Raw genomic sequence first — 56,048 nt, 5'->3', positions numbered from 1 at the left:
GAAGCTTGGATGGACGATAAATCCTATTGAGTCTATTTTTTCAGGGCATACCTTCGCGATGTCTTCAACAAGACGATGTACAATAGGTTTTCCTGCAATTGGTAATAATGGTTTTGGAACAGTGAGGGTGTGTGGCCGCATTCTTTTTCCTAATCCGGCCATCGGAATAATAATATTCATGCTAACAGTCTAGTTATAAGTTTAAATTGCTCGCATTGCAGCGGCAGGTCAAATTAATAAAAAATCAGGCCTGCTTTCTCACCAGATCCTTCCTTTTCAAAAGGAATATTGCGGCCACATAAAATACAGCTAAGGTTAGATGCACCACAACTCCTATGGCACCATCAGCGATAGCAAGACTGTTAATAAGGTAAATTAATACAACGGTTAAAACAATGTAGGAGAAGTCTTTACCAATAGAATAAGGAATGGGATAGTATTTCTGCCCAAAAAGGTAGCATGCTACCATCATTGCAAAATAGCACAGTAAGGTAGCAATGCTACTTCCAAAATAACCTGCTACAGGTATCAGAAAATAGTTTCCTGCGATTGTAATAATTACACCGCCAATAGTAATAAGAGTGCCATAGTAAGTTCTGTCAGTTAGCTTAAACCAGACAGAAAAATTGTAATAAACACCCAAAAAAAGATAAGCTAATAGCAATATCGGTACTATGTAGAGACCATCCCAGTACTCTGACTGCCCTAAAAAGAACTTGAGTACATCTAGATTAATGGATACTGAAAACAGTAAAATGCAGCATACAAGAATGAAGTAGTGATTTACTTTAGCAAAGAGTTGGGGAGAATTTTTCTCATTTGACTGGGAGAAGAAAAAGGGTTCTGCTGCATATCTGAAAGCCTGAATGGCAAGGTTCATGAGTACAGCGAATTTATAACACGCGCCAAATATCCCCAGTGCGCTTTCTTTACTAATGGACGGATAAAAGTTTTCAGGTAGCCATTTATCCAACGTTATCCTCGAAAACATTTCATTCGTCATTCCGGCAAGTCCGGTGAGCATTACCGGATAAGCATATGAAAACATCTGGGGCGAAATACTTCTATCATAAGCAGGTCTCCATTGTAATAATATCCTGGCAAAGAGGACGAGGTAAAAAGCATTAGCTACGAGGTTGGCAATAAATACAAAAGAGATGTCAGGCTTCAGGCCCGAAAACTTAAGGAGATATAGATTAAGTCCTATGAGTATCGCTATGTTGATCAGCTTGCCGATAGCAAACTTTGTTGGTTTGCGTTGAAGGCGTAGTCTTGAAAAAGGGATGGCTACAACAGCATCGATAAACATGATTGCTACCAGCATGATAACCAGCTTTTCATGACCTGGAATTAACAGAAGGTCTGAGATCTGATAAGAGAAAAGTACGAGTATAATGGAAATGACTAAGCTGATAGAGACTACTACTGTTTGAGCCAGGTTAAATATTCTCTTTTCATCAGCATCTTTTTTACTCGAGAACCTAAAGTATGCGGTCTCCATACCAAATAGGAATATGATATTGACGACAGCTACATAACTGAATAACTTGGTAATAACACCATATTCAGGAGGATTGAAGACATCGGTGTGCAGTGTTACCAGTAAAAAATTAAGGAAGCGAGGCAAAATACTTCCCAGGCCATAAAGAACAGTCTCGCCGGCTAATCTCTTAAGCTTTCCCAATTACTCTCCTTTAAATTGTGCTTTCCTTTTTTCAATAAATGCTGTTGTTCCTTCTTTGAAATCGTGAGTCTTGCTACATTCGGCAAATAGTTTTGCTTCTGTTTCGTAGCCTTGCTGCTCGAAGTTGAAACCTGCATTGACACTTTTAATTACGTTGGCAACTGCTATAGGGCCTTTTGTTGCAATTTTATCAAGAATCTTTGTAGCAAGTATCATTGCTTCTTCTTTAGTAGCAACAACATGGTTTATTAGCCCTAATGTTTTTGCTTCCTGCGCAGCAATCATATCTCCAGTAAGGATAAGCTCTAAAGCTTTGGCTCTGCCTACAAGTTGAGTTAAACGTTGAGTGCCGCCGTAACCAGGAATGAGACCAAGGTTAACTTCAGGCTGGCCAAATTTTGAAATTTCTGTTGCTATTCTCATGTGGCAAGCCATTGCAAGCTCACATCCCCCACCTAAAGTAAAACCATTGATAACTGCTATTACCGGTTTGGGAGAATCTTCAATGCTCTTAAACAATTGCTGCCCTTTTACTGAGAGCTCAAATATCTGTTGAGGATCAAGAGCAGTTAGCTCTTTAATATCAGCTCCGGCAACGAAAGCCTTATCTCCATCGCCGGTTAAGATTATACCGCGAACATTTTTGTTCGAGAAGGCATCTGCCATAACCGAGCTTAGTTCTTTAAGTAACGCTGAATTCAAAGCATTTAGAGCTTCCGGCCGGGACAGCGTGATGGTTAGGATTCCATCATTATTCAAAGATGTCTTTATATACATAAATTAAAATTGCTGCAAATAATCCGAAGTAGACAAGATATAACCTTTCCCAAAACTAAATTATAATATTAAAATAATTCCCAATATGGTTTAATAAATGGCTTTCCTTAAGGTTTAACCCGGGAAAATATCTCATTCTACTACGCATTTACACTTATCGTCTTGTCAGTGTATCATGGTAGGATTGTTGTAATACGCCCGCATTAATCCTGAAATAAGCTGTTATGTACAAAATTATCGCGGTAGTATTTTCCATTTGTTCTATCGTTAACACGGCAAAGGGGCAAACTACACGTACAATGAACACCTCAGGAAGCTGGCACACAACCAGTAATTGGGCAGGTTCTAATATTGGTGATGATATTAATGATAACGTTGTCCTTAATGGAAATGCAAGTCCTATTGTAAGATCTACCTATAACTACACGATCAGAAATTTTACAGGTGGAGGAGATAATACTTTAACAATTGAAAGCAGTGCATCGCTCACCCTGGGGTCTAGCACGATCCCTGCAAGTCTAAGCATGACAGGAAATAACCCCAAATTGTCAGTATTGGGGACACTAATCATTTGGGGGAATGCTTCCTTTACAAACAAAGTTTCATGGGAGATCCGAGGAACAGTAATTATTAAAGGAGACTTACAGCTTAGTGGAGGAGCCAACCTTGATGTAAAAAATGGCGGTCAATTAATTGTTGAGGGAAATATGGTAGGAGGGAATAATACAGATGTAACAGTAAATGGCTCGGGTGGAACTGTTAGAGTTTATAAAAACGTAAATGTAAGTTCGGGTAACCTGAACGGCGGAGGAACTTTTGAGTATGGAGGCACTTGTACTTCTGGCTCTAACTTTTGTAATAATGCAACACGAAACACAACATTACCAGTTAAGTTATCATTGTTTGAGGTGTTTCAGGACGGAACCCTAGTAAGACTCAACTGGAGAACAGAAACAGAAAGGAACTCAAATAGGTTTATTGTAGAACGTTCTGTTAACGGAGAAGAGTTTGAGGTTTTGGGCGAGACAAGAGCTGCGGGAAATTCTAACACCACTAGAAATTATTCTTTTAAAGATGATTTTCCTGTATCGGGATTAACCTATTATCGCCTTAAAACAATTGATCTTGATGACTCTTACGAATATTTCGGCCCTAAGGCATTAAGAGTAACACAACCTAAATCTTTAACAGTTTATCCCAATCCTGTAGTTGAAAAGAAGTTGATCTTTCATGTTAATTTTGCTCCTTCTGAAGATGACCGTATCTTAATTGTCAACGTTAATGGGGTACCGGTATTAAATGTAGACGTTAAAGAGCTAGCCAACAATCCAATTCTTCTGGAAGATACGTTTCAAGAAGGCATTTACTTGCTGAAATATATTTCAAAAAGCTTTCAGTCTTCTACCAGGGTATTGGTAAAATAAGTAAGAGAATATAATCGTCTTACTTGAAGATGGTAAGTTGTTTAACTTCAGTGTTTAAAGTACTTCGGTAGTACTATGTAAATTCGCAAGTATTTCTTTAGTCATACGCTGTAAATCAAACTGTGGCTGCCATCCCCAATCTTTCCTTGCTGCGGTATCATCAATAGATTTTGGCCATGAGTCTGCAATGGCTTGGCGGAAGTCAGGCGTATAACTTATTTTAAAATCAGGGATATGCTTGGTGATGTTATTCGCAATTTCTTCAGGAGAGAATGACATGGAAGAGATGTTGTAGCTGGATCTTACCTTAATCTTTTCTGCCGGGGCTTCCATTAAATCAAGTGTGGCTTTTACAGCGTCATCCATATACATCATTGGCAAAAATGTATCAGGCTTCAAAAAGCAATCGTATTTCTTTTCAGCGATAGCTTTGAAGTAGATATCAACAGCATAATCCGTTGTTCCGCCGCCTGGTTTTGTTTTATATCCAATTAACCCCGGGTATCGAAGGCTTCGTACATCCACTCCATGCTTATTATGGTACCATTCGCACCAGCGTTCTCCGGCGAGTTTACTAATACCGTAAATGGTGGCTGGGTCCATCACGGTGTCTTGTGGTGTATTAACTTTAGGAGTGTTAGGACCAAATACGGCAATAGAACTAGGCCAGTAGACTTTGTCTATCTTGAACTCAACGGCTGCATCCAACACATGGATCAAACCATCCATATTAAGATGCCAGGCAAACTTGGGATTCTTTTCTCCTGTTGCAGAAAGAACAGCGGCCAGATGATAGATCTGCGTTATGTTATTCTTCTGAATGAAGTCGAAAAGGTTTTTTTGTTTTAAAACATCCAGTATTTCAAAATTGCCTTCGGTAAGAATGCCTTGCGGTTCTTTTACGTCAGTAGCAATAACATTTTCCTTTCCGTACACATTCCAAAGGCCTTGGGTGAGTTCTGAGCCTAATTGGCCGCCTGCACCGATAACTAAAATCTTGTTTCTTTTCATAGCTGGTCTCAGGCGCGAAAATACAGAAATTTATCATTCGTGTTAGTCATCCTTTCTTAACTTAGCGCCAGTGAATTTTGAAGAATATCTGATATCGAAAAAAATTGACGCCAGTGCTTTTGCTGCAGCAGAACCATCCGTTTTTGAAAAATGGAAGCTTGATTTTGAGCAGATGCATCCCAACAGTTTTACCGTTCAAAAACTTAATCTTATTAACCCAATAAGAAGAAAGTACCATCTTAAGGTTGTTGAAGCACCTGCTAAAACAGAACCAGCAGCTGAGAAGCAAGCTGAAAAACAAAATCCGATAGCTGAAGCGACCCCTGCAGCTGCACCTCCAATTGTTGCAAAGCCTGCGGTGTCACGACCGATAATGAAACCAAAGATTAACTAGACCTATGTATAAAAAACTTCAACCTGCACTTCAGCAGGAACTTAATAATATCCGTGAAGCAGGACTCTTCAAAAAAGAAAGAATTATTGTTACTCCGCAGGCTGCTGATATTAAGACAACAGAAGGTAAGGAAGTTATAAACTTTTGCGCTAATAATTATCTCGGTTTGTCAAGTCACCCCCGGGTAATTGAAGCTGCAAAGCGTGCGATTGATACGCATGGGTACGGCATGTCTTCCGTGAGGTTTATCTGCGGAACGCAGGATATTCATAAAGAACTGGAAAGAAAAATATCTGATTTCCTGGCCATGGAAGATACCATCTTGTATGCGGCAGCTTTTGATGCAAATGGTGGTGTTTTTGAACCTTTGCTTGGTGCTGATGACGCCATTATCTCTGACGAGTTAAACCATGCTTCAATTATAGATGGAGTAAGGTTATGTAAAGCCATGCGTTACAGATACAAGCATAACGATATGGCAGACCTTGAGAAGCAACTTCAGGAAGCAACCAAGGCAGGTGCCAAGAACATCATGGTAGTAACTGACGGCGCTTTTTCTATGGATGGTACAATAGCACAGCTAGACAAGATTTGTGACCTCGCCGATAAATACGAAGCGCTGGTTATGACAGACGAATCTCACGCCACAGGCTTTATAGGAAAAACCGGAAGAGGTGTTCCTGAATACAGAAATGTGATGAATAGGATAGATATTATTACGGGTACACTTGGTAAAGCTTTGGGTGGTGCTTCAGGAGGATTTACATCTGGTAAGAAGGAGATCATTGAAATGCTTCGCCAGCGATCAAGACCTTATCTGTTCTCCAATACCTTGGCTCCTTCTATTGTAGGAGCTTCTATAGAAGTTTTTAACATGCTTTCTGAAACTACAGAACTTAGAGATAAGCTGGAGCGGAACACAAAATACTTCAGAAGCGAAATGACAAAGGCGGGCTTTGATATAAAGCCGGGAGAACATCCTATTGTACCCATTATGCTTTATGAAGCTCCCTTAGCCCAAAAATTTGCCGAACGCTTACTTGAAAAGGGTATATATGTAATTGGGTTTTTCTACCCTGTGGTTGCTAAAGGACAGGCTAGGATTCGGGTTCAGGTTTCAGCCGGCCATGAAAGGCATCATCTGGATAAAGCAATTGAGGCATTTACTACTGTAGGAAAAGAACTTAACGTTTTAAAGTCGGCCACGAAAGTTAACGCTTAACTTTTGGGCTTAACATAGGCTAAAATAAGAAGAGCTTCATCCAGGAAGCTCTTCTTATTTATTAGTATGTTATTTAAGGTTCGCTATTCAAAACCAAACTCCCTTTTACGTTTCTTGACAATTTCACCCATCTTGGAAGTGTCTTTGGTTAACAATCCAAAGGCAGGATCGATTTGCCTCGACGGAAAGAAATAAATACAGTTTCGTTTTCCTTTTATTTTTAATCGGTAGAGGTTGAGAAACGGAATAATTCTTAAAGATTTAACTTCCGGCCACCCAAACCTTACGTTTCGGTCACCTTCAATAACAACAATTTTATTCTTACCAATTGCAACCCTTCTGATCTTATCATTTATAAAATAGAAGACATACAGCGAGATTAATCCTAATGCTGCGAAGATTAAAGATACGAAGAAGACTTTGCTGTTAAATTCAAAACGAAAAAGTATGATCGCACCTACTATCCATTGAATAAACGCAAAAGCAAGAAAAAAATATTTAGCTAAATAATATTTTACCGGACTAGCTTCTATCATTGCTGTATACGTTAAATAATCAGTTTACTAATTTACGATTCTTTTATTGTAAAGTTTTTCGCTCATTAAAATTTGTTGTCGATATAAACTAAAATTTTTGCTTGTGCAGGTTAAAAACAAATAACGACTTTAAATCACGAGGATTTTTTGCCAACCAAATATGTAGTGCAAAAAATAAAAAGCCTATGCCTGAAAACCTGGTTCCAATTTTAGTAACTGAAATCAATTCGTTTATTTCAGTGTTTTGCTGAAAATCTCCCTGAACGATTCATTTACACTGTTAATAAACTTTTAGTTATTCGTCTTCAGGTTTTTTAAAGACGTTTCTTAAGTCTAGCTAACATTATTGATAGGGTTAAACCAGAAAAATGGCTGGTATGAATTTATAGTTGTAGCAAGAGAAGATTAAACTGGTATGCTCTTGGACGACCATTTGAAGGAAATAGTAATTAAACTAGTTGTATCATTAGTTTTAGGTCTTATTATCGGCGCTGAGAGGGAGTTAAGAAATAAATCTGCAGGATTGCGTACCATCATTCTTATTTGCCTCGGGTCTACGTTATTTACCGTAATTTCAATTGAATCCTCGCATCCTACGGAGGTGGGGCGGATAGCGTCAAATATTGTAACTGGAATTGGGTTTCTTGGTGCGTGAGCTATCATGCGCGATGGTTTATCTATTTCAGGTTTAACAACTGCAAGTACCATTTGGGTAGCTGCTGCATTGGGAATGGCAGTAGGTGTAGGACAATGTGAACTTGCCTTTGCAGCTACCCTTTTTGCGCTAATTGTATTAACTGCTTTTGGTTATCTTCAACGCTTTTTCGATAAACTTCATAAGACAATCATATTGCATATCATATTTGATATTGAAAACAACGGGGTTGCGTCATTTGAAGAGAAATTAACAATGATCGGCCTCCGATATGAAAGGAGAAAAGAACGTAGAAAGGGGATGGATGTCAGATATGTTTATGAGATTTCTGGTTCATCCGAAAAACAAGAAGCGCTTATTAATTATTTGATAGAGCAGAAAGATAAAGTAAAGGCATTTGAGTATTGAGTACGAAGCATGCACTAGCAAGTGCTAGCACAATATCTTTTACATCAATTTTCAGTGGTTGTTGGTTCTTCTTCTGAGATTTCCTCCCAATTGGCAGGTTCTGTGTTTTGAAGATACTCGACAATTTTCTGTTCGATCTGTTTTAGTTTTAATCCCCTAAGGTAGATTCCGTTTCTCGCCAGTATTACCCGGCCAGTCTCCTCTGAGACAACCATTACAAGTGTTGCGGTATTCTCAGACATACCAATAGCAGATCTATGTCTCAATCCAAAGTGAGGGGGAAGGTGATCGTTCTCACTTACCGGCAATACGCAGCGTGCGGCTTTTATTTTTCCTTTGTAAATAATAACTGCACCATCATGAAGCGGACTGTTCTTGTTAAATATCGAAAGCAATAGTCTCTTACTTACGGTGGCGTCAAGTACATCACCTGTCTCTACGTAAAATTTTAATTCAACGTCGCGTGAAAAAACAATCAGAGCACCTGTTCGTGTAGCTTTAAGGGTTTTCACCGCTTCCATGATTTCATTTACATTAACATCCTCATGGTATGAATTCCGCCACTGAGCTATGCTTTTGAAAAGGTTCTCTCTAAACTCTGTACCTCTTCCTATTACAAGTAAGAATTTTCTGATCTCCGGCTGGAACAAAATGATCATGGCAAGAACACCAACCCCCATAAATTGGCCGAGTATAGTTGCAAGCAGCTCCATCTGTGCGGCGCGTACAATCAAGTAAACCAAGTAGAGCGCAAGGATTCCAAGAAATATATTAACAGCAATACTTCCTCTAATAAGCTTGTAAACCTGGTAAAGCAATACACTCACCAACGCAATGTCGATGATGTCTACCCAGCTTACTTCTAAAAATCCTATTCTGAAAAGAAAGATCATAATTTCTTCTTACGGCCCAATATAACGGTTTGCCTTTATACTGCGATATTAGAAAGATATTATCTTCTCTTTGAAAGGATCTTATAAATTATCCTTTAATGCTTTCACCAGCTTTACTGCTTGTGCGGCTTCTTTTACGTCGTGAACTCTTAAAATGCTTGCCCCATTTATCAAAGCAATCGTGTTTAGGGAAGTGGTTCCGTTTAAAGCATCCTTCGGTTCAATATCCAACGTTTTCCATACCATCGATTTTCTTGATAGTCCTACCAGAATTGGTTTGCCTAAAATATATAGCAGGTTAAGATCGTTCAGAAGCTTGAAGTTGTGTTCTCTTGTTTTAGCAAAACCAAAACCCGGGTCAAGAATAATATCTTTAACACCAAGTGAATGAAGCTGGTGTACTTTTGCATGAAAGTAGTCTATAATCTCCTTGAGCAAATTTTCATATTTTGCTTCCCTTAACATTGTTTGCGGAGTACCCTTCATGTGCATAAGGATGTAGGGTACGTTAAATGCGGCAACTATTTCAAACATCTTAGTATCTAATGTTCCGCCTGAAATGTCATTGATAATTGAAGCACCTTCTTTTACAGCAACTTCTGCAACCTTACTTCGGAATGTGTCTACCGAAATAATAAGTGATGGGAAATTTTTATTTATAAGTTTAATTGCAGGCAGTACCCTGCTAATCTCCTCAGTCTCACTAACGTCGGCTGCTCCCGGCCGAGATGAGTAACCACCAATATCGATGAAAGTGGCTCCTTGGCTTTCGATTTCCTCTACCTGTGAAAGGATTTGCCTTTCTGATAAGTATTTTCCGCCATCAAAAAAACTATCGGGAGTTACATTTAAAATACCCATAACCTTGGGTTCTGACAAATCAACTACCGTACCCCTAACATGAAGTGTTTTGTTAACTGAAAATGCCGTATTTTGCACTGTTAAAATTTTATGTTTGAGAAAACTGCTGTCGAATATAAACAGGTAATATCCACCTGCAAAAGCTTGTTTGAAAAGAAGACCCGTGATTACGGAACTGCCTGGCGTATTTTGCGTTTGCCTTCTATAACAGATCAGATTTATATTAAGGCTCAACGGATCAGGAGCATCCAGGAAAAAGGCGTTCAGAAAGTCAATGACCCGGTCAAAGATGAATTTATAGGAATTGTCAACTATTGCATAATAGCATTAATACAAATTAAGCTCGACTCCTCATCAGAAATGGAACTACCATTTGAAAGGCTAGAACCTCTTTATGATGAAGCTGTTACCGAAACGTTTGATCTTCTACAGAATAAAAACCATGATTATGGAGAAGCGTGGCGCGAAATGCGGGTCACTTCCATTACTGATATTATATTAATGAAGCTTCTGCGTGTGAAGCAAATAGAAGATAACGAAGGAAAAACGCTGGTAAGTGAAGGCGTAAAGGCGAATTACCAGGATATGATAAATTACGCTGTGTTTGCGTTAATAAAATTGAAAGGATAAAACAATGTTCAGAACGATTATTGATCAGTTTTCGAGATTCTTTGTTGGTGCACTTTTTATTTTCTCTGGCTTGATTAAGCTCAACGATCCGATCGGCACTAAAATTAAAATGGAAGAATACTTTGAAGTTTTCACCGAAGACTTCGGAACATTTTTTCATTACTTTATACCCTATGCGCTTGAAATAGGTTTTATAATGATCGTGCTGGAAATAGCACTTGGGGTAGCTGTGCTCTTTTATTACCGTATGGATCTTACAACCAAGATTCTACTGGCATTGATGATATTTTTCACTTTCCTCACATTCTATTCAGCTTACTTTAATAAAGTTACCGACTGCGGTTGCTTCGGAGATGCAATTAAACTTACACCTTGGCAATCGTTCTGGAAGGATATCATCCTGATGGTATTTATTCTTCATCTGTTTTGGTATAGGAAATCGTACAAACAAGTGCTACCAATGCTTGCGGGGAATATTGTGATAGGCGTTGTTACAGCCCTCAGCATTTTTCTGGGTGTTTATGCAATCCGTCACTTGCCCTTTATTGACTTCAGGGCATATCGAGTAGGCAACAATATTCCTCAGCAAATGCAGCCCGAAGAGCAGCCGAAATTCGAGTATGTATTCCTGAACAAAGATGAGGGGAAGGAAATTACTTCCGAAAAATATCTTGCAGACACTACGCAGTATAAATATTTGAGCGTAAGGCAAACAAATGAAGATAAAACAAGGGCAAAGATTACTGATTATGGAGTTTCCAGTGTTGATGGTGAAGATGTAACGCAGCAGACTTTCGAAGGAAATAAGTTGTTGTTTATTATTGCTGATGTAAGCCAGGTTTCAACAGTCAATCTTGATAAGATAAAGAAACTCATTGCTGACCTTGATGGCAAGATTGATATGATGGCGTTAACTTCCTCTGGCAGTGAGCAGTTCGAAGCTTTTAGACATGAAAATCAAATAGCAGTTCCTTATTACTTTGCCGACGCGACAGTGTTGAAAACTATTATTCGTTCAAATCCTGGCATTTCTCTTTGGGTTAACGGAACGGTGAAAGGTAATTGGCATCACAACGATACACCTGACGCACGAGAGATACTGGAATTGATCAAGTAGTTTAGTTAGAGCGTTAACATTTTCGATACTGTTATGAAAATCTTCCTTATTGGGATGCCCGGCTCTGGTAAAACTACATCTGGAAGAAAACTATCAGAGGCACTACAATTAGAATTTGTAGATCTCGATGAAGAAATATGTAAAACGGAAGGACAAACAATTCCGGATATATTTCGCTTGAGGGGAGAAGATTACTTTAGACAGGTAGAATCAGAGGTGTTAAGGGGGGTTGCGTCGAAGAATGGGGCTCGTGTAATTGCTACCGGGGGAGGAGCACCCTGTTTCCACGATGGGATAGACATCATAAACAACGCAGGAACATCTATCTTCCTTGATGTGCCAATTTCTGTGTTACTGCAAAGAGTAAAGTATAAAACGGGGCGTCCGCTTTTAGATGCTAATCTTGAAGAAGCTGAAAAGAAACTAAGTCAACTATACCAAGCACGTCTTCCAATTTACAATAAAGCAAAAATCCGGATTCAGAACCCGGATTTGAATGTACTGCTTGCGAAAATTAAAAATACAATAATAAAATAGGATACTAGAAGATAAATCCAAACGTTAACATGCCCGTCGTTGTCTTTATCGTTTGGTCTGATATAGGCCCTGATCCGTCAGAAAATGTATAAGGTTGATAAAGCGTGTCACCTTGTCTGTTAACGAGGGCAAAGTCTATGTAAAACTCTTTCTTTCTTATTCCAAATCCGCCACTTATTGTTCTAATATTGTTTGAGCTGTCAATATAATCTTTGTAGGTGTTGCCTTGTACTCCGTATCCTGCTCTTAATCTAAAAATAGAAAATCGATATTCAGCGCCAAACCTGTAATTTAAGGAAGACGTATAAACAGCTTTGATATCGTCGTTTTCTGAAGCATAAGAAATACCACGGGTGTCAGCTCTGTATTTTGTATTACCAGGATTTGTCATTTCAACATCTCCAGTTATAAAACCATATTTCGAGATTAGTGCTATACCTGCGCTTAATCTCGAAGGAACTGTTAACCTGTATTCTGAAGTAACTATATCTGTGAAGATTGGATCATTTGAATTATCTCCTAAAATTTCACTTCCATCTCCATAGTAGTCGAAATTATTCCAGATTGAGCTCATTGAAGCATCATAGTTTTGTGACATGCTGTAAACTGTTGGTGTAGTATATGATACTCCGATTTGAAGAAAATCAACAGGTCTTGCAATTGCACCTAAAGTAGCATTAATACCAGTGCCTTTGATGTCTAGATTCTCAACTAGATTAAGATACTCAAGCGTGTCAGAGTTAAAAGATTCCTGGAAATTTCTTTCTGATTGGTAGCGGATTGTAGTTATTCCTACACCACCTCCGATAAAAAACTTATCATGAAAGTTGGCACCGTAGGAGATACTCCATTGATTTGAAGCACCTTTTACTTCGGTTTCTTCCAGCTGCTCCGGATATCCCGCATCTGTAAAGTACTCATTTGCCGGGCCTGGGGGATTAAGTATAGATTTCGAGCCGATCAGGTAATTAAAATAGGCCAAGCCGGTAGGTGTATTATAATTTAGAGCTCCTTCATCAAATTGGTCGGTATTACGTCCATTTGCCTGATCAATAAAATAATCAATGATTGAGTTGTTTGCATTGAAACCACCAATACGTATCGAACGATTGTAATCGTTCCTTCTTGAAAAGCTTACACCAACAGCACCTCCCAGAAATCCATCCTTTTCGTTACCAAGTTTTCCGACATAACTTATACCTGGAATATTGAATACTGATTTTGATTCAGAATTCTTATTGCCAAGGTAATTGGTATTAGCACTGTGAGAACTTAACGCTGTGCTGAAGGTAAATTCATTCCTATTATACATTCCAAGACCAGCAGGGTTAGAGAGCGCGGAGCTATAATCGCCTCCCAAAGCAATTTGACTTCCTCCTAACGCTTGAATTCTAGCACTTCCTGGAGGCGCAACCTGAGAGAATAAGAACCCTCTTTCAGCATAAGACTGACTATATACATTAAAACCAGAAAGCAATACGGTGACAATCAGGAAATACCTGAGACTTAATTTGCTCATACTTAATTAAAAATACTGCTTAACGAAAAATTGAAGATCTAATCCCGGCCACGCGTTCTTCCGTTACTTCCCGAACCGGAAGTAGAACCATGAGAACGAGTAGCGCCGCCATAGTTACTATTAGATGGTGAAGAGTATGTTGAATTATTACTTCTTCCTCCCCATGAATTATTACTATCGCTATTACCCCAAGACCTCGAACGATTGTTTTGAGTATTGGTTCTTGAATCCATCCAAGGGCTTTCATTAGATGATGAAGCGGGAGCGGTAGAATTTCGCCAACTGCGGTTGTAATATGCCTCCTGGCTTTTTACCCTACCAGAAGAGTTACTTCTGCTATCACTAATATTCGCATTGTTGCGGCTTCGGGAATTGGAAGAGTGGTCGTTAATAACTCCTGTGCCTCTTGAAGGAGCTTTGCCGTATACTGTTCTTCTTCCGCCACCTTCTCCGTTATTTACAACGATAACAGTAGGACGATTCCAGTACCCATAATAAGGAGAGCGCCAGTACGATCCATAAGCTGGTCCCCACATGTTCCATGGGTCAGCCCAGTAATTTCCCCAACCGTAGTTCATGCCCCAACCCATCATCCCACCAGAGTAAAAACCGATAGACGTAGACCACCCTGAACGGCCATGATAAGGACTATAAAATCCACTTCCCCAAGGGCTTCCCCAGGAATCATAGTAACCGTAACCGTAGTAAGGGCTATTAAAAGTACTCATTGCAGGAGACCAATAGGCAGTGTTGTACCAAGGGCTGTTATACCAGTTATTATAACTGTTCTGCCAATTGTTCAACTGGTTTTTGGTGTTGTACTGATAGTTGTTTACAAAGTAATCCTCGTCATCTTCCTTCGCAGTTTCTGACTGTGAACGTGAAGTATATTCAGGATTTACATTTCTTGCTGAATAACTATCTGTAGGATTGGATTCCTCTTCTTCCTCCTCGTAGTCCTTGCTCACTTTTCTCTTCGGCTCCTCGTTAGAGGCAGTCAACGAGTTTAGTTTTGCACGGTCCTTGGAGTTAAAATACATATCGTCATATTCAACGTCTTGTGCTATTGCACTAGCGCCAAATATGAATGACGATAAAATGGAAAGTATTAATATATTGAATTTCATAAAACCTTGATTGCTATTCTATAAACGTTAAATATCCGAAAAGTATTCTCTAAATCCAGAAAAATTAATCGGCTTTCTGGTAATTCTTCACCTTAAGGTAACAGTTATTAGAATACTGTTAGAAATAGATCAAAAACTTCTGCCAACACCTTTCTTCAGGATTAAAGCCGGAAGGTCAACTTCCTGCTTTCTACTTTTGCTTAGCCTTTTTGCCTTGCACTTTCCCTCCTATATTTGCCACCGAAACAAACATAAGTACGCAATAATTATACCAGTATGGGCAAAGAGATTCCAAGCCGAAGTGAAGACTATTCGTTGTGGTACAATGAATTAGTAAAGAAAGCTGACCTCGCAGAGCATTCAGATGTAAGGGGATGTATGGTGATTAAGCCATATGGCTACAGCATCTGGGAAAAAATGCAACAGGCGCTTGATAAGATGTTTAAAGATACCGGTCACTCCAATGCCTACTTCCCGTTATTCGTACCGAAAAGTTTGTTCGAGGCAGAGGAAAAAAATGCTGAGGGTTTCGCCAAGGAGTGCGCAATTGTTACCCACTATCGTCTAAAAACTGATCCTAACAATAAAGGCAAATTAATTGTCGATCCGGAGGCAAGGCTTGAAGAAGAACTGGTGGTACGTCCTACCAGCGAAGCTATTATCTGGAACACATACAAAAAGTGGATTCAATCTTACCGCGATCTGCCAATTCTCGTTAACCAATGGGCGAACGTAGTAAGGTGGGAGATGCGCACAAGATTGTTTTTACGAACAGCAGAGTTCCTTTGGCAGGAAGGCCATACAGCACATGCTACTGCTGATGACGCAGTACGTGAAACAGTGCAGATGCTTGACGTGTATGCCGACTTTGCCGAAAACTTTATGGCGTTGCCAGTAGTAAAAGGAAGAAAATCTGAGGGAGAGAGATTTCCTGGAGCTATTGATACGTATTGTATTGAAGCGATGATGCAGGATGGTAAAGCCCTGCAGGCGGGGACTTCTCACTTTTTAGGGCAGAATTTCGCAAAGGCTTTCAATGTTCAATTTACTTCCAAGGAAGGAAAGCTCGAGCATGTTTGGGGCACGTCGTGGGGAGTTAGCACGCGGCTTATGGGCGCTTTGATTATGGCACATTCTGACGATGATGGACTTGTTTTACCACCTAAGCTGGCGCCAATTCACGTTGTTATTGTACCAATTTTTAAAACAGAAGAAGAATTCAAGAAGATCACAGATAAAGTCACTGAGATTTCTTCCGCATTAAGAAAGCAAGGATATGCCGTGAAGTACGATAGCCGTGATACACATAAACCAGGTTTTAAATTTGCGGAATGGGAGTTGAAAGGTGTACCTGTGCGCCTTGCCATTGGCCCACGCGATCTTGAGAACGGAACAGTTGAGGTTGCGCGAAGAGATACGAAAGAAAAGAAGGTGATGAAAATGGATGAGATCAATACTGCCATCCCGGCACTTTTAGACGACATTCAGAACAACATTTACCAGAAAGCTCTTTCATACAGAAACAACATGACTACCGAGGTAAACTCATATGATGAGATGAAAAAATTGCTTGACGAGAAGGGGGGATTCATTTCAGCGCATTGGGATGGAACAATGGAAACTGAAGCTGCTATCAAAGAGGAAACTAAAGCTACAATTCGTTGTATACCTTTAGATGCTAAAGAAGAAGAAGGTAAATGCATCTATACTGGTAAACTTTCAAAACGAAGAGTGCTTTTTGCGAGAGCTTATTAATTCTTGTGAAGGATATAAAATAATAAATAGCCCTTTTAGAGAGGGCTATTTATTCTTCATCCCTTCTCACCGCATTTAACATTTTAATAGAATCTTTCCGAAAGCTTTTCCTGATTCGACATATCGATGTGCTTCAGCGGCATCCGGTAATAGAAACGTTTTTGCTACAATTGGCTTTATTTTACCTGTTGTTGCTAGATTAAATAGATACTCCATTGTCTTTGCAAGTTCATTATGTGGTATTGACGATAAACTCACACATGAAATTGTCAGTGAGTTTTGGAAGTTTATAAACAGATTTGATGCAAAGGAATCACTTGGCAGTCCTGCAACAGCACCATTGAGAATATACTTGCCGTTAGGCTTCAGCTTTTTAATAAATAGTTCTGCGTCCGGGCCGGCAACAGGATCAATTACAACATCAAAGTTTTCTGACAGCTCATTTACATCTGTAAATAAATTTGTAATCGCTAAGTTCTTTAATTGCTTCTGCTTGTCAGCAGAGGATGAAATGGCAGATACCCGAGCACCTTTTTGTATTGCAAGTTGAGCGCTTAAAGATCCAATTCCTCCTCCTGCACCTCTAACCAATACTTCCTTTCCTGAAACGCTACCTGCCCGTTGAAGGGAAAACTCAGCTACCATTGAATTAACCCCAAGTGCTACAGCATCTGAAAAGGTAAGCCCAGCAGGAATAACAGACAAAGAGGTAACATTTGCTACTACCTCTTCGGCATAACCTCCAACATGAGTAAGTGCAAACACCCTTTGGTTCAGCCAAACAGGCTCTACATTTTCTCCGATTTTTATCACGGTTCCCGCGACTTCAACACCAGGGATGAAACCCGGATTCGGAAAGGCTAGAAATCCTTTTCTCGCCAATACATCAACAAATCCTACTCCTGCTACTTCTACGTCAATAACCACCTGGCCATTGCCAGCTTCTAATTGTGGCATCTCTGCTATTACAAGTTCTTCAGCACTTCCAAAGGAAGCTACCTTAATTGCTTTCATCAATCTTAAATATTAATTGTTTCTTTTAAAACTGGGTGAAATGAATGCACTACCAAATGTTAAGCGCTCTCATTATCATCCATTATGAAACAAAACTATTTACAACATTGCAATCATACGCTATTACTTACCTCGAGGAAACTGGTTACCACTTTAATACTACCTTTGAATTGGATTTATATTTGTCTGTTAAGGTTATTTTACATGGAAAAGAAATTAGGGTCGGCGGCTATCAATGAATGCAGTTATAACCTTTTGGCCATTCAAGACACCCTGGAAATTTTATCAGGAAAATGGAAAGTACCGCTTATTTGTATTCTCCGATTACAAAAGAAGTTGTGTTTCAATGATCTTCTACGTGAGGTACCTGGTATTTCTGCAAAAGTGCTTGCGAAAGAACTGCGTGAGCTGGAGAGCAACGATCTTGTAGCAAGAACCATCCTGGATACAAAACCTGCAATGGTAGAATACCGACTCACTGAGTATGGTAATACATTAGAAAAGGTAATTTTTGAAATGCTTGACTGGGGGCTTTCTCATAGAAAAAAAGTAACAGGAAAGGATCCATTGAACACTTCCTCCTCTGAGTACGTACTTCAACTTAGAAAGGATTTACCTGCACTGTGATGTCAAGCAGAATTATGCATATAATCATACTCGTTTAGCCTGCTAATAACCATTTTGTTTAATAGACGTTTGATTAACAGAAAAATAGCCAGCAGGAACCCTAAAACATAATATTGGGCACTGTACAAGAATTCGCTATCTTTGTAATCCTCCTATGCTTATGTGGACACTTATCATCTCATTATTACTAATAGGTCTGGCCCTGGTTGTTATTGAATTGATATTCATTCCGGGTTCAACTATCGTGGGCGTTCTGGGTGCACTTTTCGCTGTATTCGCTATTGTTATCTCATATAAGTCTTTCGGCAGAGAGACTGGTTTTACGGTTTTACTTGTTTCAGCGACAGCAACGCTGGCAACCTTAATATATAGTTTTAAAACAGGGGTGTGGTCTAAGCTGTCATTAAAAACAGTTATTGACAGCAAGGTAAATGAAGGATTTAACGAGGCGTTGAAAGTCGGCGATATTGGTAAAGCGCTTTCTACCCTGAGGCCTATTGGAAAAGCTGAATTTGACACAAAGCAATATGAAGTGAAAACTTCAGGAGAATATATTGAAAGCGGTGTCATTATTCGGATCAAAGAAATATATCCTAATCAAATTATTGTAGAACCTCTTATTTAAACCTTACACTATGCCTATTGAAGGAGCAACTTTACTATTCTTAGTACTCGCAGGTATTGTCCTGTTTTTTATTTTCCTATACTTCGTCCCGGTAAATTTGTGGATTACAGCCATCTTTTCCGGGGTACGGGTTGGTCTTTTCGACCTGGTATTTATGCGAATCAGAAAAGTACCGCCCCGGGTTGTAGTAGATTCTCTGATCACAGCAACTAAAGCAGGTCTTCAGATATCATCCAACGAGTTAGAAACACACTACCTTGCCGGTGGTAATGTTCCAAATGTAATTCGCGCGCTTATTTCCGCAGATAAAGCAAACATCAATTTAAGTTTTAAGCAGGCTACTGCTATTGATCTTGCTGGTCGCGATGTATTTCAGGCCGTACAGATTTCTGTTAATCCTAAAGTTATTACAACACCCAAAGTTGCAGCCGTTGCAGCTGATGGTATTCAGCTCATTGCAGTAGCACGCGTAACTGTAAGAGCAAGTATTGCTCAGCTGGTAGGTGGTGCCGGCGAAGATACAATCTTAGCGCGCGTAGGGGAAGGTATCGTGTCCTCTATTGGTTCTGCCAAATCTCACAAAGAGGTGTTGGAAAGCCCTGATAAAATATCAAAGCTTGTATTATCACGGGGACTAGATGCAGGAACAGCGTTTGAAATTCTTTCAATTGATATTGCTGACGTAGATGTAGGAGCAAACATTGGCGCGAAGCTTCAAATAGATCAGGCAAGTGCCGATTTAAAAGTTGCTGAAGCAAGAGCAGAAGAAAGAAGAGCAATGGCGGTAGCGTTAGAACAGGAGATGAAAGCAAAAGCACAGGAAGCTCGGGCAAAAGTTATTGAAGCAGAAGCGGAGGTACCGAAGGCTCTTTCAGATGCTTTCCGATCTGGTAACCTTGGCGTTATGGATTATTACAAAATGCAGAACGTACAGGCTGATACAGGTATGAGACAGGCTATTGCCGGCTCGGGCCAGCCAAACATGCCTAAAAAGGAAGGATAGTATAATTCGCAACTAACTTTAATGGCTTTATGTACAGATTTGGAACTGTATGTAAAGCCATTATTTTTTTAAACCCTCGAGCAGATCTATGGAGGAGCTCTAAGGCACGTAATTAGAATAAGCAGGTGCGAAAGTGAATAAGAAAACCAGGATGCGAAATTTAGTGTGGCTGATAGACATGGGCTATGTGACGAAGGCAAGCAAGGGTCGTGGAAAAATAGATTATATAGAAACAAAGAAGTTCCTTGAGAAAAGATACGGTATGACATGTCTCCCGATAATTTTTAACAGTGTGGATAATTATGGTGTTGATTTCGGACTGAACCAGTTTTATTACACCGTGAAAAAGGCTGGTTTTATGGTTAACCTTTATCAAATGGAAGGCGGGGCCCAAAAGCAGGTGGATGTTGCTATTGGTGCACATCTTGTTTATTATGCCATGAAGCAGTATGACATTGTTCTCTCTTCAGGGGATGTTGATTTTGTGCCTGCTATTGATGTGTCGCGCAAAGACAATGATCAACTCTCAATAGTCTTACTTACCTTTAATTTTGGCGTAAGCCCAATATTGTCAGAACTTGCCTCTGAACACATCCTTATAGATGAACATCCGGAAATATTAAGATCATAATAGAAGTCTTAAAATATTGTATTATAGGGAGCATTCAACTTCAAATGGAAACTACCATTCATACCTACAAACTTAAACCAGGTCTTTTTATTGCTGAGAAGGAGCTTGTTATTACGCCTGAGTTTATTGAGTATAAAAACAGCAACAACTCTTCAGTTAAAATAGGTAAGTCTTCTTTTAAAGATGTAAAATATCTTGGTGACTGGATTGCGTTATACAGGTTCAACCTTGGCTACAATTACAGGATAGAAATTAAGTATGAAGATGATAAGGTGCTGCCTATTTCCTTTGTGGGATATTCTAATTACAAAAAGGTTGGAACAACATATACCGATATCAGTAAATGGATTGGTAAATATTTTCTCTCAGATATTATTCACGCCAGATTGAGTGAAGTTAGCAATAAGGGAGGGATGCAAATAAATGACCTCGTAATAAAGAATGAAGGCCTGGAATGGCAAAACACGCTGCAACTACTTCCGTGGCAGCAAGTAGGCCTGCAAGAGTATCATCAATACTTTGTTGTGTTTAATAAAAGTAACAGCAACGAGTATCGAAGATTTAGTTTTGTTGAGTGGAATTCCGAAATTCTCTTTAATGTTCTTAAAGCCCTCGCAGAATAGCAGAAGCGTTGTAATGAAACCAGGATTATTATTTAATTCTTTAAATAATAATCCTGTAAATATCATTATTTTTTAGAATGGAAGATCATCTTCCGATTGGCTACTTAAGTCTTCAGATGGTGGCACATAGTCCGCAGAGTAATCCGGAGCCTGATCTTCTCTTGCACCCTCTACTTCTATTTTCCATGCTTTTACATCAGTATACCAGCGTGAATTATACTCACGGCTTTCAACATCAAAATCAATCTTCAACATGTTGCCTGGTTTCAGTTTTTTTGCATCAATCTTATCTCCCCACACTGAAACACATATCTTCTTAGGGAATTTATCCCCTGTTTCTACAATAATATCCTGCTTTTTCCATTCGCCGTTTTTGCCATTACCGGTTTGGAGTGGAAGTAGCTGGACAAGTTTTGCGGTTATTTGCATTTCTTTACGTTTCTGTTCCATTAGCCTGCAAATTTAGAAAAGCGTTTGATTTTTGTTTAACAATCTATCAAGGTGATTTAAAAACGCATCAAATGAGATTATTTCGTGTTTGCAACATCCAGTTTGAAAACGGAATTTCCCCTACAATACCGGGGTACCATTTCGAAATGCCGCCTATCGTTGTCGCTACCTTCCGCCTTCCTTCTCCCTTTCATCTGCCTACCTTCATCCTTCTGTCGTTCTTCTGCGATCCTTGTATCAACTTTGATAAAAAGGCCTTTTTAATGAAGGAACAGTGAATTTACAGTGAATTATCACAGAACCAATACTGATGTCAGATGGATGGTAGTTGGGTAGCAGACCGGAATGCATAGGGGAGAATAGAGGATTTTAATTTTTGATCAGGGTTTGTGTATCAAAAAAGACCTTTTGGTAAAACCAATATTTTTTGGTGTGTCCGCTTATTGAAATTAAGAAAAAAGCTCCGGGTAGATATAACACCCGGAGCCTCAGCAATAATGTTCTTTACAGGGCAATAGGAAGCCTTAGAAACGCCTACTTGGCGTACACTGCATCTCTAAACTTCTTATGCAATGTATTATCGAAAGGTAATACCTGTACAAATAGCACGGCAGTAAGCTCGTTTACAGGATCCACCCAAAATAATGTGCTGGCAGCGCCATCCCAAAAAAATTCTCCTATAGCGCCTTTGTTTTCTTTTTCTGAAGCAGGTTCACGAAGGCGAACGGCAAAGTCGATACCAAAGCCTACCTGGCCCTTGGATGGAAGCCACATCCTTTTTGTAATGCTATCTGCAAGATGGTTTGTGGCCATCAGTTTAACTGTTTCTGGTTTTAGAATGGTTGTTCCATCAAAACTACCTTCATGTACGAGCATTTGGGCAAACCGCATGTAATCGTCAACACTTGAAGTTAAGCCGTAGCCACCTGGCTTTAAAGGCCATTCCTTACCATTAAAGGCATTTGCTTCTTCATCTGGAATTCTTTGAAGCGTATCTTTAGCAACCAGTCGATACATGGCCGCAAGTGCTTCTTTGTCTTTATTAGTAGGCACATAACGTGTTCGGGTCATTTTCAAAGGATCAAGTATGTTCTCTCTGACATACTGATCAAACGGTTTCCCTGATAGTTTTTCTACAAGACGTGCCTGAACATCAACAGAAATACCATAAGCCCATTGTTCTCCAGGGTGAAAGGCCAAGGGAAGCTTGGCTAATTTTTTTGTCATCGCATCTAGTGTATTCTCTTTGTTCATTACATCAGCTTCCTGAACCATCTTACCCAACAAGGAATCTTGCTGGCTGGCAAACCCTGCTGTATGTCTCGTGATGTCTCTGATGGTAATGCCACGCTTCGCAGGTTCTAATTTTAGTTTTCCTGCCTTGTCTACCCCAGTACATACCTTCATGTCGGTAAATTCGGGAAGGTATTTAGATAAAGGATCATCTAGTTGAAACGCACCTTGTTCGTATAACTGCATCAGTGCAGTACCCGTTACAGGCTTTGTCATAGAATAGATCCTTACAATTGTATTTCGGTCCATTGCTTTCTTAGCCTCGCGATCAGCAAAACCAAAGGCATTAAAATATACCTCTTTATCTTTTTCAAATATTAATGCTGAAATTCCCGCAACATATCCTGAATCTACATGACTCTTCAATGTCGAGTCTATACGGTCCTTAACCTTTTGCGTAACTAACAGGGAGTCGTCTTCGGTATTGTTCTTTTTCTCAGCAGAATTACATGCCACAAGACATAGTAAAGCCAGAATTACATATATGTTTTTCATTTGAACATTTGGGTTGATGTGTTGAAAATAAAAGGAAAGCAGATAAGTTCAAATGAATTGCCAGGACTAAATAGCGATATTATCAGGGAAGATTTATTTAAGTGATGATCGGTTAACTATTGGCTCTTCCTAACCTACAGTAGAATCATTCCCATAACTTCATTAAAAAATAAGAGGCAACGAATTGCTTCGCTGCCCTCTTTATAATTTGAAAAGGTTATTGACTATTCCTTTACAATTTTTTCTTTACTGATGGATTTATTCAATCTTTCAATTTGGACGATGTGTATACCTGGCTTTAGTGATTGAACTGAGATTGTACTTCCTGGTCTTTCTATCACAATTACCTCTTTGCCTTGTATGTCGAAGATTCTTATTTGTTTTATTTGCTCATAGTCCTTGATAAAGAGTTGGTCTTTAACCGGATTTGGTGACAATGCAAATAAACGCTCCTGTGTTTCAGGATTAACCTCTACAGCTGCGCCACGTGCAGAAAGAGCAGCGATATTTGCACCATTAGAGATCGTAAAATAATTAATGTTAAAGCCACCACTTGATGTAGCAATACCAATTGAATAAGCGCCTGCCGGTAATGTTACATTATGAGAAACATTAGCCCATGTTTGCCATGATCCTGTGTTAGGAATTGTGACAGAACCGAGTTGTGTTGCACCAGCATCTTTTTCGAGTCGTAAGTTTGTGTTTGCGTTTGGACTAGCCACCCTGTAAGTTACGGTGTATGTACCTGCAGTCGGAATGTTTACATCATAGGCCATCCAATCGCCAGCTTCAATCCATCCTACATTAAGATTACCTCCTGATGGATCTTGCGTTGTTTCAGTTTGAACACCAGACATGGATATCCAATTCTCTGCTTCCATTCTTGTAGAAAATGAAGATGTGTTTTGTGCTACTCTTATTGAGGTAGCTCTATCATTCCAACCTGGGCCAACTAAACAAGAATTGTCACTTGTAATCACCAGCGAGGTACCAGTAAAGTTGTCGTTATCGTAAAGCGTTACTTTGTAACCTGGTGTTACACGAAGAGAAGAGATGTCGTTATTTAAAATTCCCCTTGAGTTTAATGCAGCGAGGTTATAATCGCCTACCGGGAGTGCTACTGCTGAACCGGTGTAATTACAGTCTTTATAAGTAGTGGTTACACCGGTTGGATTACTGCTAAGACCAACAAATCCGCCAATGGTAATTGTAGCCCTGAGAGGAGATGAAGCATTGATGGTAGATGATTTATCGAACACATCGTCATAAGCAAAAGCATAAGTTAAGCCATCGAGGCTAACATCGGGCTGATGCCAGAATTTACAGTACCAATTGTAAGGATTGTTAACGTAGTATTTTGAGGCTGTAGCAAAATCCTGAGTGGCGCCGACCGGTAGGTTAAGATCAATAGCATGGCGGTTGATGGCAGCACAAATTTGTGATTGAACAACTTTGTCCCATTCACCACCTTCTGCGAGTGCACCACTTCCTTCCATCGCTTCAACTGAAGTAGGCTTACGGTTTATTCTTGCTACCTGTCCATCAGACGTTCTTGTAAACGCAAAAACTGAACCTGATACACGTCCTCTCCATGTGCCGGCATCGCCAGAGTTAAAGATGAGGTCTCCGGTAGAGTACTTCGACCATATTTGATCGATATACGATGTGAAGTAGTTGCCTTGTGCACCACCAGGCTGGAAGGCCGGAGTTTTGGAAGGGAAGTGAATGATTCCTTTAGCAGCATCATAACATCCTGCAAATGCTGCCGGTGCAGATGATTGCCATTGGGAGAGTATTTGAGCATGTGTTTTAAATTCACCTACTTTTTTATAGAATCCGCCGTTGCCCCATACTTCCAACCCCATTGGATATTGGTAAGAATCTACACGCGTTGTGTTTGCCCACAGTCCGTTATCAGCGTTGGATAGCTCAATGACTTCAAACCGTATACCTTGATTGGGATCGTTAGGGTTAGCAAGGTTAGGTGCGGCATAACCTTGTGTTGTACTAAAGAAATAGAGATAGAGTTGTGAATTAAAGGAGATCAGAACTCTGCAACCCGTAATGCCAGGGAAGTTAATTACTTTGTTAGGTATTTCACTTAATCGCGCGAAGCAATTTGCGTACCTTCCGTTTAATCCAGGGCCACCATCACCATTGTAGATCGGGCCCTGTACTGTGTTATCAGAACTTTGCATAGGTTTAACGGCACCGGTGCGCGTATCAATCCACACATGGTTACCGTTTTGTTTACCTACAACAGCTACATATATGTTTGCATCGGTATAAGCTGAATTATTATAAAGTGTGAATGGTACAACAGGTTGGCTCCATGCAACGATAGTTGTAAGAGCCAACGCGAGAACCATTGTAATTTTCTGGCTCCTTAAAAAAGCCCGATAGTACGTAAATTTAGTTTTCATATTTATTGAAGTTGGTTTAAGTGTTTCTAGTGCTATGCGAAACCTGTTCTGAGCCGATACATCCTCTCTATTTCGAGTAGCTGATTGCTCAGAGACTATAGTTCAATGATTATTATATAGCTGCTTAGCCAGTAAAGATTGACTGAGTCTGAACAGTGTAACTGGCAATTTTTCCGATCCTGGTGGGCAGCCTGACTCTAGCTTTGTCCTTCCTCCGTCGTAGCTTCGTCGTCAGTATATCCTTGCCCTATGCGGTGTTCCCAGAGAGAATTTTGATGGCGTGATAACAAAAATTTAGCGTAGGAAAGCTTGGTAAGTACCCCAGAGAAATGGTAAATATTGGATTCATAAATAATGGTAAAATATTTAGTTTGCCAGGGTGGTTTAAACACAGGAAAGATCTTATCAAACGATTGAAATGTCAATAAAAGGAGGTTTTATGGACTACATCAATACTACATCAGAGAGTTCATCAAAAATACATCAGTGCGATCTGAGATGTTCAAGAGGTTGGTTTTAGCGGCAATTCTATAAAATAAATAATGTTTAAACGTATAGACAGCAGAAGGAGTATCATTATTTTCTGTCGCTCAGACTATCTCGCAGCTAATTTCTCGTGACGCGATAGATTCAGAGAATCTTGGGTAGGAGGACAATAAAATAAAGGCTTTGTGCAACACAAAGCCTTCCTGTTTAAAACAATAATGTTTGGCTGAAGAGGGATGTCTTAGAAAAAACAGAGATTTGATGAATAACTCAGAGTGTAGGCCTAATACACTTTAATTGCCGTTCTTGGCGTTCTGATCTTCCCTCCCGCAGTGTCTACCTTTATCAATTCGTATTTGTAGGTTAAAGCTGCAATCAAGTAGATGTCATCTTACGGGTTCTCTTAATATGGTTTTAAGTTTATCAGGTGGTGTTTTTCTGAAATCGCTTAAATAGATTTCATGATGCAATCCATTTTTTAAGAGCTGGTGTTTGTTAGAGAAATCCTGGATAAGCTGAAGTGTTTCCGGCTCTCTATGGAAAGGTCCGACATGCAGTATTTGAATACATTTTCCTTCGTGTAAATTAAGGAGATGCACATTTTCGGCTTCTTCTATTTTCTTCTTTTCAACTACCTGTAGTGCGGCATTTATAATGGTTCGATTGTTCACATAATCAGGCATTCTGATTAACAGTTGGTATTGCCATTCGCTTCTTGGTATTGCTTTGGGAGTTTCGGATATAGTAGTGTTGTTGGATAATGATTCATCAAACCGCCAGAGACCTTCCAACTTAGGCACGACGAAATCTTTTCCTTTTGATTTATATATAAACTTTATTGTATAAGCAGTGGCGTAAAGTGCTTGTATTTTTGAGATGAATTCTGCTTCAGAAGGATCTCCCTTTCCTTTGATGGAAAGGAATTGTGCTGGTTCGATTTCAACAATTTCCGGTTTTGTTTTTGCGTGATAATAGCTTTTGAACTTCTTGGTTAAATCGAGTTTATCCATACCATATGTTTAAGAATAATCGAAGTTCAGAAACAAAGATGTCAACCGTATGTCAGCAGTACTAAGACTATTACATACTGAGTTGAAAAATAGATCATTGTGACTAGTTAAATTTAAAGTCAAAGAGGAACGTACTGCATGTAAGTTCCTTTTGGTAGTCGGATAAAGCAAGGTAGAAGTTAACTTCTATAACGCGAAATGAACGCCTCCTGAATACCCAATGTACATTTTATGATCGCGATTCTTGCTATTGTTTGCATCATGCCAGAAGTAGTGATCAATAAGTTTGCGACCTTCATTGGTATTTGTGTTTGCGTAGTTTAATGAAGGTCCTGCAAATATTTGTACCCTATTGCCAAGTTTTATAGAGGGCATAACGTTTAAAGAAACCTTCATGAAATCTCCTCTTTTAAAATTCTCAAGAATGGTAGTGGTAGCTTCTGTCTTAAGTTGAAAATTCTGATAATTGAGCAGATTAGCACCAATACCATATTGCAATACGAGTGCGTCTTCATCGTATTCAAAATTATAACCAACACCAATGATTCCATATAATGTCTTGCTTCCGGAGCGGAAAGCCAATGTAGTATTAGAGATCTCATCAGTAGTTACCCCAATGTATTTTTCTCCATTCTTAACAATGTTAATAATACCTATGGGATGTTCACTGCTATCAGCAATGTTTATAAATGCAATTTGTGATCCTCTTACATTTTTAGCGATATTAATAAAACCAGCAAGTTGCGTTCCTTTAACATCGTGCGCCTTATTCATAAATCCCGCGCCCTGGAAACCAGTCATTCGTTTAGCGAGATTTAAGAACCCAGACATTTGTGCACCTCTTATGTTTCCATCGGAGATGTTGCTAAAACCTGCGGCCTGAAACCCATCAGCGTTGTGATAAAGATTAAGGAAGCCTGCAGCTTTAAAGCCTTCGGCGCTGCCGCCAATAATATTTAGAAATCCAGCGGACTGAAAACCGGTAGCGTTGCCTCCAATTTTATTTAAGAAGCCTGCGGTTTGAAAGCCAGAGGCATCTTCTCTTATAATATTTGCAAAGCCCGATGCTGTAAAACCTTTTTCGGCTTTGGATAATCCAGCAAAAGCGTGTATAGAGAATACGTTGGTATATTGCGTTGAGCTCATACCCTGAACACTCACAGGATAGAAAAGTCCAATATTAACACCACGTTCTTTCTCCTGTGAAAAGGAATAAATTGAACAGATGCATAGAATAATTACAATGTATATTCTATAGAGTAGCTTAGTTTTAAAAGCGGTAGTCATAATCATTTGTATTTGTTTTTGCTTATGACAAGCCACTTTGCGTTTACCCCTATTTAGAATATAATTTTTTTAAATATTTGAAGGATGCTGTGGTTATCTATGCTGCCGGGTATATGGCTCACTTTCTTGATACGGCTTTATAGATGGTTGATTTGAGCTTATTATAATTGTCGAGTTGGCTTCGCGTAAATTCAAAAGTTCTACCGTCTGCTAGGTGTAACCTGAAAGAATCACGAGGTGAAGATGATTCAACTCCTTCTTTTCTATTCTTTTTATCAGCGATGAATTCTTTTACTTCAGAAAAACTAAATTCGTTTTTATGCTTCTTAAATACGTAAGAGATAATAATACCTTTTTCAGTAACAATTACCGACTTCATTGCTGAGAATATGGTTATCAAAGCAAAGGGAATAAACAACATCAACAGAAACGCGGACCATAGAAATGGTGACGCGAGTTGAATGCCAGTATTGTTAATGGAAAGAATAGTAAACCATATTATCAGCGCTATTACTACAATTAGCCCTATAATATTAGAGATAAAGAATTCTCTTCTTGTTTTGGCAGTTAACAACTTTTTCATAACCGTTTATAAATAAAGCAATCGCAATATATTGCACAGCAGTTAACAATCTTAACAGCGCATGTATAATAAAATTGTAATGCTCTGTTATTATCTGGGGCTGTAGAATATCTTTGCTGCCGTAGTAAGCTTAATATCTTATATGGAAGATCTACGTTCCTCTCTTATTTTGTACGCTTACAATATTCTTGGTTCTTACGAAGAATCTAAAGATGTTGTACAGGATGCACTGCTCAAAATGATGCAGATGAATCATGAAGAGGTGCGCGATGAAAGGTTGTATCTTATTCGCATGGTGATAAATAAAGCCATTGACCAAAAACGGAAACAACAACGCGAGCGTAGTCACTACCCTGGGCAATGGCTTCCGGAGCCAGTTGCTACAGATGACCCGGAGACAAGTGTTTTCAGAAAAGAAGTGCTTTCGTATTCACTCATGGTTTTACTTGAGAAGCTTGATACCAAGCAGCGCGCTGTATTTATCCTGAAAGAAGCTTTCGACTACGACCACGAAGAAATCGCAGAAGTACTCGGCATCAGCGTTGAGAACTCACGAAAGATTTTGAGTCGTGCACGAAGTGAACTTAAAACCTCTTCCGTTCCAAGAAACGCCAAGCAACAACTCACATCCATTCAACGATATATGTCAGCATTGCAGAATGGTGATATGAAAGAACTTGAACAACTGCTTGCAACAGAGATTACGGTAGTATCGGATGGGGGAGGAAAAGCAACTGCATTTATAAATCCGATACGAGGTGTAAAGGCGGTGAGGAGTTTGCTTGTTGGATTATATAAAAAAGCCTTTAATAAGGCTTTTACCGAATTACGTTGGCTAAACAACCAACCTGCTCTTTTTTACTACCACGAAGGGGACTTGGTTGCAATACAAATATTCTCGCTTTACGAGCAACAGTTTGAAAACATCTTTTATATACGCAATCCAGATAAGATGATCAATTTGAAAAAAGATTAGCAATTTTTGTCACGTTCTTTCCAGGTCATTCGTCTTTAGCGCAAAAATCAATAAATATTATGGAAAGAATTTCATATAAAGAATTACCACAAGGGTTTTTGAACGGTCTTTTGGCAGGGCAGGAGTACATTGATAACGCTGGTCTTGATTTTTCACTTCTTGAGCTTATTAGAATGCGTGTGTCTCAAATTAACAGTTGTGCTTATTGCCTTGATATGCACTTTAAAGAAGGGTTGGCACATGGTGAAACAGCACTTAGATTAATTTCCGTTTCTGCCTGGCGTGAAACACCGTACTATACTCCAAAGGAACAAGCGGTACTGGCATTTGCTGAAAGACTTACCCGGCTGCCTGCTGAAGAACACAGCGATGATATACATAATGAATTGTCAAAATACTTTTCTAAACGTGAAATAGCATTGCTGACATTGGCTATCATTCAGATAAACTCGTGGAATAGATTGGTAAGATCATTTGGTACAGTTCCGGGAAAATATGAAGTAAAGAAGAAAGTTAATGCTTTGTAAGGTATTCATATAGCATTAAATTGAATAAGGTCTTCAACGCATTTCTAATTGAGTGCGTTGACAAGCTTTTATTAATCTTTAAAGGTTGGGTGTAGTGTACTACATGGGATATAAATAATAGGGACAATGTCCTATTTCTGTTTTTGTGTCCTTACAACTGCCATTACTATCTATTAAAATATACTAACTTCGTGCAGTAAAAATAATGCATGAGCACGGAAAACGAATTACATCAGAGAAGTGGGTCAGTTTGTGAGCTTTGTAGTGGCAGTGGTGAATTGATGGTATATGAAGTAGAATCAGCACCGTCAGGAACTGACGCAAGTATTCTTGTATGTAATAAGTGCTTTGAACAGTTGCGCAATAATACGTTAGATAGTGACCACTGGCGTTGTTTAAATAATAGCATGTGGAGTGAAATTCCTGCTATACAGGTTGTATCATGGCGACTTCTAAACAGGCTGCAACAGCAGGGTGAAGGATGGGCGCAAGACCTGTTAGAGATGATGTATCTGGATGAAGAGATGCAGGAATGGGCAAGACAGGATGTATTTGATACTGAAGGAACTGAGAGCAAAGTTGTCCATAAAGATAGTAATGGTAACCTTCTTCAAAATGGAGATACCGTAGTACTTATCAAAGACCTTGATGTAAAGGGTGGTGGTTTTACCGCTAAGCGTGGTACAACGGTAAAGGGAATAGTGCTCGTTGAGAACAACGCATCTCAAATAGAAGGACGTGTTAATGGTCAGCAAATTGTAATTCTGACTCAGTTTGTTAAAAGATCGACATAAATAAACCGAAACTTCAACGGCCTCCTGCTATTTCTATAAAGCTTCCCGAAACGTATGATGCTTCTTCGCTTAAGAGCCAGAGAATGGCTGCGGCGACCTCTTCAGGGTATCCTCCTCGTTTCATAGGAATATGATCACGAAGTTTATCAACGCGATCGGCATCGCCTCCGCAGGCGTGAATATCTGTATAAATGAAACCAGGCCTTACGGCATTTACTCTTATTCCTTGGGAAGCAATTTCTTTGGAAAGTCCAATAGTGAAGGTGTCGATGGCGCCTTTGGAAGATGCGTAATCAATATATTCAAAAGGTGATCCCGTACGACTGGCTACAGAAGAAACATTGACTATTGAGCCTCCGGTACCACCATGCTTTAATGCCATTCTGGTGATAGCTCTTTGCGTACAGTAGAATGAGCCAAAAACATTTGTTTCAAATATCTTCTTTATCCGCGCTGCAGACATTTCTGTTAACTCCATTTGAGATTCAAGTATTCCTGCATTATTGACAAGTGCGTCTAATCTTCCAAACTTTCGATCCATCGTACTAAAGAGCAAATCTACCTCGTCTTCTTTTGAAATGTCTGCTTGTATTGCTATACCACTTCCTCCTTCATCTTCAATTGTCTTAATTACGCTATCAGCAGCCTCCTTATTGCTACAATAATTAAGGCAAACATGATATCCTTTCCTTGAAGCTAAAAGAGCAGCTTCTGCGCCTATTCCACGACTTGCTCCGGTAATTAAAATGACTTTCTTCATTCTATTTACTGTGTAATAGTACTTCTATTTTAGTACACTAAGATATTCAATCCATGGCCCAACATCTCGTTTGCGTTGTTTTGCAAGAACACGTATTATCTGGTTAAGATGCGTTAAATCATGAACTACCCATGTATGGAGTAACTGATTTAGCGTTACTTTTCCAAAAGAAGGATGGATGCCCTCTTTTGATAACACAGCCTCCGTTAGGTCTTTTGATTTAAGATTTTGAATGTTCTCTTTTCGCAGTGTTTCAAATTCATTTAATAACTGTTCAATATGCTTCTCTACATTTAATTCAAAATGTGCTATTCTATTTATGGGAGCAAAGGTTTTATCTGTTTTATCTGATAAAATTATCTCAATCCTAATTGGCCAGTCTGTCTTCTCCAAATAAGCAAGGTGACCTACTACATCAAAAGGGCTCCATGTATTTGGTCCTTCATTGGTCTTAATGCTTTGCTCCTCTAAGCCTGAAAGCAGCATCCTTAGTATAGTTGGAGTTTTAGAGAGAAACTGAATAACTTTATAAATAGTATTCGATGGATTTTCCATGGCTAGAACAGGAATTCAATATCCTTATTGTAATATGTGAAATAACAGACATTTAAATTTGGATGCATTGTAAAAAACGGCCAAATATTTTAATGCAGACCAAACTGATAGGGGCGCAATAAAAGTTTTAAGTATGGAATTGAAGAAGATAGCACCAAAGTTATTAACACAACAGATAAAATACATTTATACACTTGAAATAGAAAGCCATGAAAGAGTTTCAGAGCCGCATATCCTGGTACCAGATGGAACATTTGAACTAATATTTAATTATGGAGATGATGTATTTCATTTGGATAGTTATAATCGTTATGTACGAAGACCAAGAGCGATGTTAGTCGGTGGTTTTAAAAACCAATTTTCATTACAATATACCGGGAAGATTTGTATGACAGGGGTTGTATTTAACCCTGCCTCCAATGTTTCTGTATACAATGACAACATGAAATTTTTTGGCGAGAAACTTATCAGTGCTGACAATATTATGGGATCAGGTGTTAATGCCTTATATGAAGAGTTGTACTCGGTTGCAGATCTTTCCCTTATCCGTGATAGAATAGAATCATTTCTGTCGGCCAGTGGCGTGAATATAGGTCAATTAAAGTATGTTGATCAGATGAGCGCAGCCTTATTTAAAATCCACAAGTGCAAAGGCAATACGCGCGTTAATGAATTATCGTCCCTAACATGTATGAGCGAAAGGAATTTTCGTAGAATTTTTAGTGAGAACGTAGGGATGTCTCCTAAAGAATATTTGCGTATAATCAGATCAAAAAATCTTCTGCATCTGTTAAAGAAGGGAAGGTCAATTACTGAAATTGCTTTCGAGCTCGGTTTTTATGATTCCGCTCATTTGATTAATGACTTCAAAAGACTAAGTGCTGCCTCTCCGTTTGATTACATTTCTCAACTAAATGTTATCGATGAAGCTTTTTTCAGGGTAAGTGAGTATTCGAAAGTCTAAAAGAGGCTTATTCTGGCGCCTTTAGGTTCTCTAACTCTTAATTATTCACCGAAATATTCATCAAAGTGCCGCTTTTGTCAACACAAGCACATATGGCGTAAATTGGGTTGAACCAGTTAACGTCTTGTAATACAGCCGGTTCTTGCTGTGTCTAAAAAATGGCAGGGTCATTGTTAAATACTATCTGCTGGCTACTCTTTTTTGAGCTGGTCGGAATTGCTCGAGTTCAAAATAATTTGTTGGTGAATTAATCTATTCAACAAAAGAGCGCCGGTAGTGGCGCTCTTTCTACGTCTGTCGGAGATACTGTACCCACGAAGCAGTATCCTTTATAAGTTTTTTAAGAACCTTCCTGGATTTAGTACCAAACCTGACAAAAGTCATTTTTCCAGACATCTTTACTGTCAATTATTGCGGTTTAAAACAAAATCGAGCTGTATTACCTATGGTAATCTTACATGTAGACGATGATGCTGAGGACCAGGAAATATTTAAAGATGCATTAAGCCACTCGAATCCGCTTGCTGTGTATTACTCGGCAGAGTCGGTTGAAGAAGCTTTGGAATTATTTAAAAGTCCTACCCTTTTATGCCCGGATTATATTTTCCTTGATCTAAATATTCCCAAGCAGGACGGTAAGGCATTTCTTAGAATAGCCAGAAACGATGCAGTATTGAAGACAATACCGATTATTGTATTTTCAACCTACATAAGCAGAGAAGATAAGAGTCTTTGTCTTGAACTTGGAGCTAAAGATGTTCTAACAAAGCCGGCCAGTTTTCGCGACATCTGCGCAATAATTGACGCAACCATTAAATCATGATCAGTATTAAGCGTGTACCTTTCTTAATCTTATAAGAAGGGTAAAAGGCTTGATTAATATGATTTAAGCATATATAACTTAAAAGTCTATTTCTGTATGGTATCAGTAAATTATGCACTTTGGGATTAAAGGATAAAACTTAAACTTGACCTAAGTTTAGTATTCTATGAATAAAAAAATTCTACTCTCTGGTCTTTTTATTGTCTTTTACATTTTTGCGATCGCGCAGGTATCAAACCCAATAAACCTGTATTTGACGCCCTCAATATCTGATGAGGCCTTAAAAGAAAGTGGCAGCGTAATAGAACAATTTCTAGAAAAAGAAACCGGTCTGCCTATAGATTTGAAGATTCCTAAAACATATGAGGTCTTGATTGAGAATTTCGGCTCGGACAAGAGGTGCTTCGCTTTCATGAGCAGCCAGAGCTATGTTGTAGCGAATGGTAAATACAAGGCGTCAGTGAAATTAAGAATTGTGCGTTTTGGACATTCTGTTTACCAGGGTATGATTGTCGCACATGAATCGTCAGGGATTAAAACCCTTAGAGATTTACAAGGGAAAACAATGGCTTATACTGATGAGCTTTCTACTTCCGGATATCTTTATCCTAAGATGATGCTCAAGAAAAATAAAGTAACGCCATCTAATGAGGTATATTTACAAAAGCATGATGAGGTGATAAAACAGGTTTACGAAAAGAAAGTAGATGCTGGGGCGGCGTTTTATTCTGAAGCTGGAAATGGATCATTGCGTGATGCCAGAAGCAGGCTTAAAGAAAAATATCCGGATGTAGAAAAGAAAGTCGTTATCATTGCCAAAACAGATCCGATACCCAATGACCCTTTAGTTTTTTCAAAAGACTTTGATGCGGCTCATGCAAATAAAATATGCATGGCGCTGATAAAATTAGCTAAAGATGAAAAAGGGAAACAGGCTCTTTTGCAACTTTATGGAGCAGAAGGTTTTGTGAAAGCATCAGATGCGGATTACAACACGTTAAGACAAGTTGTCAAAGCCAATAAATAATTAAGGAATAGTTGCAAGAGTACAAATAAAAAGATGATAGAATAGATTAACTATCCTATCATCTCTGATGAAATATTTTCAATCTACCATTTCACCCATTCGAGGTCGTCTTTAGAAGGTAACTTTGGAAAGGGTGCGTGCGGCTCTGTCTGATACCAATATACGACAGAGGCAATATCTGACTTCTGAGGATAGTAACGCCAATCGTGTCTCCAACCAAGGTCCTGAACTGTAACTCTTAGATCTTTCTCAAAACGTATTGGGTCTAAAATATGCCAGCGATACATTCCGAAAGCTTGCTGTGAAAGGTATAGCCCATTAGGTCTGATTACCTGATGTAAACCTGCATAAGCAGTAGAGTATTCCTGATATTGTTTGGTTTTCTGGTTCTCGAAATTATAAGAACCACAGAAATAATCTTCAGCACCGGTTCCATTGATAGTAGGGAAATCACTATCACCATCCATGTAGAATTTCACCTCTCCTTCACCCCACCAAGCATTGTTGTTTACATTCCAGGCAATGAAAGTTCCTACATAATGTCCTTTACCTTTAATGCCGTCTACCAATGTGTGAATTGAACCTTGAGTCGGATTTGATCTTCTGAATTGTGCGTGAAAGTATGCCTCATCATTTCCTATAGTGGTGAGCGTGTAATCAACCTGATAGTAGAGACGTATAGGATCCTTAGCCAGGTTTTCTACAGTGATCTTACATTTTCTTCGGAAGGGCATTTTCCAGTAGCAATTAAATGCACTACCGGGGTTTACCGTAACAGCTAGCGAATTTAAAGGCGCAAATTCGTTAAAGGCCATCCCAAAGAAATCACCAATGGGTACTTCTACTGATGGTGTCTTTTCGTCATCCCAATAGAACCTGATAATTGAAAAGCGCCAGTTGCCTGTAGGTGTCATCCAGATATGTTGGATTGCTCCCGGCCCTTCCATCTCAGCGATTGTGAAAGACTCACCTCCTTTGATCTCTATATATGGATTTACTTTCCATCCCTTACCTAAGTCCTGCGCGGCCCACCATGCGTTTGCAGCATTTCTTCTGGCTGTATCAGTTTTAGGATCAGCCATACCACCTTTGCCTTTAGCACCTGTAAAATTCTCAGGAGATATTGAGCGAGACTTAGCGTCAGATAATCTGGATAGGTTGCTCATGTTCATATCCAAACCATTGAATTTATCCTGTGCATGTCCAGCAAAAGCGACAATGCACAGGAGAGCTAAAAAAATGTTCTTCATATTCTTATAGGCGTTTAATTGTAAAATGTTGCTTGTGTTCCTTTGAGGAGGTGAAATTCATTTAGTAATTGCTAGCAAACAAATAAAAATTAAACTGGTGGTTAAGACGAATTAACAAGTGGTAATTAGCAACAAAAGAAGAGGAGAATGCTAAGAGATAAACTAAGGGAGTTGTAAGAATATGGTTAAGAGGAGTAAATAAACTCCTCTTAATAAATTTATGATATTATGTTAGTCCTTATTAAATCTATAGATCAAACTTAATGTGGCACTGTTAGTAATTGAAAAATTGAATTCTGAAATGTCAGTTTCTACGTCTACGCCGATATTACTATTATAAGCTGTTCTTTTACCTGTTCTATAATAGAAACCTGGTGTGATTTCTGCGCCAACTATAAAATCTTCCGTTATTAAAAAATTTAACCCAACAATACCATCTATACCAGGCATAAAGATGTTCTCTTTAGTATTGTAGTTGAGTGGATTTTTTGAATAGAGGTAACCTAGCGACACATCTAAACCTGTTCTAAGTTCTAATTTATTGGTGATATCATTTCTAAATTCTCGGCCTGCCTTGAGGGAGATGTTGTAACTGGTAGATTTGTTATAATCTTGGTTGTTTTTACTGCCATACAATGATAGCCCTGAGAACCGCCACAAAGCAGTCTTTGATCCTGTTCTGTATGTCAATCCAAAGTTGTCTAGGCTCTTCATGAGGATTCCCACTTCTTTTTGTTTAAGGTCTTGAGCGAAAGAAATGGTCGTGATCAATAGAAATAGTACTGGTAGAGTGTTTTTTAACATATTTTTTTGATTTTATAATGCTGCTAAATGCAAACACCAAACCAATTATTAAATCAGATAATTGCTCAATCAGATAATTACTTCTGCGAATTCGCGTACATGCGGAATTTAGATAGTGCGCCGAGTTGAAGTATCAGGATTGATAAGACTCTTGTCCATGTATACGGAGTGTCCTGTTTAGCTTGCTAATTTTTACAATTTTGTGTGAAAGGTGGTAACAGAAATATTGCTGGAATTCTCTAGCAGAAGAATAAACTTAAGAATGAGAAATTTATCTAAGGATTAATTCGATTACTACAAGTCAAAATGTCTCACATTTGTTGTCATAGCAAATTACTTTACAAATTTTATTTAATTGCCGTACTTAGTAGAGGAATATTACACTTGCAGTTTTAAATTGGGAATAGGATACCAAATTGCGAACCCTTTCAATTGTTCTAAAAAATGAGTTTATAATCGTTGCACAACCGCTTTTCAGAAAAATAATTTAAAGTCGTAGAATATTAGCTACAAATTATTTCATGAGTTTGATTTAGCATGCTATCTTTATTTTAATTTGTGAAGAATTAAGTACCGGGATTGATGGCATAAGAATCATAAATCGATAAACTTACATTGTGTTAACAAAACACTTATAAATCTTCCACATTTTGAACCTATCTACTAATTCCCAGCAATGAAATACAATCAGGGGCAGAAGGTCATTGATGAAATGATTGAAATTATCCACAATGCCGTTCAGGGGGATACGGCAAGACATCTTTCATTAGATGAGGATAAGGGAGAATTGAAAGACCTGGCCAATGGTATCAACCTTTTAATACAAGAACTTCATGTACAGTCAAAGCAAAAATATGTACAGAAGAAGTCTTTTTATATTAACGTTCTCGAGCAACTTCCTATTGGGGTTGCTGTGCTGAACAAGCAATTGAAATACATCTACAGCAATCCTGCTTATTTTAATGAAAACGAATTACGCCTGGATGCACTTGGCTTAAGCGACCTCGACCTTCATAAAGTGGGAAGAATAAGCCGTACGCAAGCATATACAAGATATGCGCAAGTTAAAGGCGTTAGGAATACCGGAAATGCTTCTTCTCTTGAGGAGGTAATAGCAGAGAAGGAGAACAAGAACAGATGCTTTGTAAGAACTGTAATGCCATTATCAAGAAAATGGCCCGCAAAAGCTGATTACTATTTAATCTATGTTATTGATATAACCACTTACCATAACAAGACTAAAGAACTTCACGAAGATAACGTTCACATAGAGCAGACGAAGGAGGAACTTGATAAATTCCTTCATCACGTGACTCATGACCTGAAAGCACCGCTCGCATCTATTGAAGGTCTTATTAACCTTTCGGCTCACGCTCATAATCATACTGAGATACAGGAAAATCTTGAAATGATGCGTCGGAATGTCAGACAAATGGAGGAATTCATCAAGACGATTATGAATTACTCTCGTAATGCAATGGCGGATATTTCGCTCAAGCGCATCGATTTTGAGGAAGAATTACATAATGTAATACAATTGCTGAGGTTCGGCGAGAACGCACACCGCATTCATTTTAATGTAGACGTTCAATTAAAAGTAGATTTCTATAGCGACCCTACCAGGCTTTATATTATTTTCAATAATCTGATATCAAATGCTATCCGATATCATAATTATGACCAGGAAAATCCATTTATACATATCATAGTTAGAGGTGGTGAAACTGAAGCTTCAATAAAAGTGATGGACAATGGCAAAGGAATAGCCCAGGAGCACCATTCTAAAATCTTTAAATCATTTGAAAGAATTTCTGAAGACTCAAAAGGTTCAGGGCTTGGCTTATATTTGGTAAAACAAGTTGTTCAAAAATTAAAGGGTAATATTTCATTCGTCTCCTTCCCTAATAAAGGGACAAGCTTCGAAGTGAAAATTCCTAATGCTAAATTATACTATAAACTGCAGGCCAATTGATTTATGGATGACTTGAAGAATGATGGTAAACTAAAGAATATCATTCTAATTGACGATGATGAGATAGTACACTTTATCTTTGGCAGGGTAGCAACAAGCTATAATAATGGTATTAATACATTATGCTTTAAGTCTGCCAGGCAAGCCTTGCAACATTTACAAACAAATGTTGCGCAGGTAGATCTCATTCTCCTGGATATAAACATGCCTGTTATGAATGGCTGGGAGTTTTTAAAGAACTATCAGGAATTAAAGTTCTCGTATCCGGTTTACATTCTAAGCAGTTCAGCAGACTCTTCAGATCTCCAGAAGTCAACTACTTTTGATAGCGTAAAGGGTTATTTTACCAAACCCATTACCCTTCAAAACTTTGAAACCCTGGAGAAGCAATTCGAGAAGCATGGGCTCCAATCCTAATTGTTTTTGCCTTCCTATATAGCAGGCGTAAGACCAATTCTTCTCGACAAGTCTGAAGAGAATAGGTTATTTGGATCATACTTTCTTTTGATCTCAAGCCACTCCTTATGCTGCGGATACATCGCTTTAAAAGTTGCCTCATCAAGGTAGGCGTCTTTACCTAAATAAATACGGCCTCCCATATCCAGCACCATCTTATCTAATTTTTGGGTAAAAGGTTTTAGCTGCGGAGTAACAGGAAAGTCAATAGCAAACGTATATCCTTCAAAGGGAAATGAGAGCAATCCTCCCTGTCCTTTACCGAACTTCTTTAAGACATTTAAAAAAGGAATACAATTGCTGGAGGTAATCTCGGTGAGAATTTTCCTTATGTTCTCCTTGCCATTCTCCATGGGGATTACAAACTGGTATTGGATAAAGCCGCGCTTGCCATAGCCGCGATTCCACTCATTAATTATATCCAATGGATAGAAGAAACTTTCATAGTGGGATATTTCTTTCGCTGACTTCTGCATCCAATAGAGGACTACATCGAGCATGCTTACCGTGAGCGGGTTCAAAACAAATCCTGGAAGGTAAAAAGGCACAGTAAGTTTTGGCTTGCCACCAATCTTCAATGGATCTTTACGGAAGGCAGGTGGTAGATCTTCAAGTTTAGCATGATTGCCTACAGTTAATACCCCACGGCCTAATCGTTTACCTTTTGCCATCGGGTCTATCCATGCTACAGAAGCATTATATGCTTCACCCATGTCTTCTAAAGACTGTAACATCTGGTCAAGGTTTTCAGCTGCAATTGCCTTTTGCTTGAAGTAGGTTGTTTCAACTTTACGCAGCTGAATAGTAGCTGTAAGAATTATCCCCAGAAGGCCCAGACCTCCGAAGTTTGCCCAGAACAAATCCGGATTTTCGTCTCTGCTTGCTCTCATAACTCGTCCGTCTGCCAACAGAATGGTAAAATCGTATACGCAGTTTACAAAAGAGCCGTCAGCATGATGTGCTTTACCATGTACATCATTTGCAATGGCGCCGCCAATGGTTATGTATTTGGTACCCGGAGTGATCATAGGAAACCACCCGCGTGGTGTTAATGCATTAATAATCTCCTCCAATGAAACGCCGGCTTCACAGGTAAGAATACCTTTCTCCTCATCGAAAGCAAGAAAGCGGTTGTATCGCTCCATCTTTCCTACAAGATGGTTAGCGTTTGTCGCTTGATCCGCGTAGCTGCGGCCTAGTCCCCTTGCTAGTATCTTTTTTCCATTCAGAACTTTGGTGAAATCCTGTGTATCGTTCAGGTAAAATACTTTTGCAGGAGCTTTGGGAATATTTCCCCATCCTGATAAAGTCTCTTCTACAAGTTGCATGCTCTTTTCGTATTAAGAGGTTTTCTTTTGAATAGAAATCCTAAGGATAAATTGACTGCAGGCGAGATACTAAAAATGTGCCTGCTGCTGCATACGATAGCAACCTGTTCTATGAAAAGAACACATCCCCGTAAAGGGTATTAGAATCACAGTTCAATTGATTAGAGTGACTTTAAATTAACGGAAAAAACGAGGCAGAAGGGGTATGACTAAGCTTGAACCCTTCTGCTTCAGTTTATAAATTCATTCCACCTGACACTTCAATACGTTGCGCGTTTATCCATTTTGCATCATCCGTACATAGAAATGCTACTACACCGCCGATATCATCAGCACGTCCAGCGCGGCCCAAAGCAGTAATGCCTGCAATTTGTTTGTTTAACTGTTCGTTATCACGTACATGGCCGCCTCCAAAATCAGTCTCTATGGCACCCGGTGCGACTGCATTTACCGCAATACCCCGTGGGCCAAGTTCTTTAGCCAGGTATCTAGTTAATGTTTCAATGGCACCTTTCATAGATGCATACGCAGAATAACCAGGCGTAGAGAATCGGGCGAGGCCAGTTGAAATATTGATAATGTGACCACCATCATTAATTATTGGAAGGGCCTTTTGCGTTAGGAAGTAGACGCCTTTAAAGTGAATGTTCATCAACTGATCGAATTGTTCTTCTGTTGTTTCTGCAAACGCGGAATAAATGCCAATGCCCGCGTTGTTGATGAGAAAATCGAAGCGATCTGTATTAAAGCTGCTTTTTAAGGTGCTTTTTAATGAATCAATAAACTTACCAAACCCTGCAATATCGGCAGCATTGAACTGCAATGCTTCAGCCTTGCGTCCTGAATTCTGAATTTGCTTTACCACAGTTAATGCCTCTTCTTTCTTGCTGTTATAGGTAATGATTACGTCAATACCTTTTTTAGCAATGTTTAATGCCATGTCCTTTCCCAGGCCTCGACTGCCGCCGGTAACCAGCGCGATTTTATTATTGTTAGCCATAGTGTAAAATTGTTTTTTTGTTACACAAATTTCATCCCTATGGGCTATCTATGTTTGCGAGCTTCAATCCAGTATTTGCAAAAATCAAATCTCGCTAGGCACGGAAGGCTAAAGGAGCTATTGATGTTTGTTTCTTAAAGAAATTAGAAAAATGGGCTACCTCTTCGAAACCAAGACTATAGGCAATTTCAGAAATATTCCAATCCGTTTGTTTAAGTAGAATTTTTGCTTCCTGAACAATACGATTGCTGATAATGTCAGTAGTTGTTTTGCCCGTATTCTCTTTCAGTACTTTATTTAAATGATTTACATGTACAGAAAGTCTGTCAGCGTAATCCTTAGCGGTACGAAGCATTAGCTTTTGGTGTGGCGATTCTATTGGGAACTGTCTTTCAAGCAACTCGATAAAAAGAGACGAAACACGTGCTGAAGCATTGTGTGTGGTGTACAACGATGTGGCGGGCTGTAACTTTTGGCCAAAGTGTATTAGCTCGAGAACATAATTTCTTATCAGATCATATTTATAGGCATAGTCTGATGACAATTCTTTGTACATCTTGGTAAAGATAGCATGTAGTTCTTCTGCATTTTCAGCATTGATTTGAAAGACAGGATACCCTCCTGGACGAAAGATAGGAAGCTCATCAAGCACCACGCCGCTTTTGTTTTGTATGAGAAACTCACGTGTAAAGATGCAGAAGTAGCCTGACTGATTATCGTCATAAGGCACGTAATGATAGGGGATGCGTGGTGTAGCAAAGAGCAATCCTGTGCCTTCTATTTCAATTACTTTGTCGGCATACTCAACCCTGTTTCTCCCCTGCATCATGCTTATCTTAAAATATGCTCTTCTGTTATAAGGCATATACGGCTTTTCCTTCATCTTCAACATGATATCGTCAATCCGAAATACATTGAAGTGACCTATTTCCTTATTAATATCTTCAGGAACCAGGTTAGAAGTCTCCTTGTAAAACTCTTCAAGTGAAGTTGCTGTAGTCATGTTTTTGCAAAATTCAAATATACGAAACGGAGCATTTATTGAATGCCCTTAAAGATCGATTCTTTTATCTGAGGCCATTCGTTGTTAAGAATGCTATAGTAGATTGAATCTCTTCTGCGGTTATTGAACATCTGCATGTGGCTTCGTAATACACCTTCCGGTGTTGCGCCTATTTTAGCAAGGGCTTTTTTTGCCCGTTCGTTTAAGTTGTCTGTCTTGATTTCTACTCTTATTATTCCAACGTGTTCGAAGGCGTATTGTAACAAGAGGAATTTAGCGTGTTTATTAAAGCCTGTTCCCATAAACTCTTCTCCAAGCCAGCTCCAGCCTATTTCGATTCTCCGGTCATAAAAAGAAATGCTGCCCAAACTGGTACTGCCACAAACTTTTCCGGTTTCTTTTTCAACTATTGCAAAGGGGTAACGTCTTCCTGCTTCTTTATCTGCTAGAGCATCGGCAACCCATTGTCTCAATTCAGCTTCTATACTTAAATCTTTCGTGAAATAGGTCCATATGGATTTAGTATGCGAGATCTTATGGAAACTATCAAAATCGGTTGATGTGAGTAGTCGAAGCTGTACTTTTTCGGTTTCCAAAGATAGGGCGTCAGGGAAAGCGGATTTGAACTGCATGGTGAAGAAATGTAGATTCAATCTAATAAGATTTTACAAATCGTGGAATAAGGATATCAAAGTATGCTGATTACTGCTGGCACAATTTATTAAGGAGGATGAATGCTTAAATCTCTCACTTTATGAAGAACCTCAAAACCATCATCCTCCTTACGGGAGTTTTAATTACAGCCGCTGTTTTTAATGTATCCGCTCAAACACGACCTCACAAAACGGCTTCAGCAAAAGCATATTATGGGCAGAAACCTAAGAAGCAAAAATTTAAGAAAAAGAAGTCGATGACTGTAAGCAAGCACAAGCCATCAAAAGTGACAAGTGCCCATGTAAAACGTGCAGCGACCAGGAGAAGATCTGCGAGCTAGTTATTCTGGCGGATAGTAATAATCATTAAGCATTTAGCGAGAACGTCTTACTTGGAAGTAGCGTAAGAGTCTCATTATATAAAGAAGGCCGCACATTCGTGCGGCCCCATAAGTATATTAAAGAACTCCTCTCTTTAGTGTGCTCCTTATATATCGTCTACTGCTAATGCTCAACCATTTCTTTTACTTCAGGTAATTCTTCAAATATTGATCTTAACTTATTTTCAGGAAAGAAACTAAGAAAAGAGAGGGTCATGATGAAAAGCCCTATTAATGTCAAGATAATGAGGCCCGACCAACCCATAGCACTCTTTCCTTTATCGAGAATGATAACATTATCTTTAATCAAAAAGCCTGCATTTTTTAATTCAGCAATTGTAGCTGCTTCCATCCCAGCCTGCTCGTATTGTCCTTCTATAGAGAATTTAGCATCTGTAAAATAGTTGTCATTTTCTTCATGGTACTTCGTGTATTTAGAATCTTTTACAACTACGAAGGCGGGAAGATCACTTGCATTTTTACCTGGGTTTTCTTCAATTGCCTGTGTAGAATACACAGGATAAGCAACATAAGAAATTGATGTATCTCCTTTTTTAATACGTTGTGATAATACGTATTGGTATGCTTCTAATCCCAGGAAAGATTCTGTAGCGTCAGAGCCCGGAATATTGGGAGAGTCTTGATAACTATTTCCAAAGGAAGATTTTAGCACTTGCGCATCTTTAACCTTTATGTATAAAGGAATTTCGTCTTTTGGCATGGCTGTAAGCTCCTCAATGGTAAATTCTTTAACGTTCTTTACGCTCCAATTGAATTTCATGTCGGGAATGATCAAGCTGTTTATAACAAAAAAGGGTATCACGATAAACGCCAGGCGATATAAGACTGAGATCCTCTTAAAGAAGAGAGGGATGTTAACAATAGCGGTCTTCATACTATGTGGGGTTAGAATTAGTAAGGCAAATTATTGATTTACCAAAATTAAATGAAGAGCAGAATTAACTGTTTTATTACCTGCATGTGTAGCAAGCTTGCTATCCTTTTAACATTGGGATAGATAGTAAAAAAATGAGCGTATTATATAATGGCTTTGCTCCTCCTATAGTATTGATAAGCCATTAAACTAGTTGGAAGGCCAATGCATATTACAAGTACGAGCATGTTTAACAGGGCATTATCCCACCTGAATGGTCCTTGTTTTGCCTGGCTTAAAGGCACTGCTATTAAATTCATTACACACCATACCACAATGCCGTATGCCAGAGCTGCGAGGTACTTGTTCTTTAAAAGTTTAATAGCAAATGGATAGGTTAAAAATACAATGATAGAAACAGTAAATGCTATACAATAATGTACTCCTAAACCCAGCAAAGCAGTTGAAGTGCCACCGGTAAAGGCACTATTGCCTATTACGCCGCTAGCTACATATTGTAACAATACCAGGGGTGATAGCTTTGTATAAGTGATTGCAATTGCTCCTAATATGTCGCATGTTCCGGCGAGTAAACCTGTTAACAAAATTGTTCTTGAAAAGCTGTGGGATGGCATAAATCAGTGTATCAGGGTAAACATTGGTTTTGATTTGGACATAATGATTAAATAAATATAATCATTTATAGCCACCTATGCAGCCCTGGCAATAACTACTCCTCTATATCAAATTCGCCGATGGAGTTTATTGTCCAATCGCGATATTCTTTTAATAACCTTTCATAAAGGCCGTCCTCCTTTGTGTATCCCGTAAGTTTGATAAGATCTTTACTTGAATTTTTATTGGTAATGGGTGGAGTAACGCAGCTTACGTTCATTCCGGCCTTTTGCATTGCGTAAGTCTTATTGGTAAAGGCATTTGTATTTGATGCTTGTCCGCATACCTCAAATGTCTTTTTGGAGTCATCCTTAATTATTTGCCAGAACTTTATTGGATTCATAATACGCTGCTACCGTTGAGAAAGATTTCGTACAAAAGTAACCGGAATAATCAAAACTTATACAACGCTTTTGTATCTCTTGTGCTTTTTATGAAGTAGATCAAATGATTAAAGTGATATAAAAGGCTGTTCTTATTTCAATATTGCGTAAATATCCATTGGCTTTGCTTTGCCACGAATAGCAACTCCTTCTATTGGATTAATACAATAATCCATCTCTTTTTTTACGTATTCGGCGATAACACAAGAGGTTACGAGCGCAAGTTTTAGTCGTGATGCAAGTTCCAGCATGCGCGCACAGGTATTAAGAATATCGCCGCGATAAACCTTTTGAAATCCTACTCTTGTCACTGCTACTTTTCCCTGGTGCAATGCGGCTTTAAACTCTGGAATGAAATTGAATTTCCTTTGATAAATATGTTTTAGTTCGTTTAGCGCCTGCTGGAATTTGGAAACAAGTTGAATGCTCTCCAATAAATTCTTTCGTGAATTAGGCCAGCTTACAACTATTTCATCTCCTACGTATTGATATATTTTTCCCGTCGTTTTTCTAAGGCATAGACGAAAATCTCTAAAGAAACTTGATAGAAACATGCTGTATCTCACATTGCCCATCCTCTCAGCCAGGGAGGTAGAATTATTCAAGTCAACAAATAAAAAAATTCTATTCTCCTCTAAAGGCATGTTCAGGTTTTTGAACCATGCAATACCTGTCGATATTCTCCTTCCTATACCGTTCAGATCAAGAGAGAGGTGTTGTGCCCATGTATAGTTGTTAGCAATTGTTGTCATCACAAAGAATATTAGTAGCTTATTTTTGTCTTTGAGACAATAATTGAATGATGTACCCCTACGTTATATATTATTTTTTTTACTTTCTTAATGCCGGATTTTACCCACAATTTGCCGTATGTGCCCCTCTATTATAGAAATCTAGTGTTATAGCTTTGTTCTAAAATCGTTATGAAAGTATTTTTTACAATTATTATTATGTTTGGCATTATGGATACGGTTACTGCCCAATCAAAAGGAAATTACGCGGATGTCAATGGTCTGAAAATGTATTACGAAATACATGGAGAAGGATTTCCGCTGGTGCTGATTCATGGTGGTGGCTCTAACATAAACACTACTTTTGGAAGGATCTTGCCTTCTCTTGCAAAAACAAATAAGGTAATTGCTGTAGAAATGCAAGCACATGGGCATACAGCGGATATCGATCGCCCTCTAACTTTTGAACAGGATGCGGACGATATTGCTGCTCTGTTAAAACAACTAAATATCGCAAAAGCAAATATCCTTGGGTTTAGCAACGGCGCCAGTACAACGTTGGAGTTAGCTATTCGTCATCCTCAGGTTGTAAATAGAATTATTGTTGCGTCTACTATGTATAAGAAGGGTGGTGCTCAACCTTGGTTTTGGGACATGATGGCAAATGCAACTTTTGAAGGAATGCCTCAGATATATAAGGACGCTTTTATTAAAATAAATCCTGACAAGGACGCACTATACAACATGTACAAAAGAGATGTTGCAAGAATGCAATCTTTTAAAGATATACGTGAAGAGGATATAAAAGGTATTCAAGCTCCCACACTTATTATTATTGGAGACAATGATGTGGTAACACCAGAGCATGCTGTAGAAATGTACAGACAAATAGAGCACGCACGGTTAATGATTTACCCTGGAGGTCATGGTGATTATCTTGGAGAGATAACAACAATTAAACCAGGACAAAAAGACTATGCAGCGCTGCCCGTTATAGAAGCATTCCTAAAGGAGAACTAATTTTTTATTCAGCTTAATATCTTCTTTTTGCTAATAGTGACTATTCTTTTAATTTCCCTTGCATATTCTTGATGTACTCATCTACCTGCATCTCAAGTATTGATAATGGAACAGAACCATTTTGAAGAATTGCCTGGTGGAATTCTCCAATTTTAAAGTCAGATGCTAGCGATGTTTCTGCTTTTTTTCTCAATGAACGGATCTTCAGTTCACCAACTTTATAACTTAATGCCTGCCCGGGCCATCCTATGTAGCGATCTATTTCAGTAGTTACTTCATGAATTGAGAGCGCTGTATTTTCACCGAGATACTTCAGTGCTTCATCGCGACTCCATCCTTTATAATGAATACCGGTATCCACCACAAGCCGGCAAGCACGCCACATCTCATACGTGTATCTTCCAAACAAGTCGTAAGGGGTAACATACATACCCATCTCTTCACCAAGAAATTCGCAGTAAAGTCCCCAACCCTCACCAAAAGCACTGATATAATAATTGTTTCTGAATGTTGGGATATCCTTTAGTTCAGCAGTTATTGCACCTTGCAAATGGTGGCCCGGTACAGCTTCATGCAAAGTAAGTGCAGGAAAAGCATACAGTGGCCTGCTTTTAAGATCATAAGTATTCACCCAATAAATTCCTGCGCGTTTTGCTTTCCATGAGCCTGGAACGTATCTGCCAGCAGTATAAGTAGAAGCGATGCTTTCAGGAACTGGCTCTACTGTGAACGGAAGGTTGTATAAGGTATTAAAGAATTTGGGAAGCTGGCCCTCTGCTTTTTTGCTTAACCATGAAGCATAATTTAAAAGTTCCTGCGGGGTTTTAGCATAAAATTGTGGATCCATTCTCAGAAAGGATATAAAATCTTTAAAAGATCCCTTAAACTTTAAATCATTAATAATCTTGTCCATCTCGGCCCTGATACGACTTACTTCTGAAAGTCCCAGCGCATGAATAGAATCTGCGCTTAACGGAAGTGTTGTATAATGTCTCACTCGGTTTTCATAATACTCCCTTCCTTTGGGAATAAACATAATCCCTGGTTTGTCTTTGGCAGCAGACATGTATTCTGTAGAGAAGAACTTGTTTAGCTGTTTATAAGTAGTGAGCAATCTGCCTATCACTTCTTCAGCGCGCTGTCTTATCTGCAGCTTATCGGATTCTTTAAAATTCTGGGGAAGATTAGTGATAGGAAGATAGAACGGTGACTGCTGAACTTTGTCGGGTGTCCAGGGTTTCAAGAGTTGCAGATTGTTGTTTACAATTACTTTTGGTGCAACAATGCCTTCACGCACACCTGTTTTCATTAGCACCATATTCTCCTGAAGTACTTTCTCAAACTTCGGCAGCCAGGCAAGGTAATCATAGTAGTGTTGCAAACTGTTAAACGCCAATCGCGGAAGAATATAGGAGAGCCTGTTATAAAAACCTCCTTCAGCAGTAAAGGGTATAAAGATGATCTTATATTTAATGGCGTCTACTTCATCATTCAGATTCATAAGCATGAGTGCCTTGCTTATTTTTTCTTGATTCGACAATGTATTGTCTGCGATATGCTCTAATGCAGCAATGTATTTCTTAAGACTGTCGGCCCTGACTACCTGTGATTCGTATGAAACAGGTGACCATTCGCCTCGTGGATGATAATTAAGATAAAGGCTATCTTCAGCAGAGGTTGTAAACTTTTCTATCTTGTCGAATAGGCGTTGCAGCGATTCATTCTTTACTGTGGTTTGGCCAAATGCTTTTGCCGTTAGGAAAACAACGATGGATAGCAGTGAAAGGTATTTCATAAAGCAGGATATAGCAATCTATTGTCTAGATACGAAATGAAATACAGTTATTCAAGTATTCTCCACTATCCTGATAACAGTATATAAAAGGGGATTGTCTTCGTTAGACAATCCCTCTGTATTTTTATCCTATCACTTTTTATAATTACAACTGAACATCCAGTTTATACCGAACTTGTCGATACAGGTTCCGAAATAGGAGCCAAAGAACATATCGTCTAAAGGCATTGTAACGGTACCACCGTCTGACAACGCATCAAATAGTCTTTTGGTCTCTTCACGCGTATCGGGCTCCAGACAGATATACATATTGTTACCTTGATTAACTGTAAAGCCCATTTCTTTCGGTGCATCAGAAGCCATTAAAACATGGCCCCCGAGTATGGGTAGTTCTACATGCAACACCATGTTCTTTACATTTTCTGCTATTGGCGGATGTCCGGCTTCCGCTGGAAGATCTCCAAAACGTTTAAGCCCTCTGCCGCTAAATTCTGACTTGAAAACAGATTTGTAAAAGGTGAATACTTCTTCCGTGTTGCCCGGAAAGTTAAGATAAGTTGTCACACGTGGCGCATTAGATATCTTTAGTTCTTTACGCAATTTAAAAGCTGATTGTAGGTATTGGTCCAGGTTTTCGTGTGCCGCGCTAAAGCCGGTTTCGAATCCCATCTCAACTATCTTCTGCATATCTTCAATAGATGAGAATAAAATGTCTATAGCTACCGTTGTACCATTGGAAGAGGGCGTGAAGGATGTTTTCCAAACCATGCTCGGAAGACTCTTGTCTTCAATTCCGTTTTCATCGCAAAAAAAATCCTTTGCCTCAAAATATTGATGCGTCTCTATTTTCCTGAAATCTACTTTGGTCCACATTTTCTCGCCCTCAGGTCCATTCATTGAATATAGCCATTCACCTCCTTCTTTAAAATCCATTCTTTTTGTCTCAGCTTTCCACGGCTTTGGAGCCCACCACTCGTCAAGTATTTCACTACTCGTCCATGCTTGCCACACCTCTTCAACCGTGCCTGCAAATTCACGGGTTATTGACATCTTTTTGTTTGAAAGATCTTTAGAAAAAATTGTCTTGATCATGATCTTATTTTTTTGACTTTAACTTATGTAGAACTTTATCTAACTGATTGAATCGCGTTTCCCACAATTGCTCAAAAGGCTTTAACCAGTCTGAGACCTCCTTCATTTTTTTTGCATTGAAGTGATAATAGATTTCCCTTCCCGACTGCTCTTGTTTCAGCAGTTCGCACTGCGTAAGAATTTTTATATGCTTTGAAACTGCCTGCCTGCTGGTGTCGAAATGCTCAGCAAGTGCATTTGGCGTCATAGCCTGAAATGCAATAAGCGTAATGATAGCCCTTCTTGTAGGATCGGCAATTGCCTGGAATACGTCACGTCTCATAATTTAATTTGCTACTAATCGGTTGCAATATATGCGCAAACAAAGGGTTGCGCAATTAAAAGCAATTATTTCGATTATAATTCTTTAGCAATTCATTCCTGAAGGAGAATAGCGCTTCTAAGGCTTGATATGAGCGCTTGTTCTTTCCCAAATAATCTTTGAATTTACTGTCAAAATTACTTAAAAAAGGAGCGGTAAGGGAAGGACGGAGGCATGACGGAGCTACGGCGAAGCCAGGATTAGCTAGATCGAAATAGCAAGAACCGAATCAAATTTTGGTTGCGGAATTAATGTCACTTTCCTGCAAATGAGAACAAAAGGAGGCGTAAGTTCTGATTTAATGACCAATTCCGATTTCCCCTTTTAATCCTCCGCTGATATTAATCAACATGCTGCAAATACGTGATCCTAGTTCTGCGTCATCTGTTCTTTTTGTTGTAACAGAAGATAGCGATTAACATCCTTAACAATAGTTTCAATGTTTTTCTTAAAGGTGAGAGACAATGCTTCGACCATAGAGGTATTAAAGGCTGAGCGTATTATTTTTTTTGAGGGATAAGTAGTATGGAAGCGCTCCGATTGTTGTTCTGACTTAGCGTACGCATCCAACACTGTTATGCCGTCTTTCTTCAGTGTATAATGGAATTTAGAATATGCCTGCGATTGACCACCTGCTTCCTGAAAACTCCAGACATAGACAAGGTACAAGAATACAAAGAAACCCTCCTGGTGATAGGGTCCTGAAACACCAAGGCTCTCTACTTCAATTTCAAGCTTAAAATTACTGACTGATTGTAAAGTATCGGCCTTAAATATTCCACTTCTATTGCTCTCTTCTATCATTGCGCATTGAATAAAAGCGCCGATGTCTTCTTTTATTCCATCTTGCCCAAGCCTATAATCATGATCGGCTTTCCAGCCAGTATAAATTATTAAAGGAATAACTGATGACTTTATTTTTCTTACTAATCCAGGACCTCGGAATTTGCCATCATTTAGTAAGACCTTATCTACACATACAGTATATGGCGTCGTTTTTTCCTGCCATTTTGTATCGTTGATGTATTTTAAACTGGTCTTTCTTTTTGTAAAGCCTTTATGCAGCGCTTCTGTAGAGGCACAAGCGTTACATAACACTATCAAAATTATAATGAATGCAATTCTGCTGAATATATTATAAGCCATATTTAACAAAGCGATAGTGGTCTTTTACAATGGATTTGACTTTAGGATCAGGGGTGCAGTCATACACCTTTTGATATTGGTTTCTAAATGACGTTGTATCTGACTTTAACTCGTATAAGCAATCAATCTTCAATAACAGTACCTGGCAGGCGTACGCATCTTCCGGTAATGCATTTAACAATTTGTAGGATTCAGCATACTTTTTTTCAATTAAATGCCTTATGGATTTTATAAACAGTGCAGGCCTGTTTTGTTCGCGCAGCCTCTTTTCTATTGTTAACCAGTCTCTTTTTTTAATCAGATTAATCAAGTCTTCACTGTCTGTAAATTGTTTAATAGATAAAAGGACTGTTTTTCTTGGATTACGCGCATCGTTCGTGTCGTAATAGGTGCTGTCATTTACAACCTGGTATTTGGGAGGTGCGCACGAAATAAAGATGAGCAGTAAGATGAGGGGGTTTTTAATTCGACGTAACATTTCCTAGCGGGATACGGCACAAAGGTAACAACTAATAGCTTTTCAAGTAATTCAACGATTGTCTCGTTATTGAATACCGTCTCATTTGTAGACTTTTTTCTTTTGAATGGAATTAATCTTTTTAATGGAATAGCTTAGTTTTATACAATATCCTATCAATCAATGTATTATAAACAAAAATTATCGCTTGTAGCGGCTGGTATATTTCATGGGTATACCAGGTACTATGAAAAAAATATCTTGTTTAGTAGCGGTTTTTTTGTTCTTCTCTACGTCGTTTACTATTGCCCAGCCAGGTGGCGGGAGGGGTAACGGAAACGGGAATGGAAACGGTAATGGTAACGGTAATACCAAACCTGAGAAACCTTGTAAAAATCCAAATCAGAAGGGTTGCAATGTTCCAATCAGTGGAACTTGGGTTTTAATGACAGGTGGATTAATTATGGGAAGTTTCTTCTATTTAAAAAAACATAAAGAACTGGAATTGAAAAAATCGGCAAACCAGTAGTTAATTGTTCTACAATCTGAAGCTTTATTGTGCCTAATGAGACTTACAAAAGTGTGTCATTCTAAGATATATTTTGAATACAACTACTTTGACTAAACAGGTATTTTAGCAAGTTGTACAATATTCTTTACTTCAATAACCTTTTTTGGATACCCTTTAATTGCTAGAGTAATCATTGCAAGGCCTAATTCCTTTAAAGAACAAAAGCCATCAGGATACAGTGCTTTCCCTATCGGGAAGATCCAGTTTACGTATTTATATAAAGGATTGGTATTCGATAATCCTTCCGTTGCTTTGAGGAAGCCGGGCCTTACAGCATACACATCGCGGAAGGGTAACGTCATCAGATCATTTTCCGTTCTTCCTTTCACACGGGCCCAGTGTAACATGCTCTTCTCTGTGTTATCGGTACCCGCTCCGGAGATGTAGCAGAAGGTCATATGAGGATTTAACCTACTTAAGGTTTTTGCTACGTTCATGGTAAGAGTATATGTTGTTTTAAAGTATTCTTCTTTACTCATGCCAACGGAAGATACTCCCAGGCAAAAGAAGCAAGCATCATATCCAGAGAGTTGGCTCTCAATGGTGCTAAGATCATAGAAGTCTGCATGAATAATTTCTTTAAGCTTTGGGTGTTGTTTACTGTACGGCTTTCGGTTAATGATGAGTACGCTTTCGGTTCTTGGGTGATTTAAACACTCATGTAATACACCTTCACCAACCATACCTGTAGCACCAGTAATTATAACTTTAATTTTGCTCATATACTTGTAATTGTATTACGCTGTTTGTTAATCATTCAATGAAGCTAAGGTTGAGACGTGGATCCATCACAAATATTGTACAGCATGGTATATCCTACACCCGCGGGTTAGTGCGGGTGTAAGGGTGTTTATTATATGCGAACCTCCTGGTGCCAGCGCTCTTCTATTTCCTCTTTTAATCTTTGGATGATCTCATCCAACCCATCATACCAATCCAGGTGCGGGCTCCATGCGGCACATCCACCTGCCGTCGAAATACATTGTGTATCTTTCCATATTTTGCCGCATTGCGGGCAACGCCCAGCTGTTGAAAACGTGTCCCAATAGTTTCCGCACGTACACTGCCAGTAAGGTTTACCATCAGGTTCCCATTTGCATTTAGGACAACGAATATGAATATCTGACATAATCTTAATATTTAGGGGTGTGTCTGCAATATAGAATAACTTGAACTATAAATAACAAGCCGAACAGTCGTAATAAATATTTACATAATAGCTGAAAGTTAAATTGGCTCTTATTTATTTTCGCGCTTATAATGCGAAAGAAAATCAAACGGTCTCTGCGTGTAGCAAGAATAGTTGTTTACAAAGAGACACTTGTAAACTATACAGAGCACTTTTGGACATTCTTAGGGTCTTTTGTCGGTATAGGCTTAATAGGTTTAATGCAAAGCTTCTACCTCTCAGCGTCCGATAATCTTTTTCTTGTAGGTTCGTTTGGTGCTACATCTGTTTTGATCTATGGTGTAATCAACAGTCCTCTCGCTCAACCCCGAAATGTTATTGGCGGCCATTTAATTAGTGCCCTTGTGGGTGTTACAATAAACTATTTTGTTCCTTACGACTGGTTAGCGGCAGCGCTGGCTGTATCGTCTTCTATTGTATTGATGCAAATTACCAAAACACTTCATCCGCCAGGTGGTGCTACCGCCCTGATTGCTGTTATCGGATCAGAGAAGATTAAAGCTTTGGGATTTGGATATGTTATAAGTCCTATCTTATCGGGTGTAGTCATTTTGCTGTTTGTAGCGATGGTATTTAACAACATTACTAAAAAAAGAAGCTATCCGCGAAACAAGTATTGGTACAAGGTCTGGAAGCGGAAATACCTGTAACAATCTTCACCTGCTTTCACCATAAAAAATAGAAGTTCGGGGCTTAAAGCATAACACCTTAAGCCCTGAACAAAGAATGACTAACTATACGCTTTAAGCGTTAACCATTAACTAGAGGACTTTTTCCAGTACGGTGGTGTTATCCGCTTTGTCTTTAGCCCGTATGGTAATGGTTGTACCGACGAGGGCAACGTTAGGCTTTGTTGTTGTATATGACCATTTGGAGTTGGATGCTTCACGCAGTACGGCATCGCCTCGCTCAATGAGTACCTTTGCAGCATCTCTGATCTCTACCTGTACGGATACTACTTTGAAGTCGTCGGTGACTTTCATTTCCAGCACATCGCCTATTGCTCCGTTATATTGAGAGACATCAAGGTCCTTAATCTCCGGCGCTCTCAGGTAATCGGTTAAGGCTACCAGATACGCACTGGTGAGACGTGGTGTAATGCCGGAGGTATACTCTGCTCTACTGGTCTCATTGGCCAGCTGGGCTTTCGCATACGCTACAGCTTCTAAAAAGCGTTCTTTTCTTTCTTCCTGAGAAGGTGTGAGAACGTCGCGCTTTTTAGGCGGTTTACACATGATCAGTTTACCGCGTACACGTCTGTATACTACAATATCGCCTAGTTTGCCATTTACTGTGGCCATAATGGGGTTATTACCTACTTTTGACATAGAATTAAAAATTTAATGGTTTAACAAAATTTAACTTTATCAACTGTCCAGCGC

At 39.0% G+C, this 56,048-nt stretch carries 60 protein-coding genes and 1 pseudogene (1 of these 61 running past the window's edge); 25 read left to right on the top strand and 36 right to left on the bottom strand.

All coding sequences use genetic code 11. From position 1 onward, the window contains the following. From KK060_RS13690 to KK060_RS13680, 3 genes are all read right to left on the bottom strand, one after another. Positions 1 to 180, bottom strand: partial view of a sugar nucleotidyltransferase gene (locus KK060_RS13690; protein WP_254154307.1) — the 5' end (the start) only. 825 nt of this gene lie to the left of the window's left edge; the window shows 180 of its 1,005 coding nt (coding positions 1-180); it begins with the start codon at positions 178 to 180; its stop codon lies beyond the left edge, outside the window. Positions 181 to 244: 64 nt separating this feature from the next. Beyond that, complete coding sequence (locus KK060_RS13685; RefSeq protein ID WP_254154306.1) at positions 245 to 1,684, bottom strand: lipopolysaccharide biosynthesis protein; 1,440 nt, start codon at positions 1,682 to 1,684, stop codon at positions 245 to 247. Then, positions 1,685 to 2,461 (bottom strand): enoyl-CoA hydratase/isomerase family protein, encoded by a 777-nt coding sequence (locus KK060_RS13680; RefSeq protein WP_254154305.1) that lies wholly within the window; start codon positions 2,459 to 2,461, stop codon positions 1,685 to 1,687. 224 nt (positions 2,462 to 2,685) lie between these two features. Between KK060_RS13680 and KK060_RS13675 the strand changes: the two genes are divergently transcribed. After that, positions 2,686 to 3,885 carry a T9SS type A sorting domain-containing protein gene (locus tag KK060_RS13675; RefSeq protein ID WP_254154304.1) on the top strand — a complete coding sequence of 400 codons (1,200 nt, stop codon included), beginning with the start codon at positions 2,686 to 2,688 and terminating at the stop codon, positions 3,883 to 3,885. 54 nt (positions 3,886 to 3,939) lie between these two features. Here the strand turns inward: KK060_RS13675 and KK060_RS13670 are convergent, their stop codons facing one another. Then, positions 3,940 to 4,896: an NAD-dependent epimerase/dehydratase family protein gene (locus tag KK060_RS13670; RefSeq protein WP_254154303.1), complete on the bottom strand. Its 957-nt coding sequence runs from the start codon at positions 4,894 to 4,896 to the stop codon at positions 3,940 to 3,942. Positions 4,897 to 4,966: 70 nt separating this feature from the next. Between KK060_RS13670 and KK060_RS13665 the strand changes: the two genes are divergently transcribed. Together KK060_RS13665 and kbl are read left to right on the top strand one after the other, a co-directional pair. Continuing rightward, positions 4,967 to 5,290: a hypothetical protein gene (locus KK060_RS13665; protein WP_254154314.1), complete on the top strand. Its 324-nt coding sequence runs from the start codon at positions 4,967 to 4,969 to the stop codon at positions 5,288 to 5,290. Positions 5,291 to 5,294: 4 nt separating this feature from the next. After that, positions 5,295 to 6,512 carry a glycine C-acetyltransferase gene (gene kbl / locus KK060_RS13660; RefSeq protein ID WP_254154302.1) on the top strand — a complete coding sequence of 406 codons (1,218 nt, stop codon included), beginning with the start codon at positions 5,295 to 5,297 and terminating at the stop codon, positions 6,510 to 6,512. An 83-nt stretch (positions 6,513 to 6,595) separates the two neighbouring features. On the opposite strand, the gene KK060_RS13655 is transcribed toward kbl, so the two are convergent. After that, positions 6,596 to 7,048, bottom strand: coding sequence for a hypothetical protein (locus KK060_RS13655; RefSeq protein ID WP_254154301.1), 453 nt, complete (start codon positions 7,046 to 7,048; stop codon positions 6,596 to 6,598). A 415-nt stretch (positions 7,049 to 7,463) separates the two neighbouring features. Between KK060_RS13655 and KK060_RS13650 the strand changes: the two are divergent. Further along, positions 7,464 to 8,111, top strand: a pseudogene (locus KK060_RS13650) (MgtC/SapB family protein). A gap of 44 nt (positions 8,112 to 8,155) precedes the next feature. Here the strand turns inward: KK060_RS13650 and cdaA are convergent. Further along, entirely contained in the window at positions 8,156 to 9,004 is an 849-nt protein-coding gene (gene cdaA, locus KK060_RS13645) for a diadenylate cyclase CdaA (RefSeq protein WP_254154300.1), read from the bottom strand. 81 nt (positions 9,005 to 9,085) lie between these two features. After that, the gene (gene folP, locus KK060_RS13640) at positions 9,086 to 9,943 is read right to left on the bottom strand and encodes a dihydropteroate synthase (RefSeq protein ID WP_254154299.1); all 858 of its coding nucleotides are present in this window, start codon (positions 9,941 to 9,943) and stop codon (positions 9,086 to 9,088) included. 12 nt (positions 9,944 to 9,955) lie between these two features. On the opposite strand from folP, the gene KK060_RS13635 reads away from it, so the two are divergent. Genes KK060_RS13635 through KK060_RS13625 form a run of 3 tightly spaced genes read left to right on the top strand, consistent with a single transcriptional unit; the run spans position 9,956 to position 12,149 of the window. Further along, positions 9,956 to 10,495 carry a DUF1599 domain-containing protein gene (locus KK060_RS13635; RefSeq protein ID WP_254154298.1) on the top strand — a complete coding sequence of 180 codons (540 nt, stop codon included), beginning with the start codon at positions 9,956 to 9,958 and terminating at the stop codon, positions 10,493 to 10,495. A gap of 4 nt (positions 10,496 to 10,499) precedes the next feature. Further along, complete coding sequence (locus KK060_RS13630) at positions 10,500 to 11,612, top strand: BT_3928 family protein (RefSeq protein WP_254154297.1); 1,113 nt, start codon at positions 10,500 to 10,502, stop codon at positions 11,610 to 11,612. Between the two features lie 33 nt (positions 11,613 to 11,645). Continuing rightward, the gene (locus KK060_RS13625; protein ID WP_254154296.1) at positions 11,646 to 12,149 is read left to right on the top strand and encodes a shikimate kinase; all 504 of its coding nucleotides are present in this window, start codon (positions 11,646 to 11,648) and stop codon (positions 12,147 to 12,149) included. A 4-nt stretch (positions 12,150 to 12,153) separates the two neighbouring features. Here KK060_RS13625 and KK060_RS13620 read toward each other — a convergent pair whose 3' ends face one another. Then, the gene (locus KK060_RS13620) at positions 12,154 to 13,668 is read right to left on the bottom strand and encodes an OmpP1/FadL family transporter (RefSeq protein ID WP_254154295.1); all 1,515 of its coding nucleotides are present in this window, start codon (positions 13,666 to 13,668) and stop codon (positions 12,154 to 12,156) included. 38 nt (positions 13,669 to 13,706) lie between these two features. After that, entirely contained in the window at positions 13,707 to 14,795 is a 1,089-nt protein-coding gene (locus KK060_RS13615) for a hypothetical protein (RefSeq protein ID WP_254154294.1), read from the bottom strand. 276 nt (positions 14,796 to 15,071) lie between these two features. Here KK060_RS13615 and proS point away from each other — a divergent pair, with 276 nt between their 5' ends. After that, positions 15,072 to 16,550: a proline--tRNA ligase gene (gene proS, locus KK060_RS13610; protein WP_254154293.1), complete on the top strand. Its 1,479-nt coding sequence runs from the start codon at positions 15,072 to 15,074 to the stop codon at positions 16,548 to 16,550. 75 nt (positions 16,551 to 16,625) lie between these two features. Here proS and KK060_RS13605 read toward each other — a convergent pair whose 3' ends face one another. After that, positions 16,626 to 17,564: a quinone oxidoreductase family protein gene (locus KK060_RS13605; protein ID WP_254154292.1), complete on the bottom strand. Its 939-nt coding sequence runs from the start codon at positions 17,562 to 17,564 to the stop codon at positions 16,626 to 16,628. Between the two features lie 204 nt (positions 17,565 to 17,768). Here KK060_RS13605 and KK060_RS13600 point away from each other — a divergent pair, with 204 nt between their 5' ends. The 5 genes from KK060_RS13600 to KK060_RS13580 all read left to right on the top strand — a co-directional run bounded on the left by KK060_RS13600 (position 17,769) and on the right by KK060_RS13580 (position 21,073). Continuing rightward, complete coding sequence (locus KK060_RS13600) at positions 17,769 to 18,191, top strand: winged helix-turn-helix transcriptional regulator (protein WP_254154291.1); 423 nt, start codon at positions 17,769 to 17,771, stop codon at positions 18,189 to 18,191. A 160-nt stretch (positions 18,192 to 18,351) separates the two neighbouring features. Next, positions 18,352 to 18,816, top strand: coding sequence for an NfeD family protein (locus KK060_RS13595; protein ID WP_254154290.1), 465 nt, complete (start codon positions 18,352 to 18,354; stop codon positions 18,814 to 18,816). Positions 18,817 to 18,826: 10 nt separating this feature from the next. After that, complete coding sequence (gene floA, locus KK060_RS13590) at positions 18,827 to 19,819, top strand: flotillin-like protein FloA (RefSeq protein WP_302180076.1); 993 nt, start codon at positions 18,827 to 18,829, stop codon at positions 19,817 to 19,819. Positions 19,820 to 19,970: 151 nt separating this feature from the next. After that, positions 19,971 to 20,450 (top strand): NYN domain-containing protein, encoded by a 480-nt coding sequence (locus KK060_RS13585; RefSeq protein ID WP_254154289.1) that lies wholly within the window; start codon positions 19,971 to 19,973, stop codon positions 20,448 to 20,450. A gap of 44 nt (positions 20,451 to 20,494) precedes the next feature. Beyond that, positions 20,495 to 21,073 carry a hypothetical protein gene (locus tag KK060_RS13580; RefSeq protein WP_254154288.1) on the top strand — a complete coding sequence of 193 codons (579 nt, stop codon included), beginning with the start codon at positions 20,495 to 20,497 and terminating at the stop codon, positions 21,071 to 21,073. Positions 21,074 to 21,145: 72 nt separating this feature from the next. Here the strand turns inward: KK060_RS13580 and KK060_RS13575 are convergent, their stop codons facing one another. From KK060_RS13575 to KK060_RS13550, 6 genes are all read right to left on the bottom strand, one after another. After that, positions 21,146 to 21,523: a DUF3127 domain-containing protein gene (locus tag KK060_RS13575; protein ID WP_254154287.1), complete on the bottom strand. Its 378-nt coding sequence runs from the start codon at positions 21,521 to 21,523 to the stop codon at positions 21,146 to 21,148. Between the two features lie 534 nt (positions 21,524 to 22,057). Continuing rightward, on the bottom strand, positions 22,058 to 23,311 hold the full coding sequence (locus KK060_RS13570) for a serine hydrolase domain-containing protein (protein ID WP_254154286.1): 1,254 nt from the start codon (positions 23,309 to 23,311) through the stop codon (positions 22,058 to 22,060). A gap of 224 nt (positions 23,312 to 23,535) precedes the next feature. Continuing rightward, entirely contained in the window at positions 23,536 to 25,734 is a 2,199-nt protein-coding gene (locus KK060_RS13565; RefSeq protein ID WP_254154285.1) for a beta-1,3-glucanase family protein, read from the bottom strand. Between the two features lie 872 nt (positions 25,735 to 26,606). Then, positions 26,607 to 27,230: a GyrI-like domain-containing protein gene (locus KK060_RS13560; protein ID WP_254154284.1), complete on the bottom strand. Its 624-nt coding sequence runs from the start codon at positions 27,228 to 27,230 to the stop codon at positions 26,607 to 26,609. Positions 27,231 to 27,416: 186 nt separating this feature from the next. Then, on the bottom strand, positions 27,417 to 28,517 hold the full coding sequence (locus KK060_RS13555; RefSeq protein ID WP_254154283.1) for a hypothetical protein: 1,101 nt from the start codon (positions 28,515 to 28,517) through the stop codon (positions 27,417 to 27,419). A 118-nt stretch (positions 28,518 to 28,635) separates the two neighbouring features. Beyond that, positions 28,636 to 29,100: a hypothetical protein gene (locus KK060_RS13550; RefSeq protein ID WP_254154282.1), complete on the bottom strand. Its 465-nt coding sequence runs from the start codon at positions 29,098 to 29,100 to the stop codon at positions 28,636 to 28,638. 142 nt (positions 29,101 to 29,242) lie between these two features. Between KK060_RS13550 and KK060_RS13545 the strand changes: the two genes are divergently transcribed. From KK060_RS13545 to KK060_RS13535, 3 genes are all read left to right on the top strand, one after another. Then, positions 29,243 to 30,076, top strand: coding sequence for a sigma-70 family RNA polymerase sigma factor (locus KK060_RS13545; protein WP_254154281.1), 834 nt, complete (start codon positions 29,243 to 29,245; stop codon positions 30,074 to 30,076). Between the two features lie 59 nt (positions 30,077 to 30,135). Continuing rightward, positions 30,136 to 30,603, top strand: coding sequence for a carboxymuconolactone decarboxylase family protein (locus tag KK060_RS13540; RefSeq protein ID WP_254154280.1), 468 nt, complete (start codon positions 30,136 to 30,138; stop codon positions 30,601 to 30,603). 209 nt (positions 30,604 to 30,812) lie between these two features. Continuing rightward, complete coding sequence (locus tag KK060_RS13535) at positions 30,813 to 31,397, top strand: PhnA domain-containing protein (RefSeq protein WP_254154279.1); 585 nt, start codon at positions 30,813 to 30,815, stop codon at positions 31,395 to 31,397. 13 nt (positions 31,398 to 31,410) lie between these two features. Here KK060_RS13535 and KK060_RS13530 read toward each other — a convergent pair whose 3' ends face one another. Both KK060_RS13530 and KK060_RS13525 read right to left on the bottom strand, forming a co-directional pair. Beyond that, positions 31,411 to 32,157, bottom strand: coding sequence for an SDR family oxidoreductase (locus tag KK060_RS13530; protein WP_254154278.1), 747 nt, complete (start codon positions 32,155 to 32,157; stop codon positions 31,411 to 31,413). A gap of 24 nt (positions 32,158 to 32,181) precedes the next feature. Next, the gene (locus KK060_RS13525) at positions 32,182 to 32,712 is read right to left on the bottom strand and encodes a DinB family protein (protein WP_254154277.1); all 531 of its coding nucleotides are present in this window, start codon (positions 32,710 to 32,712) and stop codon (positions 32,182 to 32,184) included. A gap of 133 nt (positions 32,713 to 32,845) precedes the next feature. Here KK060_RS13525 and KK060_RS13520 point away from each other — a divergent pair, with 133 nt between their 5' ends. The 3 genes from KK060_RS13520 (at position 32,846) to KK060_RS13510 (ending at position 35,526) form a co-directional block, all read left to right on the top strand. Continuing rightward, positions 32,846 to 33,676, top strand: a complete 831-nt coding sequence (locus KK060_RS13520; protein ID WP_254154276.1) for a helix-turn-helix transcriptional regulator — start codon at positions 32,846 to 32,848, stop codon at positions 33,674 to 33,676. Between the two features lie 445 nt (positions 33,677 to 34,121). After that, entirely contained in the window at positions 34,122 to 34,499 is a 378-nt protein-coding gene (locus KK060_RS13515) for a response regulator (protein WP_254154275.1), read from the top strand. A 166-nt stretch (positions 34,500 to 34,665) separates the two neighbouring features. Beyond that, positions 34,666 to 35,526, top strand: a complete 861-nt coding sequence (locus KK060_RS13510; protein ID WP_254154274.1) for a phosphate/phosphite/phosphonate ABC transporter substrate-binding protein — start codon at positions 34,666 to 34,668, stop codon at positions 35,524 to 35,526. 83 nt (positions 35,527 to 35,609) lie between these two features. Here the strand turns inward: KK060_RS13510 and KK060_RS13505 are convergent, their stop codons facing one another. Together KK060_RS13505 and KK060_RS13500 are read right to left on the bottom strand one after the other, a co-directional pair. Then, positions 35,610 to 36,776 (bottom strand): glycoside hydrolase family 172 protein, encoded by a 1,167-nt coding sequence (locus KK060_RS13505; protein ID WP_254154273.1) that lies wholly within the window; start codon positions 36,774 to 36,776, stop codon positions 35,610 to 35,612. 231 nt (positions 36,777 to 37,007) lie between these two features. Next, positions 37,008 to 37,580, bottom strand: a complete 573-nt coding sequence (locus KK060_RS13500; RefSeq protein WP_254154272.1) for a hypothetical protein — start codon at positions 37,578 to 37,580, stop codon at positions 37,008 to 37,010. 676 nt (positions 37,581 to 38,256) lie between these two features. Between KK060_RS13500 and KK060_RS13495 the strand changes: the two genes are divergently transcribed. Together KK060_RS13495 and KK060_RS13490 are read left to right on the top strand one after the other, a co-directional pair. Next, positions 38,257 to 39,552, top strand: a complete 1,296-nt coding sequence (locus KK060_RS13495) for a sensor histidine kinase (RefSeq protein WP_254154271.1) — start codon at positions 38,257 to 38,259, stop codon at positions 39,550 to 39,552. Between the two features lie 3 nt (positions 39,553 to 39,555). Continuing rightward, entirely contained in the window at positions 39,556 to 39,969 is a 414-nt protein-coding gene (locus KK060_RS13490; protein WP_254154270.1) for a response regulator, read from the top strand. Between the two features lie 14 nt (positions 39,970 to 39,983). On the opposite strand, the gene KK060_RS13485 is transcribed toward KK060_RS13490, so the two are convergent. From KK060_RS13485 to KK060_RS13470, 4 genes are all read right to left on the bottom strand, one after another. Beyond that, complete coding sequence (locus tag KK060_RS13485) at positions 39,984 to 41,336, bottom strand: FAD-binding oxidoreductase (RefSeq protein WP_254154269.1); 1,353 nt, start codon at positions 41,334 to 41,336, stop codon at positions 39,984 to 39,986. Positions 41,337 to 41,571: 235 nt separating this feature from the next. Beyond that, complete coding sequence (locus KK060_RS13480) at positions 41,572 to 42,336, bottom strand: SDR family oxidoreductase (RefSeq protein WP_254154268.1); 765 nt, start codon at positions 42,334 to 42,336, stop codon at positions 41,572 to 41,574. A gap of 94 nt (positions 42,337 to 42,430) precedes the next feature. Continuing rightward, positions 42,431 to 43,339, bottom strand: a complete 909-nt coding sequence (locus tag KK060_RS13475) for a helix-turn-helix domain-containing protein (RefSeq protein WP_254154267.1) — start codon at positions 43,337 to 43,339, stop codon at positions 42,431 to 42,433. A gap of 35 nt (positions 43,340 to 43,374) precedes the next feature. Beyond that, on the bottom strand, positions 43,375 to 43,971 hold the full coding sequence (locus KK060_RS13470) for a GNAT family N-acetyltransferase (protein WP_254154266.1): 597 nt from the start codon (positions 43,969 to 43,971) through the stop codon (positions 43,375 to 43,377). 122 nt (positions 43,972 to 44,093) lie between these two features. On the opposite strand from KK060_RS13470, the gene KK060_RS13465 reads away from it, so the two are divergent. After that, positions 44,094 to 44,333, top strand: a complete 240-nt coding sequence (locus KK060_RS13465) for a hypothetical protein (protein ID WP_254154265.1) — start codon at positions 44,094 to 44,096, stop codon at positions 44,331 to 44,333. A 163-nt stretch (positions 44,334 to 44,496) separates the two neighbouring features. On the opposite strand, the gene KK060_RS13460 is transcribed toward KK060_RS13465, so the two are convergent. The 4 genes from KK060_RS13460 to KK060_RS13445 form a co-directional block, all read right to left on the bottom strand. Further along, positions 44,497 to 45,267 (bottom strand): hypothetical protein, encoded by a 771-nt coding sequence (locus tag KK060_RS13460; RefSeq protein ID WP_254154264.1) that lies wholly within the window; start codon positions 45,265 to 45,267, stop codon positions 44,497 to 44,499. Between the two features lie 143 nt (positions 45,268 to 45,410). Beyond that, positions 45,411 to 45,881: a hypothetical protein gene (locus KK060_RS13455; RefSeq protein WP_254154263.1), complete on the bottom strand. Its 471-nt coding sequence runs from the start codon at positions 45,879 to 45,881 to the stop codon at positions 45,411 to 45,413. A gap of 95 nt (positions 45,882 to 45,976) precedes the next feature. After that, the gene (locus tag KK060_RS13450; RefSeq protein WP_254154262.1) at positions 45,977 to 46,264 is read right to left on the bottom strand and encodes a hypothetical protein; all 288 of its coding nucleotides are present in this window, start codon (positions 46,262 to 46,264) and stop codon (positions 45,977 to 45,979) included. A 132-nt stretch (positions 46,265 to 46,396) separates the two neighbouring features. Next, entirely contained in the window at positions 46,397 to 47,056 is a 660-nt protein-coding gene (locus KK060_RS13445) for an adenylate/guanylate cyclase domain-containing protein (protein ID WP_254154261.1), read from the bottom strand. Positions 47,057 to 47,227: 171 nt separating this feature from the next. Between KK060_RS13445 and KK060_RS13440 the strand changes: the two genes are divergently transcribed. After that, positions 47,228 to 48,055 (top strand): alpha/beta fold hydrolase, encoded by an 828-nt coding sequence (locus KK060_RS13440; protein WP_254154260.1) that lies wholly within the window; start codon positions 47,228 to 47,230, stop codon positions 48,053 to 48,055. A 40-nt stretch (positions 48,056 to 48,095) separates the two neighbouring features. On the opposite strand, the gene KK060_RS13435 is transcribed toward KK060_RS13440, so the two are convergent. The 5 genes from KK060_RS13435 to KK060_RS13415 all read right to left on the bottom strand — a co-directional run bounded on the left by KK060_RS13435 (position 48,096) and on the right by KK060_RS13415 (position 52,927). Continuing rightward, positions 48,096 to 49,850: a DUF885 domain-containing protein gene (locus tag KK060_RS13435; protein WP_254154259.1), complete on the bottom strand. Its 1,755-nt coding sequence runs from the start codon at positions 49,848 to 49,850 to the stop codon at positions 48,096 to 48,098. A gap of 132 nt (positions 49,851 to 49,982) precedes the next feature. Next, the gene (locus KK060_RS13430; RefSeq protein ID WP_254154258.1) at positions 49,983 to 50,942 is read right to left on the bottom strand and encodes an SRPBCC domain-containing protein; all 960 of its coding nucleotides are present in this window, start codon (positions 50,940 to 50,942) and stop codon (positions 49,983 to 49,985) included. A 4-nt stretch (positions 50,943 to 50,946) separates the two neighbouring features. Continuing rightward, the gene (locus KK060_RS13425) at positions 50,947 to 51,264 is read right to left on the bottom strand and encodes an ArsR/SmtB family transcription factor (RefSeq protein WP_254154257.1); all 318 of its coding nucleotides are present in this window, start codon (positions 51,262 to 51,264) and stop codon (positions 50,947 to 50,949) included. A gap of 408 nt (positions 51,265 to 51,672) precedes the next feature. After that, positions 51,673 to 52,449, bottom strand: a complete 777-nt coding sequence (locus KK060_RS13420) for a hypothetical protein (protein WP_254154256.1) — start codon at positions 52,447 to 52,449, stop codon at positions 51,673 to 51,675. Beyond that, positions 52,439 to 52,927, bottom strand: a complete 489-nt coding sequence (locus KK060_RS13415) for a YfgM family protein (RefSeq protein WP_254154255.1) — start codon at positions 52,925 to 52,927, stop codon at positions 52,439 to 52,441. Before KK060_RS13415 ends, KK060_RS13420 begins: the two co-directional genes overlap by 11 nt. Before the next feature lie 226 nt (positions 52,928 to 53,153). Between KK060_RS13415 and KK060_RS13410 the strand changes: the two genes are divergently transcribed. Continuing rightward, on the top strand, positions 53,154 to 53,435 hold the full coding sequence (locus tag KK060_RS13410; RefSeq protein WP_254154254.1) for a hypothetical protein: 282 nt from the start codon (positions 53,154 to 53,156) through the stop codon (positions 53,433 to 53,435). A 92-nt stretch (positions 53,436 to 53,527) separates the two neighbouring features. Here KK060_RS13410 and KK060_RS13405 read toward each other — a convergent pair whose 3' ends face one another. Continuing rightward, a complete protein-coding gene (locus KK060_RS13405) occupies positions 53,528 to 54,199 on the bottom strand; it encodes an NAD-dependent epimerase/dehydratase family protein (RefSeq protein ID WP_254154253.1) in 672 nt (223 codons plus the stop codon). A 131-nt stretch (positions 54,200 to 54,330) separates the two neighbouring features. After that, a complete protein-coding gene (locus KK060_RS13400; protein ID WP_254154252.1) occupies positions 54,331 to 54,606 on the bottom strand; it encodes a hypothetical protein in 276 nt (91 codons plus the stop codon). Positions 54,607 to 54,737: 131 nt separating this feature from the next. Here KK060_RS13400 and KK060_RS13395 point away from each other — a divergent pair, with 131 nt between their 5' ends. Further along, entirely contained in the window at positions 54,738 to 55,316 is a 579-nt protein-coding gene (locus KK060_RS13395) for an HPP family protein (RefSeq protein ID WP_302180075.1), read from the top strand. Positions 55,317 to 55,427: 111 nt separating this feature from the next. On the opposite strand, the gene KK060_RS13390 is transcribed toward KK060_RS13395, so the two are convergent. Next, a complete protein-coding gene (locus KK060_RS13390; protein ID WP_254154251.1) occupies positions 55,428 to 55,994 on the bottom strand; it encodes a hypothetical protein in 567 nt (188 codons plus the stop codon). Positions 55,995 to 56,048: the final 54 nt, after the last annotated feature.

It is taken from the genome of Chryseosolibacter indicum, from assembly GCF_018598585.1.
Classification (GTDB): domain Bacteria; phylum Bacteroidota; class Bacteroidia; order Cytophagales; family Cyclobacteriaceae; genus Chryseosolibacter; species Chryseosolibacter indicus.
Note: the sequence above shows the minus strand (reverse complement) of the source record. Positions and strands in the feature narration are given on the sequence as shown.

What these genes read in the sequence shown, in the direction of transcription:
- KK060_RS13680 (WP_254154305.1), bottom strand. Translation starts at nt 2,461, where the DNA reads ATGTATATAAAGACATCTTTGAATAATGATGGAATCCTAACCATCACG.
- KK060_RS13675 (WP_254154304.1), top strand. Translation starts at nt 2,686, where the DNA reads ATGTACAAAATTATCGCGGTAGTATTTTCCATTTGTTCTATCGTTAAC.
- KK060_RS13670 (WP_254154303.1), bottom strand. Translation starts at nt 4,896, where the DNA reads ATGAAAAGAAACAAGATTTTAGTTATCGGTGCAGGCGGCCAATTAGGC.
- kbl (WP_254154302.1), top strand. Translation starts at nt 5,295, where the DNA reads ATGTATAAAAAACTTCAACCTGCACTTCAGCAGGAACTTAATAATATC.
- KK060_RS13655 (WP_254154301.1), bottom strand. Translation starts at nt 7,048, where the DNA reads ATGATAGAAGCTAGTCCGGTAAAATATTATTTAGCTAAATATTTTTTT.
- cdaA (WP_254154300.1), bottom strand. Translation starts at nt 9,004, where the DNA reads ATGATCTTTCTTTTCAGAATAGGATTTTTAGAAGTAAGCTGGGTAGAC.
- KK060_RS13635 (WP_254154298.1), top strand. Translation starts at nt 9,956, where the DNA reads ATGTTTGAGAAAACTGCTGTCGAATATAAACAGGTAATATCCACCTGC.
- KK060_RS13630 (WP_254154297.1), top strand. Translation starts at nt 10,500, where the DNA reads ATGTTCAGAACGATTATTGATCAGTTTTCGAGATTCTTTGTTGGTGCA.
- KK060_RS13625 (WP_254154296.1), top strand. Translation starts at nt 11,646, where the DNA reads ATGAAAATCTTCCTTATTGGGATGCCCGGCTCTGGTAAAACTACATCT.
- KK060_RS13620 (WP_254154295.1), bottom strand. Translation starts at nt 13,668, where the DNA reads ATGAGCAAATTAAGTCTCAGGTATTTCCTGATTGTCACCGTATTGCTT.
- KK060_RS13615 (WP_254154294.1), bottom strand. Translation starts at nt 14,795, where the DNA reads ATGAAATTCAATATATTAATACTTTCCATTTTATCGTCATTCATATTT.
- proS (WP_254154293.1), top strand. Translation starts at nt 15,072, where the DNA reads ATGGGCAAAGAGATTCCAAGCCGAAGTGAAGACTATTCGTTGTGGTAC.
- KK060_RS13605 (WP_254154292.1), bottom strand. Translation starts at nt 17,564, where the DNA reads ATGAAAGCAATTAAGGTAGCTTCCTTTGGAAGTGCTGAAGAACTTGTA.
- KK060_RS13600 (WP_254154291.1), top strand. Translation starts at nt 17,769, where the DNA reads ATGGAAAAGAAATTAGGGTCGGCGGCTATCAATGAATGCAGTTATAAC.
- KK060_RS13595 (WP_254154290.1), top strand. Translation starts at nt 18,352, where the DNA reads ATGTGGACACTTATCATCTCATTATTACTAATAGGTCTGGCCCTGGTT.
- floA (WP_302180076.1), top strand. Translation starts at nt 18,827, where the DNA reads ATGCCTATTGAAGGAGCAACTTTACTATTCTTAGTACTCGCAGGTATT.
- KK060_RS13585 (WP_254154289.1), top strand. Translation starts at nt 19,971, where the DNA reads ATGCGAAATTTAGTGTGGCTGATAGACATGGGCTATGTGACGAAGGCA.
- KK060_RS13580 (WP_254154288.1), top strand. Translation starts at nt 20,495, where the DNA reads ATGGAAACTACCATTCATACCTACAAACTTAAACCAGGTCTTTTTATT.
- KK060_RS13575 (WP_254154287.1), bottom strand. Translation starts at nt 21,523, where the DNA reads ATGGAACAGAAACGTAAAGAAATGCAAATAACCGCAAAACTTGTCCAG.
- KK060_RS13570 (WP_254154286.1), bottom strand. Translation starts at nt 23,311, where the DNA reads ATGAAAAACATATATGTAATTCTGGCTTTACTATGTCTTGTGGCATGT.
- KK060_RS13565 (WP_254154285.1), bottom strand. Translation starts at nt 25,734, where the DNA reads ATGAAAACTAAATTTACGTACTATCGGGCTTTTTTAAGGAGCCAGAAA.
- KK060_RS13560 (WP_254154284.1), bottom strand. Translation starts at nt 27,230, where the DNA reads ATGGATAAACTCGATTTAACCAAGAAGTTCAAAAGCTATTATCACGCA.
- KK060_RS13555 (WP_254154283.1), bottom strand. Translation starts at nt 28,517, where the DNA reads ATGACTACCGCTTTTAAAACTAAGCTACTCTATAGAATATACATTGTA.
- KK060_RS13550 (WP_254154282.1), bottom strand. Translation starts at nt 29,100, where the DNA reads ATGAAAAAGTTGTTAACTGCCAAAACAAGAAGAGAATTCTTTATCTCT.
- KK060_RS13545 (WP_254154281.1), top strand. Translation starts at nt 29,243, where the DNA reads ATGGAAGATCTACGTTCCTCTCTTATTTTGTACGCTTACAATATTCTT.
- KK060_RS13540 (WP_254154280.1), top strand. Translation starts at nt 30,136, where the DNA reads ATGGAAAGAATTTCATATAAAGAATTACCACAAGGGTTTTTGAACGGT.
- KK060_RS13535 (WP_254154279.1), top strand. Translation starts at nt 30,813, where the DNA reads ATGAGCACGGAAAACGAATTACATCAGAGAAGTGGGTCAGTTTGTGAG.
- KK060_RS13530 (WP_254154278.1), bottom strand. Translation starts at nt 32,157, where the DNA reads ATGAAGAAAGTCATTTTAATTACCGGAGCAAGTCGTGGAATAGGCGCA.
- KK060_RS13525 (WP_254154277.1), bottom strand. Translation starts at nt 32,712, where the DNA reads ATGGAAAATCCATCGAATACTATTTATAAAGTTATTCAGTTTCTCTCT.
- KK060_RS13520 (WP_254154276.1), top strand. Translation starts at nt 32,846, where the DNA reads ATGGAATTGAAGAAGATAGCACCAAAGTTATTAACACAACAGATAAAA.
- KK060_RS13515 (WP_254154275.1), top strand. Translation starts at nt 34,122, where the DNA reads ATGGTAATCTTACATGTAGACGATGATGCTGAGGACCAGGAAATATTT.
- KK060_RS13510 (WP_254154274.1), top strand. Translation starts at nt 34,666, where the DNA reads ATGAATAAAAAAATTCTACTCTCTGGTCTTTTTATTGTCTTTTACATT.
- KK060_RS13505 (WP_254154273.1), bottom strand. Translation starts at nt 36,776, where the DNA reads ATGAAGAACATTTTTTTAGCTCTCCTGTGCATTGTCGCTTTTGCTGGA.
- KK060_RS13500 (WP_254154272.1), bottom strand. Translation starts at nt 37,580, where the DNA reads ATGTTAAAAAACACTCTACCAGTACTATTTCTATTGATCACGACCATT.
- KK060_RS13495 (WP_254154271.1), top strand. Translation starts at nt 38,257, where the DNA reads ATGAAATACAATCAGGGGCAGAAGGTCATTGATGAAATGATTGAAATT.
- KK060_RS13490 (WP_254154270.1), top strand. Translation starts at nt 39,556, where the DNA reads ATGGATGACTTGAAGAATGATGGTAAACTAAAGAATATCATTCTAATT.
- KK060_RS13485 (WP_254154269.1), bottom strand. Translation starts at nt 41,336, where the DNA reads ATGCAACTTGTAGAAGAGACTTTATCAGGATGGGGAAATATTCCCAAA.
- KK060_RS13480 (WP_254154268.1), bottom strand. Translation starts at nt 42,336, where the DNA reads ATGGCTAACAATAATAAAATCGCGCTGGTTACCGGCGGCAGTCGAGGC.
- KK060_RS13475 (WP_254154267.1), bottom strand. Translation starts at nt 43,339, where the DNA reads ATGACTACAGCAACTTCACTTGAAGAGTTTTACAAGGAGACTTCTAAC.
- KK060_RS13470 (WP_254154266.1), bottom strand. Translation starts at nt 43,971, where the DNA reads ATGCAGTTCAAATCCGCTTTCCCTGACGCCCTATCTTTGGAAACCGAA.
- KK060_RS13465 (WP_254154265.1), top strand. Translation starts at nt 44,094, where the DNA reads ATGAAGAACCTCAAAACCATCATCCTCCTTACGGGAGTTTTAATTACA.
- KK060_RS13460 (WP_254154264.1), bottom strand. Translation starts at nt 45,267, where the DNA reads ATGAAGACCGCTATTGTTAACATCCCTCTCTTCTTTAAGAGGATCTCA.
- KK060_RS13455 (WP_254154263.1), bottom strand. Translation starts at nt 45,881, where the DNA reads ATGCCATCCCACAGCTTTTCAAGAACAATTTTGTTAACAGGTTTACTC.
- KK060_RS13450 (WP_254154262.1), bottom strand. Translation starts at nt 46,264, where the DNA reads ATGAATCCAATAAAGTTCTGGCAAATAATTAAGGATGACTCCAAAAAG.
- KK060_RS13445 (WP_254154261.1), bottom strand. Translation starts at nt 47,056, where the DNA reads ATGACAACAATTGCTAACAACTATACATGGGCACAACACCTCTCTCTT.
- KK060_RS13440 (WP_254154260.1), top strand. Translation starts at nt 47,228, where the DNA reads ATGAAAGTATTTTTTACAATTATTATTATGTTTGGCATTATGGATACG.
- KK060_RS13435 (WP_254154259.1), bottom strand. Translation starts at nt 49,850, where the DNA reads ATGAAATACCTTTCACTGCTATCCATCGTTGTTTTCCTAACGGCAAAA.
- KK060_RS13430 (WP_254154258.1), bottom strand. Translation starts at nt 50,942, where the DNA reads ATGATCAAGACAATTTTTTCTAAAGATCTTTCAAACAAAAAGATGTCA.
- KK060_RS13425 (WP_254154257.1), bottom strand. Translation starts at nt 51,264, where the DNA reads ATGAGACGTGACGTATTCCAGGCAATTGCCGATCCTACAAGAAGGGCT.
- KK060_RS13420 (WP_254154256.1), bottom strand. Translation starts at nt 52,449, where the DNA reads ATGGCTTATAATATATTCAGCAGAATTGCATTCATTATAATTTTGATA.
- KK060_RS13415 (WP_254154255.1), bottom strand. Translation starts at nt 52,927, where the DNA reads ATGTTACGTCGAATTAAAAACCCCCTCATCTTACTGCTCATCTTTATT.
- KK060_RS13410 (WP_254154254.1), top strand. Translation starts at nt 53,154, where the DNA reads ATGAAAAAAATATCTTGTTTAGTAGCGGTTTTTTTGTTCTTCTCTACG.
- KK060_RS13405 (WP_254154253.1), bottom strand. Translation starts at nt 54,199, where the DNA reads ATGAGCAAAATTAAAGTTATAATTACTGGTGCTACAGGTATGGTTGGT.
- KK060_RS13400 (WP_254154252.1), bottom strand. Translation starts at nt 54,606, where the DNA reads ATGTCAGATATTCATATTCGTTGTCCTAAATGCAAATGGGAACCTGAT.
- KK060_RS13395 (WP_302180075.1), top strand. Translation starts at nt 54,738, where the DNA reads ATGCGAAAGAAAATCAAACGGTCTCTGCGTGTAGCAAGAATAGTTGTT.
- KK060_RS13390 (WP_254154251.1), bottom strand. Translation starts at nt 55,994, where the DNA reads ATGTCAAAAGTAGGTAATAACCCCATTATGGCCACAGTAAATGGCAAA.